We start from the raw sequence: 42,342 nt of genomic DNA on the forward strand, positions 1-42,342 counted from the left end.
GGTGGCTTGGCGGAAATAGTCGACGAACTCCGGATGCTCCCGGACCACGGCCCGGTAAGCCTTCACCCCGTCTGCCGCCAGTTGATCCATCATCTGCCGCCAGGCCGGCTCGGGCATGGGCGGCGGTTGCAACGTCGCCTCCAGCACGGCAGCGAGGTACAGGTTCAGATTCTGCTCGGCGATATCCGGCAAACCGAACTTGAAGCGGATCATTTCCCCTTGTTCAGTGGTACGGAAACGCCCAGCCACCGAGCCCGGCGGTTGCGACAGAATGGCGGCGTGGGCCGGTCCCCCGCCTCGCCCCACAGTGCCGCCTCGGCCGTGGAACAACAGCAGCTCCACTTGGTGAGCGCGGCAAATGTCGACGAGTTTCTCCTGCGCTCGGTACTGTGCCCAGGCCGCCGCCGTGGTGCCAGCGTCCTTGGCCGAGTCGGAATAGCCGATCATGACTTCCTGCGGCCCGCTCAAGCGGGCGCGATACCCCGGCAGACTCAGCAGGTGTTCGATGACAGGCCCGGCGTTATCCAAATCGGCGAGTGTCTCGAACAACGGCACTACGCGCATCGGACGTTGCAAGCCGGCTTCTTTGAGCAGCAGTTGCACCGCGAGCACGTCGGAGGCCGCACCGGCCATGGAGATGACGTACGAACCCAACGACGCTGCCGGGGCGGCGGCCACCTCTCGACAGGTCGCCAGCACCTCTGCCGTGTCGGCGGCCGGCTTGAAATGCGCGGGCAGCAGCGGGCGTTTGTTGTTCAACTCACGCAGCAGAAATTCGACCCGCTTCTCTTCCTCCCACTCTTCGTAACGTCCCAGGCCAAGGTAATCGGTGATTTCGGTCATCGCCGAACTGTGCCGCGTGGAGTCCTGCCGGACATCGAGCTTGACCAGAAACAGGCCGAAGGTGACCGCACGACGCAGGCAATCGAGCAACGGACCATCGGCGATCACGCCCATGCCGCATTCGTGGAGCGACTGGAAACACAACTGCAGCGGCTCGAGCAGGTCGCGATTGCTGTGCAACACGCCTTCCGGTGCCGGTTGAGTCACTTTGAGCGAAGCGTGTGCCCAATTGCGGGTGGCACGCAGGCGTTCGCGCAAGTGCTTGAGCACACTGCGATAGGGTTCGGCGCTGTCGCCCGCCACCGCCAGAAGTGCCGGGCTGGCTCGCTGCATCGACAGTTCGGCGGCCAGTTGATCGACATCGCGCAGGTACAGGTCGGCAGCCATCCAACGCGCCAACAACAGCACTTCGCGTGTCACCGCTGCCGTGACGTTCGGATTGCCATCTCGGTCGCCGCCCATCCAGGAGGCAAAGCGGATCGGTGCCGCTTCCAACGGCAGGTGCAGGCCGGTCGCCGCGTGCAGTGCGTGATCGGCCTTGCGCAGGTAATTGGGAATCGCTTGCCAGAGTGAGTTTTCGATCACCGCGAAGCCCCACTTGGCCTCATCCACCGGGGTGGGACGAACCCGACGAATTTCTTCCGTGTGCCAGGCTTCGGCGATGAGGCGCTGGAGGCGCTCAGTGATCTGCTGTCGCTCCAGGCGACTCAGGTCGCGGTGGTCCAGTGCAGCCAATTGCGCCGCGATGGCGTCGTACTTTTGAATGAGGGTACGCCGCGCTACTTCAGTGGGATGCGCGGTCAACACCAGTTCGATCTCCAGCTTGCCGAGTTGCCGGGCCAATGCGTCAGGTGACTGCCCGGATTGCTTCAAACGCTCCAGCAGTTCGGGAAGCACCCGCGCCTCGAACGGCTGAGGCTTGCTGTCATCACGGCGATGGATCAGTTGATACTGCTCGGCGATGTTCGCCAGGTTCAAGAACTGGTTGAACGCCCGCGCCACTGGCAGCAATTCGTCTTCGCCCAGGCTCTCAAGGTTGGAGCTCAACTGCTCGGTGCCCTGCGCCGAACCATGACGTCCGGCCTTGGCACTCTTGCGGATGCGCTCGATCTTTTCCAGAAAATCAGCCCCGTGCTGATCCCGAATCGTGTTGCCCAACAGCTCACCCAAAAGATGAACGTCCTCGCGCAAGCGCGCATCGATATCAGCCATCCAGCGTTCTCCTCTAGCGCTTTTGTTGTTCTGTTCCGAGCCAGCGCGCCCAGCCGAAACTGAACGCCCTCATCCGTTTTGCCTCTATCTCTGTGTATAGAGCGACAAATCGATGCATCGACGCAACCCTTGGCGTCACGCCCGCACCCAGCGGGCTACGCTCATGGGCGGGTCTCCTGAGATTCGACAATCCCCCCTGGCCCGCCATCATGCGGGAACGTGAAGAGGTCGTTATGAAAATTCGTGAGCTGGCAAAACAGTGAGAAGATTCGGCAAAAGGTCGCCTCACTCCAACCGCCTATTCCGTGCACCTGGACATCGAGGCCGCGGCTCGCCTGGCGGCGCTGGCCGAAATGTACCCCAAACGCTCCCCGGAAGAACTGATGGGCGAACTGCTCGGCGCGGCGTTAGAAGAGCTCGAGGCCAGCTTTCCTTACATCCAGGGTCAACATGTCGTTGCCACTGACGAAGAAGGCGATCCGCTGTATGAAGATGTAGGTCCGACGCCGCGCTTCCTCGCGTTGTCGCGGCGTTATCTGCAGGATTTGACCGACCAGATAGACAGCCAGCAGCACTGATCGCGACGTCGTTTTCACGCCGAAAACAGAACCCGGGCCACCCGCAAGCAGCGGGCGGCGCGGTATTTTCCTGCGTCAATTTTTTAGCGCCACATTTACAACACGAAACAAAACGTCAGGTCTTGAGAACAAAAACATCTGAACTATTCAAAAAATCGGCATGTCCGAGCAGTTAGCCATTACAGAAAAAGCCGACCAATGGCAGCGGGGCTCAGATCGAATGATCGCCCCCCGCCAGGCCAACCACTGAAATGGATCCTCTCGTTTTCAGGAGTTAAAAAATGGAGTTGACCACCATGACTACCCGCACTGCCAACCCTTCGTTCAAAGGCCTGCGCGGACTCAAGCTGGCCGCCCTGGTACTGGGCACTACCGCACTGCTCGCCGGTTGCGCGGGAAAACCGCCAAGCGAGCAGTACGCCGTGACCCAATCTGCCGTCAACGCCGCAGTCACTGCTGGAGCGACCGAGTTCGCGCCGGTTGAAATGAAAGCCGCCCAGGACAAGTTCAAGCAATCCGAACTGGCCATGCAAGAGAAGAAGTACGACGAGGCGCGCAAGTACGCCGAACAGGCGGAGTGGGATGCCCGCGTAGCCGAGCGTAAGGCTCAGGCGGCCAAGGCGCAGAAAGCGGTGCAGGACGCACGTCAGGGCGTCAACGAACTGCGTGAAGAAGGCCTGCGTCAGGTTCAGCCAGTCAGCCAGTAACCCTTCGCACCTCGTGCATTGCCATTGGATTTAAAGGACGAAACTATTATGCGTAAACAAGTACTCATTCCTGCCCTGTTGGCCCTGAGCGTCGGTCTGGCAGCTTGCTCCTCGCAGCCCAACGTGAACCTGGAACAAGCTCGCACCAACTTCTCCGCCTTGCAAAGCAACCCGAAAGCGGCTGAACTGGCCGCGCTGGAAACCAAAGACGCCAGCGAGTGGTTGGACAAGGCAGACGCCGCGTACCGCAACCATGACGACGAGAAAAAAGTCGATCAACTGGCCTACCTGACCAACCAGCGCGTCGAGCTGGCCAAACAGACCATCAACCTGAAGACCGCCGAAAACGATCTGAAAAACGCAGCGGCTCAGCGTGCACAAGCGCGTCTGGATGCCCGCGACGCACAGATCAAGGCGCTGCAGAACAGCCTGAACGCCAAGCAGACCGAACGCGGCACGCTGGTGACCTTTGGCGACGTGCTGTTCGACCTGAATAAATCCGAGCTCAAGTCCGCCGGTCTGGTCAACGTCAACAAACTCGCCCAATTCCTGCAGGAAAACCCTGATCGCAAGGTGATTGTCGAGGGCTACACCGACAGCACCGGTTCCGACAGCTACAACCAATCGCTGTCCGAGCGTCGCGCTAACTCGGTGCGCACGGCGCTGATCAAAATGGGCGTGAGCATGGACCGTGTAGTTGCTCAGGGTTATGGCAAGGAATACCCCGTTGCAGACAACAACAGCAACTCGGGCCGCGCCATGAACCGTCGTGTGGAAGTGACCATTTCCAACGATAACCAGCCGGTTGCACCGCGCTCCTCGATGCAATGATCGGTAACCGCTAAAGAAAAAAGCCCCGCTTGGCATTGCGCCTTGGCGGGGCTTTTTCTTGTCTCATCCGAAGCTATTGGCGTGAATCTGGTTGGGCCTACAGCTTTAACCCCCTTGATCGATCTTTTGCGGTGTCTGCTGCCCCATGCACCGTATCGCTTGCCTGCGGTCGTTGACCAACACGCCTGTCAGGCCTTTCTGCTCCGTATCGAACATGACCAACACCCCTTCGATGCACTGTGCGACTTGCCGTGCAGGCTCCAGCGCCGCTTTGTAATCCTGACCGGGCACGGTCTTGAGCAAGGTGAACTGGCTCAGTTCCAACGCATCTTCCGGCTTGGCGAAATGCAGATAGCCGTAGTACCAAAGCACCCCCACCGTGCCGAATATGCAGACGATGCCGGTGAGAATCTGCGGGATCAGATTACGCTCCCCAGTCATTGCGCGCGCTCGACTGTCGGGGCCTGAGAACGCACGTCAGGCGATCTACTCGCCGAATCAGTGTCTGGGTAGTTGGGCACTTCGGCGAGACGTCGCAGGCCGTTGAAGTGCTGAGGGTCGTCCAGGTAACGAACCATGACCTCACGCCAGGTCGGGTCGCCAAAAGTCTGCACATGCGGACCGCGGGTCAATTGCAGCACGCGGGGAAGCGGCGCCGACTGATACAGGCTGATGCCGTTGTGCAGCGGCACCTGCGTATCGTCCAGGCTCTGGAACAACAGAATGGGTGTTCCTTTCAACTGGGCGACGCCGTTGATGGCGCTGTCACCGTCCGGAATCACCCAGGACAGCGGCCGTTTGAAGGCCCATGTCAGCCAAGAGGTACTGAGGGTGTAGCGGGCCACTTCCCGGTAGCTGGCGGGTACGCCGTCCAGCACGAGGGCCTTGATTCGAAACCGCTGTTGCGGGTGCTCTGCCAGGTAATGCACGCCGAGCGCGCCGCCGATGCTTTGCCCGAGCACCACCAAAGGCTTGCCCTGAACCTCCGGCGCATGGTCCAGCCAGTCGAAGGCGGCGTCGATGTCCTGATAAACCGCGGGCAGCGCAGGATCGCCCTGGGAGTGACCATAGCCGCGGTAATCCAGCAACAGCACCTGATAGCCCTGCTCCGGCAGCCAGCCGCTGCCGCTCAGATGCCAGGCCATGTTGCCGCCGTTGCCGTGCAGGTGCAGCACCGTCCCTTTGACGGGGACCCCCGGCTTGGCCGGGAGGTACCAGGCGTTCAGGCGCGTCCCGTCGGCAGCGGTGAGGGTGACGTCACGCCAGGCGAGCCGGGCCTTGTCCGGGGTCAGTGGCACTTCACGTTCGGGGTAGAACAGGAGCTGGCTGCAGCCGCACAGGCACAACAGCAAAAGGAGCGAGGTGAGCAGCTTCAAACGATGGCCTTCTCTTCGATGTCGAAACATGGTCGGCAGGCGCGAGCGGGCCCGCGCATTCTCGGGTCAGAGGATATTCGAATAATCCGCTTCGATCCGGTCGAGGCTCAGGTGATTGAGGAAGTTGGAGAAGCACATCCAGGCGGACAGCGCGTTCATGTCACGGAATTGCTCGGGCAAGTACTTGGGCGGCACCACCAGCCCCTCATCCACTAATTGACGCAACGTGCGCATGTCTTCCAGTGTGGTCTTGCCACAAAACAACAGCGGCACTTGCTCCAACTTGCCCTTCCTCACGGCCAACTGGATGTAGTTGTAAACCATGATGAAGCCCTTGAGGTAGGACAAGTCCTTGGTGAATGGCAGGCCATTCGGTACGGACCCGCGGAAAACGCGGCTGGCATTGCCGTAGCTTTCCGCCATACCAAACCCCTGATCACGGTAGAACTCGAACACCTGGAGGAAATCCGCGCCCTCCTCAGCCATGTGAATCGCCCGGGTGCGGTTGGTGAGTTTGCGCAAGCGGCTTGGGTAGGACGCAAAACCGATCACTTCCATCAAAATCGCCAAACCTTCCTGAGTGATGGTCGATGAAGGCGGCCCTTTGGCCAGGAAGGTGCAGATGGGCTGGTTCTGCCCGTTGAGCGTGGTGCCCACGTGGACCAGCCCCTCATGGACTTCCAGCGCACGCACGTCGCGCTCATTGAACATCGCGTCGCTGCGAATCTTGATGTAGTCCGCCCCCGCTGCAGCGTCCGCCACGATGCCATCGGACTCGAATACCCTGATGGTCTCTTCTGCTTCACCGAACGTACGATTGAGACGACTTTGCAGCATCGCCACGGCGTCTTTTGCATTGAGCGTCTTGGGCTCGTCCTTGAGGTCACCGCGCCCGGCGATGTTGTTCAGGTAATCGGAGAGCATCAACCCCAGATCCGACAGCGTAGGGTCGCCGGCATGGAAAGCGTCGGACGCCGCGCCGTAAAGCTCCTGCGAAATCAGGCCGAAATCTGCAGTGCCCCGCGCTTCGAGCATACGGATGACCATCCGGTACTCTTTGCACATACGCCGCATGATCTGCCCGACCGGGTTGAACTGCCCCAATTGCCGGGTGATGTCCCGTTCGATGTTTTGAAATTCCAGCTTCACCGCACTGGAGTCGAAGCCCAACGGGCGATTTTCGTAGTACGCACGATCCACTTCCGGAAGCTGCTTGCCTTTGGCGGCGAGGAAATTCTTGCGGATGCTGTCGTCCCATTTCACGGCATCGAGCACGCGAATCGGCGTTTGAGCCAACACGATACGATCGGACAACATGCGTATGGTCTGCTGGTATTCGTCCACCCGGTACTCCTGTGACTGGTTCACGTGCTATTTGGCCATGCGCTGGTATTTGGCTGCCGAGAGAAAGATGTCGGAATTGGCGCTGTCATCCAGGTAAGCGAAAACGTTGTCCAGAGGGGTCGTGATCAGCACACCATCGCCTTTCTCGGTTTCCGTAGGGCGCCCTTCAAAGACCTTCTGATCGACCAACTGCTGCACCCGTTCCAGATCCAGGTCGTAGATCACCAACTCATCGGCAGCATTGTCGTTGTCGATCAAATCGAAGCCCGCGATCACATAGTGGCCGCCATACTTTTCTGGAAGCGCGGCGGATACATACCAGCGGCTGCCATGACGCGACACGGTAAAGGCGTACTCGTCCCGATTCTTGCGGTCGCCCTTGCGGTAGCTCACGGCCTTGTATTGATCGGCGCCCGCTCGGGTGATCTCAAGCTCCAGCGGCTCGCCCCAGGCATTTTTGCTGGTCCAGGTGCCCAGCAATCTGGGAGGTGCGGTATCGCGAGTCGGAATAGGATCGTTGAACGTCACCAGGCACCCGCTCAACAGCACGAACGACAAGGCGAGCAAGACGCTCCTGGCTTTCATCGCGTTCTCCTGATCCCGCCTTAATGAAAAATGCTCAATCCGTCGCCGCCCCTTCGGCGCCCAGCACCAGGTGCATCTGGCGGGTAAGGATAGCGAGCATTTCCTGGTCTGCGTCGGGCCTTTGCCCCCCCAGCAGCCCCTGATATTCCATCCGGCCGATCACGCCCGTCAACACTTGAGCATCAATGTGGGGCCGGTTGGAGCCCACAACCTCGAGAAACTGGGCACTTCCCTGGAGCAGGATTTCCTGGTGGGCAGCGACCAGCGATGCCAGCCGTGGATTGATCAGCGCTTCGAGGCGAAACGCATGCTCGGCGATCAATTGATCGCGGCGGGTCTGCAACTGGTGGCGCACGTACTCCATCGTCATGCGTGCGATCTCATCGGCCAACCGTGCGCGCGCCTCGGCGCTGCCGTCGTTGCGCCCCACCATTTCACGCAGCAGCGCTTCGGTGTTCGTCCACAGCTTGGCCATGTAGGCGGCGCTGCGCTCAACGTACTGAGCAAAAGCGTCGGTCAGCAGGTCGTCGATGTCCTTGAAATAGTACGTGGTGGCCGAAAGCGGGACCTGGGCTTCGGCGGCCACCGCACGGTGGCGCACTGCACGCACGCCATCGCGGATAACGATGCGCATGGCCGCGTCGAGGATTTGCTGACGACGTTGCTCGCTCCCCTGTCGGCTGGCCTTGCGCCCCTGGTACTGAACACTCTCTGCGACGGCTGTGGCCAGGCCAGCGGCTCCCTTTTGAGCGGTCACGCGATTCACGACAGGTTTTTCCTTTTCAGTCAGTGCTTGGAGTTACGGGTTCGAGTTCGCCTTGAGCGCAGGCGGCACTCACCTGCCGGGCAAAAAAAAGCCGCCCTCACCGGGCGGCTCGTTTTTTCGACAATTACGCCTGAGGCCGCATGTGGGGGAACAGGATCACGTCGCGAATCGATGGCGAGTTGGTCAGCAACATGACCAGGCGATCGATGCCGATGCCCTCACCTGCCGTAGGTGGCATGCCGTATTCGAGAGCACGCACGAAGTCCGCGTCGTAATGCATCGCTTCGTCGTCACCGGCGTCTTTGTCAGCCACCTGTTGCATGAAACGCTCGGCCTGGTCTTCCGCGTCGTTCAACTCGGAATACGCGTTGGCGATTTCGCGCCCGCCGATGAACAGCTCGAAACGGTCGGTGACGCTCGGATCGTCATCACTGCGACGCGCCAGCGGCGATACTTCGAACGGATAGCGGGTGATGAAATGCGGCTGCTCCAGCTTGTGCTCGACCAGTTCTTCGAAAATCATCACTTGCAGTTTGCCCAGGCCTTCGAAGCCCAGCACCTTCGCACCGGCTTTCTTGGCGATGGCCCGCGCCCTGTCGATGTCGTTCAGGTCATCGGCGGAAATGTCCGGGTTGTATTTGAGAATCGAATCGAACACCGAGAGGCGCACGAACGGCTCACCAAAATGGAACACCTTGTCGCCATAGGGAACATCGGTCGTGCCGAGCACCAATTGCGCAAGCTCGCGGAACAGCTCTTCGGTCAAGTCCATGTTGTCTTCGTAGTCGGCGTAGGCCTGGTAGAACTCCAACATGGTGAATTCGGGGTTGTGACGGGTCGATACCCCTTCGTTACGGAAATTGCGGTTGATCTCGAACACTTTTTCGAACCCACCTACCACAAGCCGCTTGAGGTAAAGCTCCGGGGCGATGCGCAGGAACATGGCCATGTCCAGTGCATTGTGGTGGGTTTCAAACGGCTTGGCCGCCGCCCCGCCCGGGATGGTCTGCAGCATGGGCGTTTCGACTTCAAGGAAATCACGCTTCATCAGGAAGCTGCGGATATGGGCGATCACCTGGGACCGCACGCGGAAGGTTTCGCGGACCTCGTCGTTGACCATCAGGTCGACGTAACGCTGGCGGTAGCGCTGTTCGGTGTCGGTCAGGCCGTGATGCTTGTCCGGCAACGGACGCAGGGATTTGGTCAGCAGCCGCACGCTCGTCATTTCGACGTACAGGTCGCCTTTGCCAGAGCGTGCCAGGGTGCCTTCGGCGGCGATGATGTCGCCGATGTCCCAGGTTTTTACCGCCGCCAGCGTTTCTTCCGACAACGTCTTGCGGTTGACGTAGACCTGGATGCGACCGGTCATGTCCTGAATGACCATGAACGAGCCACGGTTCAACATGATGCGACCTGCAACCTTGACCGGAATCGCCGCCTCAGCCAGTTCTTCCTTGGTCTTGTCCACGTACTGTTTCTGCAGGTCATTGCAGTAGTTTTCGCGGCGGAAGTCGTTGGGGAAGGCGTTGCCCTTGGCGCGCTCGGCAGCAAGCTTTTCCTTGCGCAGTGCGATCAGGGTGTTTTCTTCCTGTTGCAGGGCTTGCGGATCGAGTTGTTGGTCGCTCATGTCTTCAGATTTTCCATCACAGGTTCGTTGCGTCTTGCCGACGGCAAGGGATCGCGGGCCGGCCGCCGTGGAGCGTGTGCCGGGCCCGCAACGGGAGTGTCGCGATTACAGCCCCTGTTTGAGGCTGGCTTCCAGGTAACCGTCGAGGTCGCCGTCCAGGACTTTGTTGCAGTCGCTGCGCTCCACACCCGTGCGCAGGTCCTTGATACGCGAATCATCGAGGACATAGGAACGGATCTGGTGACCCCAACCGATGTCCGACTTACTGTCTTCAAGGGCTTGGGATGCGGCGTTGCGCTTCTGCATTTCCAGCTCGTACAGCTTGGCCCGCAACATTTTCATCGCGGTGTCCTTGTTGGCGTGCTGGGAGCGTTCGTTCTGGCAGCTGACCACGGTGTTGGTTGGAACGTGGGTGATACGCACCGCCGAATCGGTGGTGTTGACGTGCTGACCACCGGCACCGGACGAGCGATAGGTGTCGATCCGCAGGTCAGAGGGGTTGATGTCGATCTCGACCTTGTCGTCGATCTCCGGCGAAACGAACACCGCCGAGAACGACGTGTGACGACGTGCACCGGAGTCGAACGGACTCTTGCGCACCAGGCGGTGGACGCCGATCTCGGTGCGCAGCCAACCGAAGGCGTATTCACCCTTGATGTGCACGGTCGCACCCTTGATTCCGGCGACCTCGCCTTCGGACAGTTCCATGATGGTGGCGTCGAAACCGCGCTTGTCGGCCCAGCGCAGGTACATGCGCAGCAGGATGTTCGCCCAGTCCTGCGCTTCGGTGCCGCCGGAACCGGCCTGGATGTCCAGGTAAGCGTTGTTCATGTCCATCTCGCCACTGAACATGCGGCGGAATTCGAGCTTGGCCAGCGACGCCTCAAGGCCTTCGAGCAACTCGACGACGTCATTGACGGCGCCTTCGTCGTTCTCTTCGACGGCCATGTCGAGCAATTCGCGGGAATCGGCCAGGCCGCTGGCCATCTCGTCCAGGGTGTCGACGATCTGCGCCAGCATGGCGCGCTCGCGGCCCAGGGCCTGGGCGTACTCGGGCTTGTTCCAGACGTTGGGGTCTTCCAGCTCGCGGTTGACTTCGATCAGACGGTCACTCTTGTGATCGTAGTCAAAGATACCCCCGAATAGACTGGGAGCGTTCGGTCAGGTCCTTGATGGTGTTCAGGATCGGGTTGATTTCCATGGTCGTCAGGACTCGCAGGCGAATTTCACAAAGCCCGCGAGTATACCGCATTGATGCGAGTTCCGGCACTCCATCTGGGTCTCGAAAACCGGAGGCCTGTGGTTGCCGATCCTGAAACTGGACATTATCAGATAGGAAGCAGCGCGTTCTGTGGCAGCGTCGCGGACGAGGCAGTGCAACCCTCAACCGTTCAACGGATGTGAAAAACCCTCCTGAAGCTGGCCGCGACCTCGCTTGCGCCAACCTCAGGAGGGCTCATTCGAAAGCCCTGAGAACAAGCGGACGGGCATTCAGCCTCCCACCACCACCTGATTGCGCCCATTATGCTTGGCCGAATACAACCCTTGGTCGGCCATCTGGATCAGTTGGCGACTGTGGCTGCCCACCGCTGGCACGAGGGTCGCCAGGCCGATGCTGACGGTCAGGCTCGAACCTTCGGTGGGGGCGATGTGCGCAATGCTCATGCCGGAGATCGTCTGACGCAGCTTTTCGGCCAGCAGTCGCGCACCACCCGGCGAGGTGTTGGGCAGGACCAGCGCGAACTCCTCACCGCCATAGCGCGCGGGCAAGTCGGAGGGGCGACTGCAACTGGCGCGAATCGCCTTGGCGACCTGGCGAAGGGCTTCGTCGCCTTCCAGGTGACCGAAGTTGTCATTGTAGGCCTTGAAATAATCGACATCGATCATCAGCAACGACAACTGGGTCTGCTCGCGAATGGCTCGGCGCCATTCCAGCTCGAGGTATTCGTCGAAATGACGACGATTCGACAGCCCCGTCAGGCCGTCGGAGTTCATCAGGCGTTGAAGGACCAGGTTGGTGTCCAGCAACTGTTGCTGGCTCACGCGCAGGGCCCTGTAGGCCTCATCCCGCTGCAACAGTGTCATGTACGACCGCGAGTGGTAGCGGATGCGAGCCACCAGTTCGATGTTGTCCGGCAGCTTGACCAGGTAATCGTTAGCGCCAGCGGCAAAGGCCGCGCTCTTGATCATCGGATCTTCCTTGGTCGACAGCACGATGATCGGGATGTCCCGGGTCATCGGGTTGTTGCGGTATTCGCGCACCAAGGTGAGGCCGTCGAGGCCCGGCATCACCAGGTCCTGCAATATCACGGTCGGCTTGATCTGGATCGCCTGGGCGATCGCCTGGTGCGGGTCGGCGCAAAAATGAAAATCGATGTTTTCTTCGTTTGCCAGGCCGCGCCGGACGGCTTCGCCAATCATCGCCTGATCGTCGACCAGCAACACCATGGCCGCGTTTTCGTCCGTGGTGTGCAACTCGTCCAGTTGCAAGTCATGCATTCAGGGGCTCCTGGTCACAGTCCGGCTGTGAAATCACCTGGAAATTCATTGGGTCAATGCCTCGTTCAACCGAGACGCGATGCTGTCCAGCGGGCGAATCTCCATGACGGCGTCAATCGCGGCAGCCGCTTTGGGCATGCCGTACACCGCACAGCTTTGCTGGTCCTGGGCGATGGTGAGGAATCCACGCTGACGCATCAGCTTGAGTCCCTGGGCACCATCCCGGCCCATGCCTGTCAACAGAACGCCCACTGCATCACCATTCCAATACGTCGCTACGCTCTCGAAGAACACGTCGATCGAGGGTCTGTAAATTTCGTTCACCGGCTCGGCGGTGTAGGCCAACGTGCCGTTTTTCAATAACCGGATGTGGTGGTTGGTGCCTGCCAGCAGCACGGCACCAGCCTGAGGCGGCTCGCCATCGCAAGCCAATCGTACAGGGAGTCCGGAAGAACTGCTCAACCATTGTGCCATCCCGGCTGCAAACACCTGATCCACATGCTGAACCAGCACGATGGCCCCCGGAAAATCCTTCGGCAGCCCTTTGAGCAACACTTCAAGCGCCGCAGGCCCCCCAGCGGAAGAACCGATGGCGACCAGCGCCTGACGCTGCGGCGCTTCGCGCACGGGCGGGGGTGCCGGACGAACCCGGCTGTCCCGTTGACCGATAAGCCAGCCTATATTAAGTATCTTGCGCAACAAAGGTGCGGCGGCTTCTTTTGGGTTGCCCGCTCCGATGGCCGGGGTGTCGACGACGTCGAGCGCACCATGGCCCATGGCTTCGAATACTCGGTGGACGTTCTGTTCCCGATCTACAGTCACAATCACGATGGCGCAGGGGGTGGCGGCCATGATGCGCCGCGTGGCTTCGACACCGTCCATGACCGGCATGATCAAATCCATCAATATCAAATCAGGCGTCGACTCGGCGCAGCGCTGCACCGCCTCCGCGCCATTGCCTGCCACCCACACCACCTCATGCGACGGTTCGAATGCCAACGCGCGCCGCAGTGCCTCGACTGCCATGGGCATATCGTTGACGATGGCGATCTTCATCCCTGCGCATCTCCTATCAGCTCAACGACGGCATCGAGCAACGCGTCGTCATGAAAACTGGCCTTGGCCAGATAATAGTCGGCGCCGGCGTCCAGGCCTCGACGGCGATCCTCTTCACGATCCTTGTATGACACCACCATGACCGGCAACGACTGCAACCGGCTGTCGCGCCGCAACAGGGTCACCAGTTCGATGCCGTCCATGCGCGGCATGTCGATGTCGGTGATCAGCAAATCGAAATCTTCGGCACGCAGGGCATTCCAGCCATCCATGCCGTCCACGGCCACGGCCACCTCGTACCCGCGGCTGAGCAACAGCTTGCGCTCCAGCTCGCGGACCGTCAGCGAGTCGTCGACCACCAGCACCCGCTTGCGCGATTGAGCATCGGCCTGGCGATTGCGCCGGTCGATGCGCTCCAGTCGCCCGGTGCTGAGCAACTTTTCGACCGAGCGCAACATGTCTTCGACGTCGATGATCAACACCGCCGATCCATCGTCCAGCAACGCCCCGGCGGAAATGTCCTGTACCTTGCCCAGCCGCGGGTCCAGCGGTAACACGACCAGCGTGCGTTCGCCGATGAAACGCTCCACGGCCACGCCATACACGGCGTCGCGTTCTCGGATGATCACGACTTTGAGGAGGTCGGCGTGGTCCTGGCTGGCGGGACGATTGAGCAATTGGCTCGCAGCGACCAAGCCCACGTGTCGCTCTTCGTGCCAGAAGTGCTGTCGCCCTTCCAGTTGTACGATTTCATCCGCCGCGACATCGCGCATGCGCTCGATGTGCGCCAGCGGGAAGGCGTAGGCTTCACCGCCGACTTCAACCACCAAACTGCGCACCACCGACAGCGTCAGCGGGACTTCCAAGTGGAACCGGCTGCCCTGCCCCGCCTGCTGATGCAAATCGACACCGCCGCGCAGCTGCCGGACCATGTGCAGCACGGCATCGAGACCGACACCACGCCCCGACACTTCAGTGACCTTGTCTCGCATGCTGAACCCCGGGAGGAACAGGAAGCTGAGCAACTCTTCTTCGCTCAATTGCGCTGCGGTTTCCTCCGGCGACAATTTGCGCGCAACGATGCTGCGACGCAGACGTTCCAGATCGATGCCCGCGCCATCGTCGATCAGCTCCACCACCAGCAGCCCCGCCTGGTGCGAGGCTTTGAGCTGAATCAGCCCTTCGGCGGGCTTGCCGCATGCCAGACGTTGCTCGGGCAATTCGATGCCGTGATCCACGGCGTTGCGCAGGAGGTGAGTCAGTGGCGCTTCGAGCTTTTCCAGAACATCGCGATCGACCTGGGTTTTCTCACCTTCGATTTCCAGCCGCACCTGTTTGCCCAACGAGCGGCCCAGGTCTCGCACCATGCGCACCTGACCAGCCAACACATCGGCAAACGGGCGCATGCGACACGCCAGTGCTGTGTCGTACAACAGTTGCGCCCGCTGAGCGGCCTGCCAGCCAAACTCGTCCAGGTCCGAGGTCTGCTGGATCAATAAGTGCTGCGCTTCGCCCAACAAGCGGCGTGCTTCCTCCAGCGCCTTCTGGGCATCGGGGTCGACATTGGCACCGAGTAGCGCGTCGAGGTTGTCCAGCGCCCGACTCGCTCCCGTCTGGGAACGCTTGACCCGTTGCATCGCCGTCAGGTACGGCTTCAGACGCTGAGTCTCGACCAGTGACTTGCTCGAAAGGTCCAACAGGTTGTTCAACCGCTCTGCGGTGACCCGCAACACCCGCTCGCCTCCCTCCGTCACCCGCCGCTCGCGCCGCCGGTCGACCTTGACAGACACCTCGGCGTCGCCGTCGATCTCGTCAGGGGCATGGGGCAGCGTCGGCTCATTGACGGGGGGCGAAGCGGTCACGGGGGGCTCGGGTTCGGCCGAGGGCTCAGGGACCAAAGGCGCATGAGCGGACTGCACCGATTCCACCAGCGCCTGGGCATTGGCCAGGAGTAAATCCTCCATCGACGGCTCAGCGGTCGGCATTGGCACGGCGTGATGTGCCCCCGGGTTGATCAGGTCATTCAGCAGCGCGACGTAGCCGTCCACATCGGCTTGCGTCACCTTGCTCTCGCCCGGCGTCGCGATGCGCATGAGCATGTCGGTGCCCATCAACAGCGCATCAATGTGTTCGGGCTTCAAATGCAAGCGGCCGGTCTGGGCTTCGACCAGACAATCCTCCATGACGTGGGAGACGCTGACGCCCGCGTCGACGCCCACAATCCGGGCGGCGCCCTTGAGCGAGTGAGCGGCGCGCATGCACGCTTCCAACTGGTCGGCCTGAGTCGGATTGCGCTCGAGGGCGAGCAGACCTGCGCTCAACACCTGGGTCTGGGCTTCGGCTTCGAGGGTGAACAGCTCGAAAAGTGAAGCGTCGCGCATCTGATCAGGCGTCATGTGAGGCTCCGGTTCACTGCCGACAACAGCTGTTCTTCATCCAACAGGCGCAGGCTGCGGTTTTTCCACTGGACCACCCCCTTGGTGAAACGGGCGTTGGCGTTTTGCGCGGAGCCGGATGCGCCGTCCAGTAGACGGGCTTCGATGGCATGGATGCCGTCGACTTCATCGACCGGCACCACCACCGGCCCGCCCTGCGCGGCGACGATCAGCATGCGCGGCATGACTCGCCCGGTGTTGACCGGGGCAAACGAAACATCGAGCCCGAGCAGTTCGACGAACGACAGGCAAGCCACCAACGCACCACGCACATTGGCAACGCCCAGCAATGCCCGGGACCGTTGATGGGGAAGCGAATGGATGGCTTGCACGGGCGAGACTTCCACCAAGCACCGGGTTGGGAGGCCGAGCCACTCTTCGCCGAGACGAAAGACCACCAGTGAGCGCGTCTTGACGTCGTTGTCCAGCTCATCGCTCTGAACCACAACGCGATGTTCCTGCGCCAGCGTATAACGATCCAGCAAGCGCGTAGCGGCGGCGGAGTACACCGAGCAGTTGCGACAATGAATGTGATCGACCAGCAGCGGGCAGGAGCGATCGCCATGGATGCCGATCCGGTTCCAGCAGTCATCGATGGCCTGCGCGGCGTCGCTGATCAATTCACTGTGTACGCTGGTCATCGACTCCGTCCTTCTTTGTTCACGCCGCGGGCGGCACGCTCCTGCAGGCGTCTGGCACCTGCGCTATCGCCTTGCGCAGCCAACAGCGCGGCCAGTTGCGCCAGCGCTTCAGGGTGTTGCGGTTCCAGGTACAGCGCCTTGCGGTAGAAGCCTTGTGCACCGACGCCATCGCCACTGACTTCACTGAGCAGCCCCAACCAATAAAACACCGGCGCCACGGGCTCATGGCTTTTCAGATACTGCTCGCAAGCCCGCCTGGCTTCCGCGGTTTTACCCTCGTTGGCCAATTGCTTGATGCTGGCGAGCAGGGTTGCCGCTTCCCCGGCTGGCGGAGGCGCCCCCGGCGCAGGGCTGCGCACGGGCGCCGGGCCGAAGGATTTGGGCGCTGGGTTTGGACGCGGCGCCGGCGGCGGTCTGTTACTGACTTGCGGCGCTGCGACAGGCCTGATCGGCAACGTCGCAGCAGTCGGCGGTACCGCGAACGGATCAGCCACAGGCTCGGTTCGATGCCGGAACGCGAATGACTGAGGGATGCCGATGGACACCATGCCCATTCGCCCCAATAGACTGCCTTCGGCGGGCCCGATGAAGAGCAATCCATCTTCACGGGTCATGCGCTTCAATGCTTCGAACCCCTGTCGCTGGGTGTCCAGGTCGAAGTAAATCAGCAGGTTGCGACAGAACACGAAATCATAGGCGGACTGCGCGACTGTCAACGCGGGGTCGAGAAGGTTGCCGGTCTGGAAGCCGACCTGCTCACGGACCTTCTCGCTGACCAGGTAACCGTCTTCGACCTGAGTGAAATGGCGCTCACGGAACCCCAGTTGATCCCCGCGGAAGGAATTTTTGCCGTACACGGCGCGACGTGCCCTTTGCAGTGACAGGGGGCTGATGTCCACCGCTTCGACTTTGAACTGGGTGGCCTGCAAGCCTGCATCGAACAAGGCCATGGCAATCGAGTAAGGCTCTTCGCCGGTGGAGCACGGAAGACTGAGGATGCGCAGCGGTCGGGCACCGTTCAACTGCGCCACCCTCGCTGCCGCCAGCTTGCCCAGCGTGCCGAAGGATTCCGGGTAACGGAAAAACCAAGTCTCAGGCACGATCACCGCCTCGATCAATGCCTGTTGTTCTTCGGCGCTGCTGTGCAGCAACTGCCAATAGGCATCGGCGCTCTCGGCCTTGTTGAGCGCGCATCGCTGACGAACCGCTCGCTCGATGATCGCCTCGCCGACGGAGGCGACGTCCAGCCCGATGCGGCTCTTGAGGAAGGCGAAAAAGCGCGCGTCCGATGTCATGGTGCGGCCCCGAGGGAATCAAGGGTGTCGAAGTCCATGGGACGGGCAGGAAACAGCAGGTCGCGCACCTCGTCGGTGAGCAGGTCCTGTACGCGAATCCACTGCAGCAGCCCCGTTTCGTCTTCCCGCACCGGTCCCAGATAAGGGGCCTCACGGTTGTCCAGGCCATATGCCTTGAATTCGTCCACCGCGCACCGCAGGGTGTCCGTCGCCTGTTCGAGGATCAGCCCCAGACGCTGCGCCGGACGATCGCCCCCCAGTCGGTAGTGCACCAGCACCAGACGCGTGCTGGTTCGCTGCGGCGCCGTTTCGCCGAAGGTCAGCGCACTGAGATCGACCACCGGCACCACCGCGCCTCGATGAGCGAACACACCCGCGACCCAATGGGGCGCGCGCGCAATCGGCTTGAGCGCCAGACGCGGCAGGACTTCAGCCACCTCGGCGGCCTCCAGGGCGTAGCGCTCCTTCCCGATGCGAAACATCAGGAACAGCTTGTTCGACGGCAACGACCGCGCGCCGCGCTTGGCTGAATGCTCCGTCATGGACCGACTCAGACCTTGAATCGCGAGACGCCGCTGCGCAGGCCCACTGCCACCTGGCTCAACTCGTCGATGGCAAAGCTGGCCTGGCGCAGCGACTCCACGGTCTGGCTGCTGGCATCGCCCAATTGCACCAGCGCCTGATTGATCTGTTCGGCACCCGTGGCCTGGGCCTGCATGCCTTCATTGACCATCAACACGCGCGGCGCCAGCGCCTGCACCTGATGGATGATCTGCGAGAGCTGTTCGCCCACCTGGGTGACTTCGAACATCCCTCGACGTACCTCTTCGGAAAACTTGTCCATGCCCATCACGCCCGCCGAGACCGCCGACTGAATCTCTCGCACCATCTGTTCGATGTCATAGGTGGCGACTGCCGTCTGGTCCGCCAGGCGCCGGACCTCCGTCGCGACCACGGCGAATCCGCGGCCGTATTCACCGGCTTTTTCGGCCTCGATGGCGGCGTTCAACGACAACAGGTTGGTCTGATCGGCGACCTTGACGATGGTGACCACCACCTGATTGATGTTGCCCGCCTTCTCATTGAGGATAGCCAGCTTCGAGTTGACCAGATCCGCGGCCCCCATCACCGAGTGCATGGTTTCCTCCATTCGTGCCAGGCCCTGCTGACCGGATCCGGCGAGGATCGAAGCCTGATCGGCAGCCGAGGTCACTTCCGTCATGGTGCGCACCAGATCCCGAGACGTCGCGGCGATCTCGCGGGACGTGGCGCCGATTTCGGTGGTAGTGGCCGCGGTTTCAGTGGCGGTGGCCTGCTGCTGCTTGGAGGTGGCGGCGATTTCGGTCACCGATGTGGTGACCTGAACCGAGGAGCGCTGCGCCTGGGACACCAGCGCTGCGAGCTCGGTGACCATGTCGTTGAACCCGGTCTGCACCGCGTCGAATTCGTCCTTGCGCTCCAGGTTCAGACGGCTGCTCAGGTCGCCGGTCCGCATCACGTCGAGGATTCTGACGATCCGATTCATGGGCGCCAGGATGGCGCGCATCAGCAGCAGGCCACAGATACCGGCGACCAGCACTGCGATGATCAGCGAGATGCCCAAGGTGATCTTGGCGCTGTAGACCGCGGCCTGAATGTTGTCCGATGCGCGATCGGCATTGATTTTGTTCTTGGTACCCAGCGCATTGAGCACCTTGCGACCCTCGAACCACATCGGGGTCAGCTGTTCGGTAAAGATGCGCTGGGCCATCGCGAAGTTGTCACCTTGATAGGCCGACAGGATGCCGTTGAGCACCAGCCCGAACCGTTCACGCAGTTGCAGAAACTGCGCGAACTCACTGCGATCGCTCTCTTCAAAAATACTTTTCTGATACGCGGCAATCTGGCTCTGGAGGCGGTCATCGTACTCTTTGTACTGATCTTCCTCAGCGTTGGTCAGAGGACGCCCCGCACCTTCGGCGAGCAACTGTTGGGTGCGGATGTAGCTTTCAACCCAGGCGCCGCGCACCGTGCTGCTGTAATAAACCCCCGGTAGCGCGTCGAGCCGTACTTCATCGCCGCTGCTTTCAATGACCAGCAAGCGGTTGAAAGCCACAATCACCATCAGCAACATGATGGCGATGATTACAGCGAAGCTCGCCAAAATACGTTGACGCAACGTCCAGTTCTTCACAGTCAGCCCTCAAGAGTTCAACACCGGCAAGACCGGGTTCAAGAAGCGGACCGACAGACGGCCCAACGCGAGCGGAGTATAGCCTAGTGCCTTACTAATTAACTGGGCTGTTTCCGACACGACATACGCAATAACGCACACATATAAAGGAAACTTCTGACACGTTATCGGCCGACCAAAGCTTTACCTGATAGGGAAGTTGCCGATGGGGCTCATGGCGCCCATTAACGTCCAACGGCGCCGCGAAGAGGTACGGGGACTTGAGGCAAGGGAAAGGAAGTTGCGGGCTCGGGCAGCGGTCGAGATCCGGCCCCAGGGAGACGGCAAGCCACCGCCGGGCTTGCCCTTCCCGAGTCTGCTTCGATTTGCCGTGGCGAGTTATGGCTGCGCTTGGCGGACCTGATTCTCCAACTCGGCTTTCAAGTCGGGGGCAAGTTTGAGCTGTTTGGCCAGTTCGTCCAGGTATGCCCGCTCCATGAAGTGCTCTTCATCGACCATCATCACACTGGCGAGGTACATCTCGGCGGCAATTTCAGGTGTGTGAGCCGACCGCGCGACCTCGGCAGGGTCCAGCGGCTTGTGCAGCTCGGCGTGGAGCCAGTGCTGCAATTCCTCATCGCCCGTCAGCCGCGTGAACTCACCCTCGATCAATTGCCGTTCATTGTCATCAACATGGCCGTCCGCCTTGGCCGCCGCCACCAATGCCCGCAGGATCGCCTCGCTGTGCTGTTCCACTTGGGCGGGCGGCACACGGTCGACGGTCTGAGGCTGAGCCGACCCTGCGCTTGCCTGATTGGCCTGCCAGTTCCCGTAGGCCTTGTAGGCCAGCACACCCAGCGCCGTGAGGCCGCCGTAGGTCAGCACTTTGCCACCGATCTTGCGCGCACTTTTGTTGCCCAGCAGCAACCCCATCGCCCCCGCTGCCAGCGCGCCACCGCCCGCGCCGGACAACAGCCCTCCCAGATTGGCGCCACCGGCCTTGCCGAGCAGATCGGCGAGGCCGCCTTGGGTGCCCTGGCTTTGAGAAGGAGAACGACCGGACTGACCCGCCTTGTTTTGCAACAGGTCCTGGCCGGATTTCAGCAACTGATCAAGTAAACCTCGGGTATTCATGGGCACCTCCTGAAAACACTTAAACGGTCCGACACGCAGGTTAAGGCGAAGTCCTCAGTTGCCGTTTCCGACTGTGCTTCCAGATGTTGCAGGGGCGAGCCGGGCCATTCGAAAAAAACGATATACACTCGTCGAATTCCAAAAAAGACGGGAACGGCTCACATGATGACGTTACGCCAAATCCGCCACTTCATCGCAGTGGCCGAAACCGGATCGATTTCCGCAGCGGCGCAGGCGGTGTTCATCTCCCAATCCACCCTGACGCTGGCCATCCAGCAGCTGGAGGAAGAGATCGGCGTTACCTTGTTCAGCCGCCACGCCAAAGGCATGACCCTCACCCATCAGGGGCACCAATTTCTGCGGCAGGCCCACCTGATTCTGGCCACGGTGGAAAACGCCAAGCGCAGCTTGCAACAAGGCGCCGAACAGGTGGCCGGGCAGTTGGTGATCGGCGTGACCAGCCTGGTGGCAGGCTATTACCTCGCCGATCTGCTGACGCGGTTTCAGCGCGCCTACCCCAACGTCGACCTCCGCGTGATGGAAGATGAGCGCCCCTACATCGAGCATCTGCTGGTCAGCGGTGAGATCGACATTGGCGTGTTGATCCTCTCCAACCTTGAGGATCGCCATGCCTTGCAGACCGAAGTGCTCACGCACTCGCCTTACCGGCTATGGCTCCCGGCCCAGCATCCTCTGTTGGAACATGACAACATCAACCTGGCCGACGTCGCATGCGAGCCGCTCATTCAACTCAACGTCGACGAGATGGGCAGCAATGCCCAGCGCATCTGGTCGCGCATAGGCCTGCAACCGAAAGTCAGCCTGCGCACAGCCTCCACCGAGGCGGTCCGAAGCCTGGTGGCGGCGGGCCTTGGGGTTTCGATCCAACCGGACATGACATACCGTCCGTGGTCGCTGGAGGGGGACATCATCGAAGCCCGTCCTATCGCCGACCTGACCCATACACTCGATGTAGGACTGGCGTGGCGGCGGGGTACGGCGCGCCCGTCACTGGTCGACCCCTTTCTGAGTGTCGCGCGAGAACAACCTCATCCAGGGCGCAGGCCTTCGATTTAATCGAACGGGGGTTTCAGAATTAAGCATTTGTCGAGCGCCGATGCGGACACTAGGCTCTGAGCTTGGGGCGTCAAAGTGTATCGGCATCTTTCAAGGGAGCCGCTTCAAACATTGACTCGTTCCACTTCGCCACAGGGAAGCTCAAACAATGGCAGGCTGCTCGAATGATCGGTTTTTGACTGCACTGCTGATCGACGGTGAACAAGTCGCCGGCGAGGGGATCGTCGAACCGATCCTCAATCCGGCCACGGGCGAAGTGCTGACCGCAATCGCCGAAGCCAGTACCGACCAGGTCGAGAGCGCGATTCTCGCGGCCAACCGCGCATTTGACGCTTGGTCGCGCACCACACCGCAATTCCGCGCGAACGTCCTGCTCGGCATCGCCGATGCCATCGAAAAAAATGCCGATCACCTCGCCCAGTTGGAAGCGCTCAACTGTGGCAAGCCCCTGCACCTCGCCCGGCAGGACGACCTGACGGCCACCGTCGACGTGTTCCGCTTTTTTGCCGGTGCCGTACGCTGTCAGACCGGGCAACTGGCGGGCGAATACGTGGCGGGCCACACCAGCATGGTGCGGCGCGATCCGATCGGCGTCGTCGCATCCATCGCGCCCTGGAATTACCCGATCATGATGGCCGCCTGGAAGATCGCTCCGGCCCTCGCGGCGGGCAATACGCTGGTGTTCAAGCCGTCGGAACATACGCCGCTGTCGATTCTTGCGCTGGTCCCGCTGTTGGCCGAGCGGCTGCCCAGGGGCGTGATCAATATCGTCTGTGGTGGCGGCGAAGGCGTTGGGAGCCATTTGGTGAGCCACCCGAAAGTCAGGCTGGTGTCACTGACCGGCGATATCGTGACCGGCCAGAAAATCCTGCAGGCGGCGGCCAAGACCCTGAAACGCACCCACCTTGAACTGGGGGGCAAAGCGCCGGTGATCGTCTGCGATGACGCGGACATCGCGGCGGTGGTCGAAGGTGTCCGCACCTACGGTTATTACAACGCAGGCCAGGATTGCACCGCGGCCTGTCGCATTTACGCCGAGGCCGGTATACACGACAAGCTGGTCGCCGAATTGGGCTCGGCAGTCGCCAGCCTGCGTTTCGCGAGCAGACGCGACGCGGACAATGAGATCGGGCCCTTGATCAGCACGCGCCAGCGTGACCGGGTGGCCAGCTTCGTCGAGCGGGCGCTGAGCCAGCCTCATATCGAACGCATCACCGGCGCCGCCGTGCATTCGGGGCCTGGGTTCTTCTACCAACCCACCTTGCTGGCAGGCTGCAAACAGGGGGATGAGATCGTCCAGCGCGAGGTGTTCGGGCCGGTGGTCACCGTGACCCGCTTCGATGGGCTGTCGCAAGCCCTGGATTGGGCCAACGATTCCGAATATGGCCTGGCGTCGTCGATCTGGACGCAGAACCTGGACAAGGCCATGCAGGTCGCGGCCCGCCTGCAGTACGGCTGCACTTGGATCAACAGCCATTTCATGCTGACCAGCGAAATGCCCCACGGCGGCCTGAAACGCTCAGGGTACGGCAAGGATTTATCCAGTGATTCGCTACAGGACTACAGCGTTGTCCGGCACATCATGGCTAGGAGCAGTTACGCGCTTTAAGCACCCGACCAGCGTGCAGTCGAGATTGAGTTCAAAGCAATAACAAGAAAACCGAGGAGCGCCTGCGTTTGGGGACTTCCAACGGCGCTCCCCGCCACTGATTTCCTGCCAACCATAAGTCAAAGAGGGAACCCATATGTCAGTGCAAACAAACGTCTTGTTGGGAGCCGTAGTCACCGCCATGTTCACCACCGGCACAGTGCAGGCCGCTGAAGCGCTGACCCGTGTCGGCGACGGCGAAGGTCAGCTGGATATCGTGGCGTGGCCGGGCTATATCGAACGAGGCGAGAGCGACAAGGCCTATGACTGGGTCACCGGCTTCGAAAAGGAGACCGGCTGCAAAGTGAACGTCAAGACCGCTGCCACCTCCGACGAGATGGTCAGCCTGATGACCAAGGGTGGCTATGACCTGGTTACCGCATCGGGTGACGCTTCCTTGCGCCTGGTGGCGGGCCAGCGCGTGCAACCGATCAACACCGATCTGATCCCCAATTGGAAAACCCTCGATCCCCGCCTTAAGGACGGCCCCTGGTACACCGTCAACAAGCAAACCTACGGCACACCCTATCAGTGGGGCCCGAACGTCTTGATGTACAACACGCAAGTGTTCAAGACGCCGCCGGTCAGCTGGAGCGTGGTGTTCGAACCCCAGGACTTGCCGGACGGCAAGCCGAACAAAGGTCGGGTTCAAGCCTACGACGGCCCGATCTACATTGCTGACGCGGCGCTGTACCTGAAGACCGCCAAACCCGAGCTGAAAATCGAAGACCCCTACCAACTCACCGAAGCCCAGTACAAAGCCGTGCTCGACCTGCTGCGCGCGCAACACGCCTTGGTGCATCGCTACTGGCATGACGCGACCGTGCAAATGAGTGACGTGAAAAACGAAGGCGTCGTGGCATCCAGCTCGTGGGGTTACATGGTCAACGGCCTGGTTGCGGACAAACAGCCGGTCGCCTCGACCATCCCGCAGGAAGGCGCCACCGGCTGGGCGGATACCACCATGTTGCATGCGCAGGCCAAGCACCCGAACTGCGCGTACAAATGGATGGACTGGTCGTTGCAACCGAAAGTCCAGGGTGACGTCGCCGCCTGGTTCGGTTCGCTGCCCGTCGTACCGGCGGCGTGCAAAGGCAATGAATTGCTGGGCGCCGAAGGCTGCGCCACCAATGGGTTCGACTTGTTCGACAAGATCGCCTTCTGGAAGACCCCGCAGGCCGAGGGGGGTAAGTATGTGCCGTACAGCCGATGGACACAGGATTACATCGCAATCATGGGTGGGCGTTAGTCCGGTGCTGTCCGATCGTTTCCATGCTTGCACCGGCTTGCCATCGCTTGCGTGAAAACGTACCCCTCGGCGCGTGTTACCGACGCGGCGTTGATCGAAGCGCTGGCGAGCGATGACGCGCCGAGGGTGGAAACGATCTGGAGCACAGCCTCATCCGCCGTGAGTCTCCGCCCATCCCGCCTGTGCGCTTCATCCGGCGAAACGCTGAATAGGCCTTCGCTTCCACTTGAGGTTTCACCATGACCCTTGCAGTCCAGTTCACTCAAGTTTCCCGTTCGTTCGGCGATGTGAAGGCCGTAGACCGGGTCTCCATCGACATCGAGGACGGCGAGTTCTTTTCCATGCTCGGCCCATCGGGCTCGGGCAAGACCACTTGCCTGCGCCTGATCGCCGGCTTCGAACAGCCCACTGCAGGTTCGATCCGCATTCATGGCGAAGAGGCTGCGGGCGTGCCGCCGTATCAACGGGACGTCAATACGGTGTTTCAGGACTACGCCCTGTTCCCCCACATGAACGTGCGTGACAACGTCGCCTACGGTTTGAAAGTCAAAGGTGTCGCCAAACGTGAACGCCTGGCTCGCGCCGATGAAGCACTGGACATGGTCGCGCTGGCGGGCTATGGCGACCGCAAGCCCGTGCAATTGTCCGGCGGGCAACGCCAGCGGGTGGCCCTGGCCCGCGCGCTGGTCAACCGCCCCCGCGTCTTGCTGCTCGACGAACCCCTGGGCGCCCTTGACCTCAAACTGCGCGAACAGATGCAGAGCGAATTGAAAAAGCTCCAGCGCCAGTTGGGCATCACCTTTATTTTCGTGACTCACGACCAGACCGAAGCGCTGTCCATGTCGGACCGCGTCGCGGTGTTCAACAAGGGTCGGATCGAGCAGGTCGACACGCCGCGCAATCTGTACAGGAAGCCGGCCACTGCCTTCGTCGCCGAGTTCGTCGGCACCTCCAACGTATTGCGAGGCGAACTGGCACAACGGCTGTGCGGCCACTGCGCAGCCTTCTCGATTCGCCCCGAGCACATCCGGTTCGCGGATGGCCCAGCTGCCCCTCATGAAATCGAAGTGAGCGGTTTGCTGCATGACATCCAGTACCAGGGCAGCGCCACCCGGTACGAACTGAAGCTCGACAACGGTCAGACCCTGAGCGTCAGCCAGCCCAACACCCAATGGGTGGACGCCAGCGCGCACCACCAGACCGGGCAGCGCATCACGGCACGCTGGGCTCGCGACGCCATGGTCGCGCTGCACGATCCTGTGATCGAGGCTTGCTGACATGAACCAGACACTTATCCACAGTGCGCCGACGCCGAGGCCCTCGCCTCTGAGGTCGCTCTCCGACCTGCTGTACCGAAGGCCGAATCTCTACCTCTCACTGTTGCTGATCCCCCCGTTGCTGTGGTTCGGCGCCATTTACCTCGGCTCGCTGCTGGGGCTTTTGTGGCAAGGTTTCTACACCTTCGACGACTTCAGCATGACGGTCACGCCCGACCTGACCCTGGCTAACTTCGCAGCGCTGTTCAACCCGGCCAATTTCGACGTGATCCAACGGACGCTCGTGATGGCTGTCGCGGTCTCCGTCGCCAGTGCGATCGTCGCCTTTCCCATCGCGTATTACATGGCGCGCTACACCACGGGCACGACCAAGGCGTTCTTTTACATCGCGGTGATGATGCCGATGTGGGCCAGCTATATCGTCAAGGCCTACGCCTGGACGCTGCTGCTGGCCAAGGGCGGTGTCGCGCAATGGTTCATCCAGCACTTGGGGCTGGAGCCGGTATTGCTATGGGTTCTGGGAATTCCCGGCGTCGGCGGAAGCACCCTGTCGACCTCGCACCTGGGGCGTTTCATGGTCTTCGTTTACATCTGGCTGCCGTTCATGATTCTGCCGATCCAGGCCTCGCTGGAACGTCTGCCCCCTTCGCTGCTACAGGCGTCCGCCGACCTGGGCGCCACACCGCGACAAACCTTCGCGCAGGTGATCCTGCCCCTGTCGGTGCCGGGCATTGCCGCCGGTTCGATCTTCACCTTCTCCCTGACCCTGGGCGACTTCATCGTGCCGCAGCTCATTGGCCCGCCGGGCTACTTCATCGGCAGCATGGTCTACGCCCAGCAAGGCGCCATCGGCAATCTGCCGATGGCCGCCGCATTCACACTGGTGCCCATCGTGCTCATCGCCATCTACCTGTCTATCGTCAAGCGACTGGGAGCTTTCGATGCGCTCTAGGCCCGTGGAAAAAGAACAAGCCTCCTGGGGTTTGAAAATCGCGGCGTGGGCGGGGTTGGTGTTTTTGCATTTCCCGATCCTGATCATCTTCGTCTACGCCTTCAACACCGAAGACGCGGCATTCAGCTTCCCGCCTCAAGGGTTGACCCTGAAATGGTTCAGCGTGGCGTTTTCCCGGCCAGATGTGCTGGAGGCGATCAAGCTGTCGCTGCAGATCGCCTGCGTGGCGACGTTGATCGCGCTGGTCCTTGGCACGCTGGCGTCGGCAGCCCTGTATCGGCGCGCTTTCTTCGGCAAGGACAGCATTTCGCTGATGCTGATCCTGCCCATCGCCCTGCCCGGCATCATCACCGGCCTGGCGCTGCTGTCGGCATTCAAGTGGCTGGGCATCGAGCCGGGCATGTTCAGCATCATCGTCGGCCATGCCACGTTCTGTGTGGTGATCGTCTACAACAACGTCATCGCCCGCCTGCGCCGCACGTCCCACAGCCTGATCGAGGCATCGATGGACCTGGGTGCCGACGGTTGGCAGACCTTCCGCTACATCATCCTGCCGAACCTGGGCTCCGCATTACTGGCGGGCGGAATGCTCGCGTTCGCACTGTCGTTCGACGAAATCATCGTGACCACCTTCACCGCAGGCCATGAACGTACCTTGCCGATCTGGCTGCTCAACCAACTGAGCCGACCCCGTGACGTGCCCGTCACCAACGTGGTCGCCATGCTGGTGATGATGGTCACGATGTTGCCGATTCTCGGCGCGTATTACCTGACCCGAGGCGGTGAGAGCGTGGCCGGGAGCGGTGGGAAGTAATCCCCGTGAAGGGCCAACTCGCTCGCCTCAGGACGACCCCACGCCAGCCCGGGCGGCGCAACGAACATTCGAAGGCGTTAACGAGAGGACAATGCCATGCAAACCAAACTGCTCATCAATGGCCACCTGGTCGCCGGCGAAGGTCCCGCGCAGCCTGTGTTCAACCCAGCCTTGGGCCGCGTGCTGGTGGAGATCAACGAAGCCAGCGAGGGGCAAGTCGACACGGCGGTGCGCGCCGCCGATGCAGCTTTTGAAAGCTGGTCGCAGACAGCGCCCAAGGATCGTTCGCTGCTGCTGTTGAAGCTGGCCGATGCGATCGATGCCCATGCAGAGGAACTGGCAAAGCTGGAGTCGGACAACTGCGGCAAGCCCTATCACGCCGCGCTGAACGATGAACTGCCTGCCATCGCCGACGTGTTCCGCTTTTTCGCCGGTGCCAGCCGCTGCATGGGCGGTTCGGCCGCGGGTGAATACCTGCCCGGGCATACGTCGATGATCCGTCGCGACCCGGTGGGCGTAATCGCGTCGATCGCCCCCTGGAACTACCCCTTGATGATGGTCGCCTGGAAAATCGCCCCGGCCCTGGCCGCCGGTAATACGGTGGTGCTCAAGCCTTCCGAGCAGACCCCGCTGACCGCGTTGCGCCTGGTCGAATTGGCCAAGGACATCTTTCCTGCGGGCGTACTCAACCTGGTGTTGGGCCGCGGCCAGACGGTGGGCAATCCGCTGGTGACTCACCCGAAAGTGCGCATGATCTCGTTGACCGGCTCCATCGCCACCGGCTCGCATATCATTTCCAGTACCGCCGACAGCGTCAAACGCCTGCACATGGAACTGGGTGGCAAAGCGCCGGTGATCATTTTCGACGATGCGGATATCGATGCGGCCGTCGAAGGCATTCGTACCTTCGGGTTCTACAACGCTGGCCAGGATTGCACGGCAGCCTGCCGTATCTATGCGCAGAAAGGGATCTACGATGCATTCGTGAAAAAGCTGGGGGAGGCGGTCAGCTCCATCAAGGTGGGGCCACAGGATGACCCGACGACCGAACTCGGGCCGCTGATCACCGCCCAGCATCGCGACCGCGTCACGGGCTTCGTCGAGCGCGCGATCGCGCAATCCCACATCCGACTGATCACAGGGGGCAAAGCCATTGAAGGCAAGGGTTTCTTCTTCCAGCCAACGGTCATTGCCGACGCCCAGCAGGATGACGAAATCGTTCGCCGTGAAGTCTTCGGGCCGGTGGTTTCAGTCACACAGTTCGAGGATGAAGCCCAAGTCCTCGGCTGGGCAAACGATTCGGATTACGGCCTGGCTTCCTCTGTCTGGACCCAGGACATCGGCCGCGCCCACCGCCTGAGTGCGCGCCTGCAATACGGCTGCACCTGGGTCAACACGCACTTCATGCTGGTCAGTGAAATGCCGCACGGCGGTCAGAAACTGTCTGGGTACGGGAAAGACATGTCCATGTACGGGTTGGAAGACTACACCTCGGTGCGGCATGTGATGGTCAAGCACTGAAACGTGCCGAGCGGTCGAGAATGAATCCGTTCCCATGGTGCGGGTGGCCATGGGAGTGGGACTCATCCGGCTTCGGCCCGTGATGTGCGCTGCCAACCCCGGCGGATAATACCGGCCACCCTGCGCCATTCGATGGCACTTTCCATGAGCCGCCATCACCCCGCGCCTGATCTTATTTCTCTGTCACCACGCAACCCCTCGGCAGCGCCATGGTCAACCGTTTTGACGTTGCTTCGGGTTGATTCGGTCTTTTTCGCTATTCATTCGAATAATGGCGAATTGAGCCGCTCGATCCTCCACCCTCAAATGGATAGCACGGGTGACGATCTTTCTGGTCTGGCTTCGTATTGGGCCATTTGAATGGAGCTTTCGCCGTTGACTCGATATCCCGGTTTTCCCGCAGGTGACAGTGCGGCCGCTCGTACCCTTTCCGGAATCGACTGGACGACCACTGCGCTCGGCCCCATGGATCAGTGGCCAGCGGGCCTGAAGATTCATTTGAATCTGATCTTCAACTCTCCCGAGTCGATGTACGTCCTCTGGGGGCCGGACTTATTGTTTTTCCATAACGATGCCTACGCGCCCGTGCTAGGTCCTCGGCTGAAAAACGCCATGGGCGCTCGGATGAAAGAGCTGTGGTCGGACGTCTGGGATCAGGTTGAGTCCAATATCGAGGATGCGCTGCGCGGTATTCCTTATCAGTGCGAAGACTTGCCGCTGGTCATGGCTCGCTACGGAGAGATCGAGCGTACGTGGTGGTCGTTCTCCTTCTCTCCGGTCATCGACGAACACAACCGAATTGCAGGTCTGTTGTGCGTAACCAAGGAGACCACCAAGCGAGTGCTGGACCAGCGCGCATTGCGTGCCAGCGAGCAGCGACGTCTGGATTTGATTGCCGATCTGGAGCGCCAGGTGATCGAGCGTTCACACGAGCGCGGCCTGACCTGGCAGGTCAGCCCCGATCTGCTTTCAGTCATGACCGCCGAACTGCAATTCGAGACCACCAACCCGGCCTGGCGCTCGACCCTGGGCTGGTCAGACGACGAATTGTCGAGCAAGACATTGGGCAACTTGATCCACCCCCATGACACCGTGCACACCCAGAACGCGTTCGAAGCGCTGAAAGGCAATCATCCGGTCCTGAACCTGGAGAACCGTTGCCTGCACAAGGACGGCACTTACCGATGGCTGTCGTGGGTCGCCGTTCCGGAAGGCGGCAAGATGTACTGCAGCGCGCGCGATATCACCCATGAGAAACGGCAGGCCGACGCGCTGCGTCTGGCCGAAGATGCATTGAGGCAATCACAGAAAATGGAAGCGGTCGGGCAACTGACCGGAGGCCTCGCTCATGACTTCAACAACCTGTTGCTAGGGGTCAGCGGCAACCTGGAGTTGTTGAAGAACCGCGTCGCCAGAGGCCGCACCGAACAGCTGGATCGTTACATCGACTCCGCGCTGGAAGGGTCGCGCAGGGCCGCAGCGTTGACCCATCGACTGCTGGCCTATTCCCGTCGGCAAACCCTTGACCCCGAGGTGACAGACGTCGATCACTTGGTCGAGGGCATGGCCGAGCTGATACGGCGCACGGTCGGCCCTGCCATCGCTATGGACGTTCTTGCCACGCGAGGCCTCTGGACCACGCGCGTCGATGCCCACCAACTCGAAAACGCACTGCTCAATCTCTGCCTGAACGCGCGCGATGCCATGCCGGACGGCGGCCAGCTGTTGATCGAGACCTGCAACGAAACCCTTGATGCCGCGGACGCGCAGGAGTTGGAGCTGCCCGAAGGGCGTTACGTGGCGCTGTCTGTCAGCGACAACGGCACCGGCATGAGCCAGGAAGTGGCCAAGCGCGCCTTCGAACCGTTTTTCACCACCAAACCCATGGGGATGGGTACAGGGCTGGGGCTGTCGATGATCTATGGGTTCGCGCGACAGTCCGGCGGCGGTGTGCGCATCGAGTCGACGCTCGGACGTGGCTCACGTGTCTGCATATACCTGCCCGCCTACATCGGTACTGAGAAGCCTGCCGCCAAAACGCCAGCCCTGAGCCGCTCGGCCGCCGCGCCGGCCAGCGGAAAAACGGTACTGGTGGTGGACGATGAACCCTCCGTGCGCGCCTTGATGAGCGAAGTTCTGATCGATCAAGGCTATCGAGTACTTGAGGCCGACACCGGGGCATCGGCGCTCGAGATCCTGCAATCCGGCCAGACCGTGGACCTGCTAGTGTCGGACGTGGGCCTCCCGGGCGGTATGAATGGTCGGCAATTGGCTGACGCTGCACGCGTCTGGCGGCCCACGCTGGACGTGCTGTTCGTGACCGGCTACGCAGAGAACGCCGCGTTGGACAAAGATGGGCTGGAAACAGGAATGCACGTGCTCATCAAGCCATTTTCTCTTCGGGCCTTCAACGACAGAGTCATCGAGTTGCTTCGAGCGCAACGTGTGCCGCCAGCAAAAGAGGCCCCGTTTAGCGACCCGGCACCGTGAACAACATCCCGCCCGCCCGTGCGCGGGCCTCGCACAGCACCAGGACGGCGCGCCGCTCGTCGTTGCTCATGCGGCCCCAGCCCGCGATCTCTGCGCCAGTGCGCTGGCAACCGACGCACAGATCGCCTTCATCCAAGGCACAGATGCTCACACAAGGGGAACGTACGGGTTTTTCGTGAATTGCGGATTCGGTGGACATCAATCTTCCTGAGGCGCCAGGTCGCGTGCATAACGCTGGGCATTGTGAACGTAATGGGCCGCGCTGGCTTCGAGCATGTTCTTCTGGGCGTCGGTGAGCTCGCGCACGACCTTCCCAGGGGAACCCATCACCAATGAACCGTCGGGGATGACTTTGCCTTCGCCGATCAGCGAATTGGCGCCGATGATGCAGTATTTTCCGATCTTCGCCCCATTGAGGATCACGGAATTGATCCCGATGAGCGTGTTGTCATCGACGGTACACCCATGAAGCATCACGTTGTGGCCGATGGTCACGTTTTTGCCGATCGTCAGCGGCGAGCCCATGTCGGTATGCATCACGGTGCCATCCTGCACATTGCTGTTCTCGCCGATATCGATCAGTTCGTTGTCACCCCGCAGCACAGCGCCGAACCAGACGCTGGCATTGGCCTGCAGGCGAACCTTGCCGATCAGTGTGGCCGTGGGAGCGATCCAGCTTTGCGGGTGGGCTTCGACGCGGGCATCGCCCAGACGGTATTTCATCTTGTTTTCCTCATGGCTCGGCTCTCTGGCCGTGGGTCAGGCAGACATTCGTAAAGCGGCAAGGCCGGTCAGGACTTCAGCGTCAGGATGGCCGAGCGCTGCGGTGGCCGATGCAGGTCAATATTGCTGTCGTAGAGCACGTTCACGAGCTCGACGATCATGATGGCCGTCAGGCCCCATATCTTGTATTCGTCGAACCGATAACTCGGCACGTACCAACTGCGGCCCTGATAATCGATGCGGTGGGTGTGCTCCCGGGCGTCCTCCCGGAAGAAAGCCAGCGGGACGCTGAAAACGGCGGCAATTTCGCCATCGTTGGGCGTGTATTCGACGAAATCGGGAATCACGCCCACAAAGGGGGTGACCTTGATGCCGTGCTTGGAAATGAGGGGGCTGAGGGGACCGACGATTTCAACGAGGCCGGGCGCCAGGCCGATTTCTTCTTGGGCCTCACGCAGCGCGGTGAACACCAGATCAGGATCTTCGGGATCGCGCCGCCCGCCGGGAAAGGCAACTTCGCCACCGTGGGTCGACAGGCCGCTGGCACGCAGCGTCAACACCAGTTCAGGCTCATCGCTACGGGTGATGGGTACCAGGACCGCCGCTTCGGGGAAACGTCCGTCATTATCCAGCGTGCCCGGCGTATGCCCCTTGATACGGCGAAGTAGCTCGTCCAGCATGGGAGTTCTCGATCTAATGCCTGTCCGGCATGATGCACCAAAGCTGCGATACGCCCAACCCCTCCCCGTCTACCGGAACTCGGGCCTTGCCCCCGACCCGCGCGGCGCGCCAAGATAGCCGCTGACTTCAGGAACGCGATCCGATCATGAAATTCTGCAGCCAGTGCGGCGAACAGGTCACCCAGCGCATCCCCGAGGGCGACAGCCGCCCGCGTTACGTATGCGATCACTGCCACACCATTCATTACCAGAATCCGAATATCGTCGCCGGCGTCTTGCCGGTCTGGGAAAACAAGGTGTTGCTGTGCCGACGCGCCATCGAGCCAAGAATGGGCTACTGGACGTTGCCAGCTGGGTTCATGGAAAACGGCGAAAGCGTCGAACAGGCGGCCCGCCGCGAGACTGTCGAAGAGGCCTGTGCGGTGCTCGAAGACCTGCATTTGTATGCCATGATCGATGTGCCGCACATCAGCCAGGTGCACATCTTCTACCGCGCCAACATGGTCAGCGCCGACTACGCAGCCGGGGTGGAAAGCCTTGAGGTCAGGTTGTTCGACGAGGGGGAGATTCCGTGGTCCGAGCTGGCTTTCCAGACGGTCAGGCGTACCCTAGAATGCTTCTTCAACGACCGGCGGCATCAAGAATTCCCGGTGCGAACCGATTGCCTGTCTGTCACCCCTCCTCTCAAAACCCTATGACCAGATGATGACGCGCGTTCGTCGATGCGCGAGCTTCAGGGATACCGTTGAAATGCGTTTGTTGCTTGCCGTTCTGTGCCTGTCGTTCGTTCCGCTTTCCCAGGCCGCGTTCACTCAGACCATCGTGCCCAAGGGCAGCGAGCAGAAATTCGTCGATGGCAAGGTGGTGGACACGCAGGACATTGCGCACCGTACCATCGACAAAGTGCTGGTCCTCAAATCTGCTCATCAACTGCAACTGATGAGCAAGGGCGAGGCGCTGAAAACTTACCGCATTTCCCTGGGTAAATCCCCCAAAGGCCCCAAGCTGCAGGAAGGCGACCAACGCACCCCGGAAGGTTTCTACTGGCTGGACTGGCGCAAGACCAGCGATGCCTTCAACCTGTCGATGCACATCTCCTACCCGAACATCTCCGATGCCGCCCGCGCCCGCCGCGAAGGCGTCAACCCCGGCAGCATGATCATGATCCATGGCACGCCGATCAACGAAGAATACCCGGAGTGGTATTTCCACACCCTGGACTGGACCAATGGCTGCATTGCCATGAAGAACAGCGACATCCGCGAGGTGTGGGACTTGGTCAAGGACGGCACGATGATCGAGATACGGCCCTGAGCCACCTGCCAGAGGATCGGCCTTGTCGCAGCGCCAAGGCCACTCGCGCCCTACCCTGAGCCCGGCGTGAAGGGGCCCGCCGTTTAACGACAGTCAATAAGCCCGCCGTTTCCACCTGACCGTATCGATTTCTCCCCTCGTCTCCCCCCTTGCGCCATGGTGAATTACGCAGTGCCCCCGAACGTCACCACTTTGTGACCAAAAGATCCGCTTTGCCCCGACCCATCGGTTGACGTGGTATTCAAGTGGTATTACTTTCGATGGCATCTCCATAAAAACTTTCCCTATGAAGTGGGGCCCGTTTTACATGCAATCGATCCTTGCCCTGCGCCCCGACGACAGCCAGCCCACGCCGCTCTACCTGCAGTTGGCGCGTAATCTGGAGGCGGCCATTCACGCGGGACAGTGGAAAGCCGAACAGGCGCTGCCGTCGGAACGCAGCCTGAGCGAGACGCTGAACATTTCCCGAGTCACCGCCCGTAAAGCATTGGAAATTCTGCTGGCCCAGGGCCTGGTGCGTCGCAGCCAGGGGTCAGGCACCTTCATCACGCCGCGCCTCGAGCAACCACTTTCCCGCCTCTCCAGCTTCAGCGAAATGCTCCGTTCGAAAGGCTTCAATCCCAGCTCTCAGTGGCTGGAGCGCGGCATCGTGCTGCCAACCCATGAGGAACTGATCCGACTCAGCCTGTCGCCGACGCAGAATGTCGCCCGGCTCAAACGCCTGCGCAAAGCCGACGGCATCGTCATGGCGGTAGAGCTGAGCACGTTGCCCGCCACGTTGCTGCCGGACCCCAGCGCCATCGGCGATTCGCTGTACGCGCACCTGGATGCCATCGGCCGCCCCGTTGTGCGCGCGCTGCAGCACATCCGTGCCATCAACGCTTCAGCGGAGATAGCCGCGCTGGTGGGCATCGAAACCGGCACCGCGATGCTGCTGATGACTCGGATCGGTTACCTCGCCGACAACACCCCCATTGAACTCACCGACACGTATTGCCGCGACGATTACTACGATTTCGTCGCTGAGCTGCGTCGGTAAACCAGGCGGAGCGCACATGCCCGATTTCAACATCCTGACCCCCGACGGCTGGATCTGCGGCCAGTTGCAGCATCGCGGCGGGCGGGTGACCGGCATTCAAGGCGGGTCTTGCGATCCTCTGGACAACAGCCTGCCCTACCTGCTGCCCGGCTTCATTGACCTGCATGTTCACGGCGGAGGTGGCCGAGACATCATGCAAGGCGTCGAAGGTTTCGCCACCATCGCGCGCACCCACCTGCGTTTCGGCACGACGTCGATGCTGGCGACCACCATGACGGCGCCCGCCGCCGAAATCAGCCAGATCCTCGAACAACTGGGCGGATACTGCCAGCAGCGGGCGCCGGGCACCGCCCGCGTGCTGGGGGTGCATCTGGAAGGCCCCTACATCAACCCTGGAAAGCTCGGTGCTCAACCCAACCATGCACATGCCGCGTTGTTGGACGAGGTCGAGGATTACCTGCGCCTGGCACCGATCAAAGTCATCACGATCGCCCCGGAGATTTCCGGCCATGTCGACCTGATCAAGACGCTCTCGTCCAGCGGCGTCCGGCTGCAGATCGGCCACACGCTGGGCAGTTACGAGGAAGGCGTCAATGCCCTCGACGCAGGGGCGACCAGTTTTACCCACCTCTATAACGCCATGAGTCCGCTGCATCATCGCGAGCCCGGTATCGTCGGCGCGGCGCTGGCTCACGCGCGTTATGCCGAGTTGATTCCGGACCTGCTGCATGTGCATCCCGGCGCCATCCGCGTGGCCCTGCGGTCGATTCCCTGCCTGTATTGCGTCACCGACTCGACCGCTGCCACGGGCATGCCGGATGGCGAATACAAACTGGGCAGCCACACCGTCACCAAGTGTCTGGGCGGGGTGCGCCTCCCGGACGGAACGCTGGCGGGGAGCACCCTGACCATGGATCAGGCGCTGCGCAATCTGGTGAACATCGGCCTGCCTCTGGCAGAGGCCTCTCGGCGGTTGTCGCAATTTCCGGCCGATTACCTGGGCATCCAGGACCGCGGTCGACTGGAGGCCGGCGCGTGGGCCGACGCCGTCTACCTGAGCCGCGATCTCGACGTCACTGCCGTCATGGTCGAAGGAGAGACCCTTGAACTCGAAAATGCTTGAGGAGGCACTTGCCTCCGCGGACGTCGTCCGACGTCAACTGGAGGTGCTCGAACCGCGCGTGATCGCGCTGGCGGAGCGCCTGCGCCAGACCAGTCCGCGTGTCGTTCTGTCGGTAGCGAGAGGCAGTTCCGATCATGCCGCCAGTTATTTCGCGTACTTGGCCATGCAGCTCACAGGCGTGCCGGTGGCATCGCTGCCCATGTCGGTGGTGACCCTGCATGACGCGCCCATGCACGTCGACAACCAACCGGTCATTGGCTTCTCGCAGTCCGGTCAAAGTCCCGATCTGGTGGACAGCCTGCGCACGCTGCGCGCCCGCGGGGCTTTGAGCATCGCAATGGTCAATGCCGAGGGCTCGCCACTGGAGCAGGCCTGCGAGTATGTGTTGCCTCTGTGTGCAGGGCCTGAACTGAGTGTGGCCGCGACCAAAAGCTTCATCGCCACCCTCGCCGCCAGCGCTCGGCTCGTCGCCCATTGGACCCAGGACCGCACGTTACTTCACGCTGGCGAAAGCTTGCCCGAACGCCTGCACGAAGCCACCGGCCAGGACTGGTCATCGGCAATCGACGCGCTGCGAGGGTGTCAGCGGCTGATGGTCATCGGACGCGGAACCGGTTTCGCCATCGCTCAGGAGGCCGCGCTCAAATTCAAGGAGACCTCGGGCATTCAAGCCGAAGCGTTCAGCAGCGCCGAGGTGCGGCACGGCCCTATGGCGCTGGTGGATGAACAGTACCCGCTGCTGATTTTCGCCCCACGCGGCGCCGAGCAAGCCAGCCTGCTGACGCTCGCCGCCGATATGCGCGAGCGCGGCGCCAAGGTCATCCTGGCCGCGCCCGAAGGCGTCGAAGGTCGCAACCTGACACTGAGCTGCGCGGATCACCCCGCCCTCGACCCGATTCTCGCCATCCAGAGTTTCTACGTCATGGCCGCAGGGCTCGCAGAAGCCCGAGGCCTGAACCCCGACCAGCCAAGGCATTTGAGCAAAGTCACCAGAACCCGTTGATTCCGCGCCGTCTCGATCGACGCCAGCAAGGACGATGTCATGCATAAGAATAAACAGATGACGTTCAGCGCCCCTTTCAGCGGGGCAGTAGTGAGTCTCGCGCACATTCCCGACCCGGTGTTTGCGGAAGGCAGCATGGGCGACGGCTTGGCCATCGACCCGCTGGATGACGTGCTACACGCGCCTTTCGACGGTGTGGTGATCAACGTCGCCCGCACGCGCCATGCGGTCAACCTGCGCGCCGACAACGGCAGTGAATGGCTGCTGCATGTGGGCATCGACACCGTCGGGCTCAACGGCGAGGGTTTTCAGGCATTGGTCGAAGACGGCCAACGCGTCCGGCAAGGTCAGGCGTTGCTGCGCTTCGATCTGGACCGCGTCGCCCGCGCGAGCCGCAGCCTGATCAGCCCGATGATCCTGCTCAACGGCGACCGATTCGAGATCGCGCCAATCAAGAACGGTACCTCGATCAACGTCGGCGAAACGTTGATGGACATCATTACCTTGGCCCATGAGCCGCCAAATGCTGAGGAATCTGGTCATCAGGCCAAATCGGCCCAAGGACGAATTCACGTGACACACCGTGGCGGCCTGCACGCTCGGCCCGCCGCACGGGTGCGCGAGACCGCGCGACGCTTCAACAGCCAGAGCGAATTGCATTTCGCCGGAGCCAAGGCGTCCACCGACAGTGTCACCGGGCTGATGGGGCTAGGGATTGCCGAACAGGATGAAGTGGAAGTCGTGTGCCGGGGCGATGACTGCCAGCTCGCTTTACAGGCATTGATGCAAGCGCTGTCGGCCGCCTCATTGGAGGACGAGTCCCACGCGCCTGCTACTGCGATGGCGCCGCCCAACCGGCTGCCCGCCGAGCCGGGCGTCATCACGGGCGTCTGCGCGTCCCCTGGCCTGGCCAATGGCACGCTGTTCTTGCTCGATACGATCGAGCTGGGCGTAGACACCGCCGACCATCGTCCAGAGGAGCAACGCCAGCGGCTCGCCGATGCACTCGCGCAGGTCCGGATCGACATCAGTGCGTCCTTGGACCGCGACCCGCCTGAGCAGCGTGCAATCTTCACCACGCACTTGGCCATGCTTGAGGACCCTGCACTGCTCGACGCGGCCTACGACGCCATCGATGGGCGGCAAAGCGCTGCGCACGCCTGGAGCCAAGCCGTGCTGACGCAGTGCACCGCGCTGGAGAGGCTCGACAACCCGTTGCTCGCCGAACGCGCCAATGACCTGAGAGACTTGCGACAGCGTGTCCTGCACGCGTTGCTTGGCGATACGCGCGACATGGACATTCCGCCTGGCGCCATCGTCGTGACCCGTGAGCTGACACCATCGGACCTGCTGATGCTGGTGCGACGGGGGATAGGCGGGGTCTGCATGGCCGAGGGCGGTGCGACGTCCCACGTCGTCATTCTTGCACGAGGCAAGGGCCTGCCCTGCGTGGTAGCCATGGGCGCGGGCGTGCTTGAGGTCAGGGCCGGCCAGGAAGCCGTGCTGGATGCCGACGGCGGTCGCCTCGAACACCAGCCGAGCGAAGCCCGCTTACGCGAGGTCCAGGCACAGCGCCTGCAACGTTTGGAACAACGCCAGCGCCAGCAGCAACATGCCCACCAGCCGGCGTTGACGCTCGACGGCGTCAGCATCGAGGTAGCGGCCAACGTGGCGTCGCTCGCCGATGCCCAAAGCGCGCAGCACAACGGCGCTGACGGCGTGGGCCTGCTGCGCACGGAGTTCCTGTTCGTCGAGCGCAGGACAGCGCCGACTGAAGACGAGCAGCGATCAGCGTACCAGTCAGTCGTGAATGCACTGCACGACAAACCGGTCATCATCCGCACCATCGACATCGGTGGCGACAAACAACTGCCGTATCTGCCCCTTCCGGCCGAAGCCAATCCGGTGCTGGGCCTGCGCGGGATCCGCCTGGGACAGGCGCGTCCGGAATTGCTCGATGAACAACTGCGCGCCCTGCTGCGGGTCACGCCATTGGCTCGTTGCCGAATCCTGTTGCCCATGATCAGCGAAGTCAGCGAATTGCTGGCGGTACGTTCACGCATCGAAGCGCTGGCAGATGAGGCAGGGGTGACCGAACGTCCCGAGGTGGGCGTGATGATCGAGGTGCCGTCCGCGGCATTGCTCGCGGACCAACTCGCTGCCCACGCCGACTTTTTGTCCCTGGGCACCAACGACCTTTCGCAATACACCCTGGCCATGGATCGCGATCATGCGGGACTCGCGGCGCGCGTCGACGCATTGCATCCGGCCTTGCTGCGCCTGATCGGAATGACCTGCTCCGCGGCCAAAGGCAAAGGACGGTGGGTTGGCGTCTGCGGCGCCCTGGCTTCCGACCCGCTCGCCACAGCGGCATTGATCGGGCTGGGTGTGCGCGAACTGTCGGTCAGCCCGCTGCACGTCGCCGAAATCAAGGCGCAGGTCCGCGAACTGGACACCCGACAGTGTGAAGCACTGGCGCAGCACCTGATGACGCTCGGCAGCGCCGAGGATGTGCGTGAGGCTTGCCGCACCTTTCAGACCCAGGTCCAGCCGCGGGCAGTGATTGCCTGACAACAAGAATAAATGCCCGAAGGAGAGACGCCGTGTACCAACACTTCATCGAAGGGTTACAGCGACTGGGACGCGCGTTGATGCTGCCCATCGCCATCCTGCCCATTGCCGGGCTGCTGCTGCGACTGGGCGACACCGACCTGCTGAACATCGCAATCATTCATTCAGCGGGCAATGCCATTTTCAGCAATCTGGCGCTGATCTTCTCCATCGGCATCGCGGTCGGCTTCGCCCGCGACAATAACGGCACGGCGGGCCTGGCCGGGGCGATTGGCTATCTGGTGATGACCGCGACGCTCAAGGTCCTCGACCCGCACATCGACATGGGTATGCTCGCCGGCATCATCGCCGGGCTGGTCGGTGGCGCGCTGTACAACCGTTTCAAGGAGATTGCCCTGCCCGATTACCTGGCGTTTTTTGGCGGCCGGCGCTTCGTGCCGATCGTCACCGGTCTGTCGGCAGTCGCGCTGGGGCTTTTGTTCGGGCTGATCTGGCCGCCGGTTCAGCAAGGCATCAATGAACTGGGGCAACTGATGCTGGAGAGCGGGAGCATCGGAGCGTTTTTCTTTGGGGTGATGAACCGCATCCTGATCATCACCGGGCTGCACCACATTTTGAACAACCTGGTGTGGTTCGTTTTCGGGACTTTCACCGACCCCGAAACCGGGCGCGTGGTCACCGGTGATCTGGCGCGGTACTTCGCAGGCGATCCCCACGCCGGCCAATTCATGACGGGTATGTTTCCGATGATGGTGTTCGGCCTGCCCGCGGCGTGCCTGGCGATGTACCGCAATGCGCTGCCGGAGCAACGCAAACTGATCGGCGGCGTCTTGCTGTCAATGGCGCTGACCTCCGCTCTGACGGGCGTCACCGAGCCCATCGAGTTCGCCTTCATGTTCCTCGCGCCGATGCTCTACGTGGTGCACGCATTGCTGACCGGCCTTTCGATGGCCTTGGCAAACCTGCTGAACATTCACCTGGGTTTCACCTTTTCCGGCGGTGCCATCGACATGGCGCTGGGCTGGGGCAAATCCACCAACGGGTGGCTGATCTTCCCGCTGGGCCTGATCTACGCGCTGGTGTATTACGGGGTGTTTGATCAATGCATCAAGCGCTTCAATCTGAAAACGCCCGGTCGCGAGCAGACAGCGGGTGGCTCATCCCCCGTAACGCAAAGCGACCGCGCAGACGCGTATATCCACGCCTTGGGCGGTGCGGACAATCTTTTGAGCATCGACGCCTGTACCACGCGTTTGCGCCTGCAGTTGGTGGATCGCAGCAAGGCCCAGGACAGTGAGTTGAAAAACCTCGGCGCGATGGCTGTGGTAAGGCCCGGCAATGCTGGGAGCCTGCAGGTGGTGGTGGGGCCAATGGCGGATAGGCTGGCGGATGAGCTGCGTCAGGCTCTGCCGCATGCGCCGAAAGCTTCAGTTATCAATCCGCCCATTGGTCCTGCACCGGGCCAGGCAATCGACCGCAGCCAAGCAGAGCAATGGTTCAACGCACTGGGCAGCAAGGCGGTGATGGATGTCGAATGCGTCGCACTGACGCGCCTGCGCGTGCAATTAAAGGAAGGACAAACGCTAGCGGTCCATCAACTGGACGCACTGGGCGCTCAAGGGGTGAGAAACCTGGGTGATGGCGTGTGGCATGTGTTGGTAGGAAATGGTGCTCAGGGCTTGAGCGAGGCGTTGCGGGGGATGATGAAGCCTCATTGACGCCAAATGCCGTAGGAGCGCGCTTGCCCGCGACCTGGCGCAACGCGGCAGCAAATCAGGCG

The 42,342-nt window shown here is 61.5% G+C and carries 36 protein-coding genes and 1 pseudogene; 18 read left to right on the top strand and 19 right to left on the bottom strand.

Features of this window, described 5'->3' with window-relative positions:
* Nucleotides 1-2,055 (bottom strand): phosphoenolpyruvate carboxylase (ppc, locus tag N5D61_RS25405; protein ID WP_279894640.1); only part of this gene is annotated, 2,055 nt, incomplete at its 3' end.
* 233 nt (nucleotides 2,056-2,288) lie between these two features.
* Between ppc and N5D61_RS25410 the strand changes: the two are divergent.
* From N5D61_RS25410 to N5D61_RS25420, 3 genes and pseudogenes are all read left to right on the top strand, one after another.
* Nucleotides 2,289-2,633 (top strand): annotated as a pseudogene (locus N5D61_RS25410) (pilin assembly protein).
* Between the two features lie 281 nt (nucleotides 2,634-2,914).
* Nucleotides 2,915-3,340 (top strand): DUF4398 domain-containing protein, encoded by a 426-nt coding sequence (locus tag N5D61_RS25415; protein ID WP_108235818.1) that lies wholly within the window; start codon nucleotides 2,915-2,917, stop codon nucleotides 3,338-3,340.
* Between the two features lie 48 nt (nucleotides 3,341-3,388).
* A complete protein-coding gene (locus N5D61_RS25420) occupies nucleotides 3,389-4,171 on the top strand; it encodes an OmpA family protein (protein WP_279894641.1) in 783 nt (260 codons plus the stop codon).
* Between the two features lie 105 nt (nucleotides 4,172-4,276).
* On the opposite strand, the gene N5D61_RS25425 is transcribed toward N5D61_RS25420, so the two are convergent.
* The 15 genes from N5D61_RS25425 to N5D61_RS25495 form a co-directional block, all read right to left on the bottom strand.
* On the bottom strand, nucleotides 4,277-4,612 hold the full coding sequence (locus tag N5D61_RS25425) for a hypothetical protein (protein WP_279894642.1): 336 nt from the start codon (nucleotides 4,610-4,612) through the stop codon (nucleotides 4,277-4,279).
* Nucleotides 4,609-5,547 carry an alpha/beta hydrolase gene (locus tag N5D61_RS25430; protein WP_279894643.1) on the bottom strand — a complete coding sequence of 313 codons (939 nt, stop codon included), beginning with the start codon at nucleotides 5,545-5,547 and terminating at the stop codon, nucleotides 4,609-4,611. Before N5D61_RS25430 ends, N5D61_RS25425 begins: the two co-directional genes overlap by 4 nt.
* 66 nt (nucleotides 5,548-5,613) lie before the next feature.
* Complete coding sequence (locus N5D61_RS25435; protein ID WP_177410988.1) at nucleotides 5,614-6,864, bottom strand: flavohemoglobin expression-modulating QEGLA motif protein; 1,251 nt, start codon at nucleotides 6,862-6,864, stop codon at nucleotides 5,614-5,616.
* Nucleotides 6,865-6,918: 54 nt separating this feature from the next.
* Complete coding sequence (locus tag N5D61_RS25440) at nucleotides 6,919-7,476, bottom strand: hypothetical protein (RefSeq protein ID WP_108235823.1); 558 nt, start codon at nucleotides 7,474-7,476, stop codon at nucleotides 6,919-6,921.
* Nucleotides 7,477-7,510: 34 nt separating this feature from the next.
* Nucleotides 7,511-8,242: a TetR family transcriptional regulator gene (locus N5D61_RS25445; protein ID WP_279894644.1), complete on the bottom strand. Its 732-nt coding sequence runs from the start codon at nucleotides 8,240-8,242 to the stop codon at nucleotides 7,511-7,513.
* A gap of 124 nt (nucleotides 8,243-8,366) precedes the next feature.
* Entirely contained in the window at nucleotides 8,367-9,869 is a 1,503-nt protein-coding gene (gene lysS, locus N5D61_RS25450; protein WP_108235825.1) for a lysine--tRNA ligase, read from the bottom strand.
* A 105-nt stretch (nucleotides 9,870-9,974) separates the two neighbouring features.
* Nucleotides 9,975-11,070, bottom strand: a protein-coding gene (gene prfB / locus N5D61_RS25455; RefSeq protein ID WP_108236036.1) for a peptide chain release factor 2 whose coding sequence is annotated in 2 segments (ribosomal slippage) — nucleotides 9,975-10,997 and nucleotides 10,999-11,070 — 1,095 coding nt in all. Because the reading frame shifts where the segments join, the coding sequence is not laid out codon by codon here.
* Between the two features lie 290 nt (nucleotides 11,071-11,360).
* Nucleotides 11,361-12,368, bottom strand: coding sequence for a PleD family two-component system response regulator (locus tag N5D61_RS25460; RefSeq protein ID WP_108235826.1), 1,008 nt, complete (start codon nucleotides 12,366-12,368; stop codon nucleotides 11,361-11,363).
* A gap of 45 nt (nucleotides 12,369-12,413) precedes the next feature.
* Entirely contained in the window at nucleotides 12,414-13,424 is a 1,011-nt protein-coding gene (locus N5D61_RS25465; RefSeq protein WP_279894645.1) for a chemotaxis response regulator protein-glutamate methylesterase, read from the bottom strand.
* Entirely contained in the window at nucleotides 13,421-15,820 is a 2,400-nt protein-coding gene (locus N5D61_RS25470; protein ID WP_279894646.1) for a hybrid sensor histidine kinase/response regulator, read from the bottom strand. Before N5D61_RS25470 ends, N5D61_RS25465 begins: the two co-directional genes overlap by 4 nt.
* Nucleotides 15,817-16,500 carry a chemotaxis protein CheW gene (locus tag N5D61_RS25475; RefSeq protein ID WP_108235829.1) on the bottom strand — a complete coding sequence of 228 codons (684 nt, stop codon included), beginning with the start codon at nucleotides 16,498-16,500 and terminating at the stop codon, nucleotides 15,817-15,819. Before N5D61_RS25475 ends, N5D61_RS25470 begins: the two co-directional genes overlap by 4 nt.
* A complete protein-coding gene (locus N5D61_RS25480; protein ID WP_108235830.1) occupies nucleotides 16,497-17,795 on the bottom strand; it encodes a protein-glutamate O-methyltransferase CheR in 1,299 nt (432 codons plus the stop codon). The genes N5D61_RS25475 and N5D61_RS25480 overlap by 4 nt, the downstream gene beginning before the upstream one ends.
* Nucleotides 17,792-18,337: a chemotaxis protein CheW gene (locus N5D61_RS25485; protein WP_108235831.1), complete on the bottom strand. Its 546-nt coding sequence runs from the start codon at nucleotides 18,335-18,337 to the stop codon at nucleotides 17,792-17,794. The genes N5D61_RS25480 and N5D61_RS25485 overlap by 4 nt, the downstream gene beginning before the upstream one ends.
* Before the next feature lie 8 nt (nucleotides 18,338-18,345).
* Nucleotides 18,346-19,968 (bottom strand): methyl-accepting chemotaxis protein, encoded by a 1,623-nt coding sequence (locus N5D61_RS25490; RefSeq protein WP_108235832.1) that lies wholly within the window; start codon nucleotides 19,966-19,968, stop codon nucleotides 18,346-18,348.
* 378 nt (nucleotides 19,969-20,346) lie between these two features.
* Nucleotides 20,347-21,081 carry a tellurite resistance TerB family protein gene (locus N5D61_RS25495; protein WP_108235833.1) on the bottom strand — a complete coding sequence of 245 codons (735 nt, stop codon included), beginning with the start codon at nucleotides 21,079-21,081 and terminating at the stop codon, nucleotides 20,347-20,349.
* A 162-nt stretch (nucleotides 21,082-21,243) separates the two neighbouring features.
* Between N5D61_RS25495 and N5D61_RS25500 the strand changes: the two genes are divergently transcribed.
* From N5D61_RS25500 to N5D61_RS25535, 8 genes are all read left to right on the top strand, one after another.
* Complete coding sequence (locus tag N5D61_RS25500; protein ID WP_279894647.1) at nucleotides 21,244-22,158, top strand: LysR substrate-binding domain-containing protein; 915 nt, start codon at nucleotides 21,244-21,246, stop codon at nucleotides 22,156-22,158.
* A gap of 148 nt (nucleotides 22,159-22,306) precedes the next feature.
* Complete coding sequence (locus N5D61_RS25505) at nucleotides 22,307-23,767, top strand: gamma-aminobutyraldehyde dehydrogenase (RefSeq protein WP_279894648.1); 1,461 nt, start codon at nucleotides 22,307-22,309, stop codon at nucleotides 23,765-23,767.
* Between the two features lie 136 nt (nucleotides 23,768-23,903).
* The gene (ydcS, locus tag N5D61_RS25510) at nucleotides 23,904-25,055 is read left to right on the top strand and encodes a putative ABC transporter substrate-binding protein YdcS (protein WP_279894649.1); all 1,152 of its coding nucleotides are present in this window, start codon (nucleotides 23,904-23,906) and stop codon (nucleotides 25,053-25,055) included.
* Nucleotides 25,056-25,294: 239 nt separating this feature from the next.
* A complete protein-coding gene (locus tag N5D61_RS25515) occupies nucleotides 25,295-26,332 on the top strand; it encodes an ABC transporter ATP-binding protein (RefSeq protein WP_279894650.1) in 1,038 nt (345 codons plus the stop codon).
* 1 nt (nucleotide 26,333) lies between these two features.
* Nucleotides 26,334-27,284, top strand: coding sequence for an ABC transporter permease (locus tag N5D61_RS25520; protein WP_108235838.1), 951 nt, complete (start codon nucleotides 26,334-26,336; stop codon nucleotides 27,282-27,284).
* Between the two features lie 4 nt (nucleotides 27,285-27,288).
* Nucleotides 27,289-28,098, top strand: coding sequence for an ABC transporter permease (locus N5D61_RS25525; RefSeq protein ID WP_279894658.1), 810 nt, complete (start codon nucleotides 27,289-27,291; stop codon nucleotides 28,096-28,098).
* A 96-nt stretch (nucleotides 28,099-28,194) separates the two neighbouring features.
* Nucleotides 28,195-29,619, top strand: coding sequence for a gamma-aminobutyraldehyde dehydrogenase (locus N5D61_RS25530; RefSeq protein ID WP_279894651.1), 1,425 nt, complete (start codon nucleotides 28,195-28,197; stop codon nucleotides 29,617-29,619).
* 375 nt (nucleotides 29,620-29,994) lie between these two features.
* Nucleotides 29,995-32,109, top strand: a complete 2,115-nt coding sequence (locus N5D61_RS25535) for a hybrid sensor histidine kinase/response regulator (protein ID WP_279894652.1) — start codon at nucleotides 29,995-29,997, stop codon at nucleotides 32,107-32,109.
* On the opposite strand, the gene N5D61_RS25540 is transcribed toward N5D61_RS25535, so the two are convergent.
* The 3 genes from N5D61_RS25540 to N5D61_RS25550 form a co-directional block, all read right to left on the bottom strand.
* Complete coding sequence (locus N5D61_RS25540) at nucleotides 32,090-32,308, bottom strand: DUF1289 domain-containing protein (RefSeq protein ID WP_108235842.1); 219 nt, start codon at nucleotides 32,306-32,308, stop codon at nucleotides 32,090-32,092. The genes N5D61_RS25535 and N5D61_RS25540 overlap by 20 nt on opposite strands.
* Nucleotides 32,308-32,832: a gamma carbonic anhydrase family protein gene (locus tag N5D61_RS25545; RefSeq protein WP_108235843.1), complete on the bottom strand. Its 525-nt coding sequence runs from the start codon at nucleotides 32,830-32,832 to the stop codon at nucleotides 32,308-32,310. Before N5D61_RS25545 ends, N5D61_RS25540 begins: the two co-directional genes overlap by 1 nt.
* A gap of 68 nt (nucleotides 32,833-32,900) precedes the next feature.
* Entirely contained in the window at nucleotides 32,901-33,512 is a 612-nt protein-coding gene (locus tag N5D61_RS25550; RefSeq protein WP_108235844.1) for a CoA pyrophosphatase, read from the bottom strand.
* Nucleotides 33,513-33,658: 146 nt separating this feature from the next.
* Between N5D61_RS25550 and N5D61_RS25555 the strand changes: the two genes are divergently transcribed.
* From N5D61_RS25555 to nagE, 7 genes are all read left to right on the top strand, one after another.
* Nucleotides 33,659-34,210 (top strand): NUDIX hydrolase, encoded by a 552-nt coding sequence (locus N5D61_RS25555; RefSeq protein WP_108235845.1) that lies wholly within the window; start codon nucleotides 33,659-33,661, stop codon nucleotides 34,208-34,210.
* Nucleotides 34,211-34,262: 52 nt separating this feature from the next.
* The gene (locus N5D61_RS25560) at nucleotides 34,263-34,826 is read left to right on the top strand and encodes a L,D-transpeptidase family protein (RefSeq protein WP_279894653.1); all 564 of its coding nucleotides are present in this window, start codon (nucleotides 34,263-34,265) and stop codon (nucleotides 34,824-34,826) included.
* A 307-nt stretch (nucleotides 34,827-35,133) separates the two neighbouring features.
* On the top strand, nucleotides 35,134-35,865 hold the full coding sequence (locus tag N5D61_RS25565) for a GntR family transcriptional regulator (RefSeq protein WP_279894654.1): 732 nt from the start codon (nucleotides 35,134-35,136) through the stop codon (nucleotides 35,863-35,865).
* A gap of 16 nt (nucleotides 35,866-35,881) precedes the next feature.
* On the top strand, nucleotides 35,882-36,988 hold the full coding sequence (gene nagA, locus N5D61_RS25570; protein ID WP_279894655.1) for an N-acetylglucosamine-6-phosphate deacetylase: 1,107 nt from the start codon (nucleotides 35,882-35,884) through the stop codon (nucleotides 36,986-36,988).
* On the top strand, nucleotides 36,981-37,991 hold the full coding sequence (locus tag N5D61_RS25575) for an SIS domain-containing protein (protein ID WP_279894659.1): 1,011 nt from the start codon (nucleotides 36,981-36,983) through the stop codon (nucleotides 37,989-37,991). The genes nagA and N5D61_RS25575 overlap by 8 nt, the downstream gene beginning before the upstream one ends.
* Before the next feature lie 39 nt (nucleotides 37,992-38,030).
* The gene (ptsP, locus tag N5D61_RS25580) at nucleotides 38,031-40,562 is read left to right on the top strand and encodes a phosphoenolpyruvate--protein phosphotransferase (protein WP_279894656.1); all 2,532 of its coding nucleotides are present in this window, start codon (nucleotides 38,031-38,033) and stop codon (nucleotides 40,560-40,562) included.
* Nucleotides 40,563-40,594: 32 nt separating this feature from the next.
* Nucleotides 40,595-42,280, top strand: coding sequence for an N-acetylglucosamine-specific PTS transporter subunit IIBC (gene nagE / locus N5D61_RS25585; RefSeq protein WP_279894657.1), 1,686 nt, complete (start codon nucleotides 40,595-40,597; stop codon nucleotides 42,278-42,280).
* The last annotated feature ends 62 nt before the right edge of the window (nucleotides 42,281-42,342 follow it).

It is taken from the genome of Pseudomonas sp. GD03842, from assembly GCF_029841165.1.
GTDB lineage: Bacteria > Pseudomonadota > Gammaproteobacteria > Pseudomonadales > Pseudomonadaceae > Aquipseudomonas.

What these genes read in the sequence shown, in the direction of transcription:
- lysS (WP_108235825.1), bottom strand. Translation starts at nt 9,869, where the DNA reads ATGAGCGACCAACAACTCGATCCGCAAGCCCTGCAACAGGAAGAAAAC.
- ydcS (WP_279894649.1), top strand. Translation starts at nt 23,904, where the DNA reads ATGTCAGTGCAAACAAACGTCTTGTTGGGAGCCGTAGTCACCGCCATG.
- N5D61_RS25495 (WP_108235833.1), bottom strand. Translation starts at nt 21,081, where the DNA reads ATGAATACCCGAGGTTTACTTGATCAGTTGCTGAAATCCGGCCAGGAC.
- N5D61_RS25485 (WP_108235831.1), bottom strand. Translation starts at nt 18,337, where the DNA reads ATGACGGAGCATTCAGCCAAGCGCGGCGCGCGGTCGTTGCCGTCGAAC.
- N5D61_RS25465 (WP_279894645.1), bottom strand. Translation starts at nt 13,424, where the DNA reads ATGAAGATCGCCATCGTCAACGATATGCCCATGGCAGTCGAGGCACTG.
- N5D61_RS25420 (WP_279894641.1), top strand. Translation starts at nt 3,389, where the DNA reads ATGCGTAAACAAGTACTCATTCCTGCCCTGTTGGCCCTGAGCGTCGGT.
- N5D61_RS25530 (WP_279894651.1), top strand. Translation starts at nt 28,195, where the DNA reads ATGCAAACCAAACTGCTCATCAATGGCCACCTGGTCGCCGGCGAAGGT.
- N5D61_RS25545 (WP_108235843.1), bottom strand. Translation starts at nt 32,832, where the DNA reads ATGAAATACCGTCTGGGCGATGCCCGCGTCGAAGCCCACCCGCAAAGC.
- N5D61_RS25560 (WP_279894653.1), top strand. Translation starts at nt 34,263, where the DNA reads ATGCGTTTGTTGCTTGCCGTTCTGTGCCTGTCGTTCGTTCCGCTTTCC.
- N5D61_RS25550 (WP_108235844.1), bottom strand. Translation starts at nt 33,512, where the DNA reads ATGCTGGACGAGCTACTTCGCCGTATCAAGGGGCATACGCCGGGCACG.
- N5D61_RS25470 (WP_279894646.1), bottom strand. Translation starts at nt 15,820, where the DNA reads ATGACGCCTGATCAGATGCGCGACGCTTCACTTTTCGAGCTGTTCACC.
- N5D61_RS25500 (WP_279894647.1), top strand. Translation starts at nt 21,244, where the DNA reads ATGATGACGTTACGCCAAATCCGCCACTTCATCGCAGTGGCCGAAACC.
- N5D61_RS25460 (WP_108235826.1), bottom strand. Translation starts at nt 12,368, where the DNA reads ATGCATGACTTGCAACTGGACGAGTTGCACACCACGGACGAAAACGCG.
- N5D61_RS25440 (WP_108235823.1), bottom strand. Translation starts at nt 7,476, where the DNA reads ATGAAAGCCAGGAGCGTCTTGCTCGCCTTGTCGTTCGTGCTGTTGAGC.
- N5D61_RS25520 (WP_108235838.1), top strand. Translation starts at nt 26,334, where the DNA reads ATGAACCAGACACTTATCCACAGTGCGCCGACGCCGAGGCCCTCGCCT.
- N5D61_RS25565 (WP_279894654.1), top strand. Translation starts at nt 35,134, where the DNA reads ATGCAATCGATCCTTGCCCTGCGCCCCGACGACAGCCAGCCCACGCCG.
- N5D61_RS25435 (WP_177410988.1), bottom strand. Translation starts at nt 6,864, where the DNA reads ATGTTGTCCGATCGTATCGTGTTGGCTCAAACGCCGATTCGCGTGCTC.
- N5D61_RS25575 (WP_279894659.1), top strand. Translation starts at nt 36,981, where the DNA reads ATGCTTGAGGAGGCACTTGCCTCCGCGGACGTCGTCCGACGTCAACTG.
- N5D61_RS25475 (WP_108235829.1), bottom strand. Translation starts at nt 16,500, where the DNA reads ATGACCAGCGTACACAGTGAATTGATCAGCGACGCCGCGCAGGCCATC.
- ptsP (WP_279894656.1), top strand. Translation starts at nt 38,031, where the DNA reads ATGCATAAGAATAAACAGATGACGTTCAGCGCCCCTTTCAGCGGGGCA.
- nagA (WP_279894655.1), top strand. Translation starts at nt 35,882, where the DNA reads ATGCCCGATTTCAACATCCTGACCCCCGACGGCTGGATCTGCGGCCAG.
- N5D61_RS25505 (WP_279894648.1), top strand. Translation starts at nt 22,307, where the DNA reads ATGGCAGGCTGCTCGAATGATCGGTTTTTGACTGCACTGCTGATCGAC.
- N5D61_RS25515 (WP_279894650.1), top strand. Translation starts at nt 25,295, where the DNA reads ATGACCCTTGCAGTCCAGTTCACTCAAGTTTCCCGTTCGTTCGGCGAT.
- N5D61_RS25415 (WP_108235818.1), top strand. Translation starts at nt 2,915, where the DNA reads ATGGAGTTGACCACCATGACTACCCGCACTGCCAACCCTTCGTTCAAA.
- N5D61_RS25425 (WP_279894642.1), bottom strand. Translation starts at nt 4,612, where the DNA reads ATGACTGGGGAGCGTAATCTGATCCCGCAGATTCTCACCGGCATCGTC.
- N5D61_RS25480 (WP_108235830.1), bottom strand. Translation starts at nt 17,795, where the DNA reads ATGACATCGGACGCGCGCTTTTTCGCCTTCCTCAAGAGCCGCATCGGG.
- N5D61_RS25555 (WP_108235845.1), top strand. Translation starts at nt 33,659, where the DNA reads ATGAAATTCTGCAGCCAGTGCGGCGAACAGGTCACCCAGCGCATCCCC.
- N5D61_RS25540 (WP_108235842.1), bottom strand. Translation starts at nt 32,308, where the DNA reads ATGTCCACCGAATCCGCAATTCACGAAAAACCCGTACGTTCCCCTTGT.